This window comes from Rathayibacter sp. AY1E3 (genome assembly GCF_002932235.1).
Taxonomy (GTDB): domain Bacteria; phylum Actinomycetota; class Actinomycetes; order Actinomycetales; family Microbacteriaceae; genus Rathayibacter.
Map to the genome: position 1 here is coordinate 1 of NZ_PSVN01000016.1, position 55242 is coordinate 55242.

Consider the following 55242-nt stretch of genomic DNA (forward strand, 5'->3'; position numbering starts at 1 on the left):
GGCCGGCGGCGCCGGCCCGTGAGGGGCGACCCCCTCACGCTCCCCGGTGTCCCGTTCCGGGGCGCGAGCTGCACTCGCGCAGCGGCGACGGAGCACCGCCAATGGGAGGCCGCGATGCGGCCCGTTCCATCCGTTTTCCTCACCTCTCCGCGGTTCCAACCTATTTCGCTCCACCGGCTGCGTGCCACCGATCCCGGACGCGCCCTACGGGCTTATTTCGCCCGTGATCGGTGTCACTCCGCCGGCTCCACTCAAACGGTTTTCCCCGCCGGAGAGGCAAAGAAAAACGATCAGCCAGGAGCAGGAGCAACACACATGAACACCCTCGAAGCGATCCTCCGTGACCAGACGGTCACCTACCTCGTCAGCAAGAACATCCTCTGCCCGCGCACCGGGGCCGTTCTCGACTCGCGCACCTGTGTCGTCTTCAACGACGCGGACGGGGATCCCGCGGTCGTCATCTCGCCCGAGGGCTGGCAGCAGATCGCGAAGGAGCCCGCCACCCTCGACCGCCTCGCGGAGCGCGGGATCACCGTCGACATCAACACCGCGCTGGCCGCAACCCGCTGAGAGGAACAGACCATGTACCGCACCGACACCGACACCGGCCTCGCGACCCCCGATCAGGTCGCCCTCATCATCACCGACCAGCGCGCTCACTGGGACCAGAACGCCGACGACAGCGACGACGTGATGCTCGCCGCCGTCCGCAACGCCCACGCCCTGCCGGGCGCCGAGCCCGTCGAGGACGACAGCTCCGCCCTCGCCGCCGCACTGATCGCGTTCCTCACCCCGGACCCCGCCCGCACCGCACCGGTCATCGACGCCGACACCGGATGCGCGACGCCCGAGCAGATCGGCCTCATCGTCGCGTTCGAGCGCAACTACTACGAGGAGCACGAGAGCTACAGCACCGAACGGCTGCTCGCGGGCGTCCGCAACACGCTCACCCTCCCCGGGGTGTGGGTGCTCGGAGGGTTCCCCGTCCGGGAGGACGGCACCGACCACGCCGCCGCGCTGATCGCGTTCCTCATCCCGGCGGTGACTACGTGATCGAGCGCAGCCGTGTCGATGAGCGGCCCGGGGCCGCGCGCGCGGCTCATCAGCTCTCGCGCCTGTCCAGCGGCCGACTCCAGCAGGAGGCCGACCGTGTGCGCCTGCACGGCGAGCGGCTGACGGGGCTGAGTCGGAAGACGAGCCGCCGCCTGATCGAGCAGGAGGAGGCGATCCGAGCGAACCGGATCGCCGCGGCGGACAGCGCCGCTGAGCGGCGGCTCATCGTCGGAGTCGTCATCGCGACGGGCGCTCTTCTCGCGGTCGGGCTGCGGCTGATCCTCACCTCAGGGCAGCTCCCTCCTCTGTTCTGACGAGCGGGCCGCGCTGACTTGTTGTCATGCTTACAAGTCGGACCTCGCCCACCGTCCCGCCTCCGCCCGCGCATCCCGTCAGGGCGAGCAGCAGTGCTCCTGCCAGTGCGATCCCTGCGGTCGTCCGCCTCATCGTGTCCCCCGATCACTCCGCCGCGGCACGTCGCCGGGCGCGTCACCTCGACGCCAACAGCAGCCGCCCGCCCGGACGGAGTCGTCCTGGCGGGCGGGCAGCCCCCGTCCCGGTCACGCGCGCGGGATGACCACCGAGACGCTCGCGCGCGAGGCGCCCGAGACGGCCGTGACCGTGCCGGTGCCGGCGGCGATCGAGCTCTTGCCCGTGCGGAACACCTTGGTCACCGTGGCGCCCGGGGCGACCGCGGCCGAGGACGCCGTGCCGTAGGGCGTCACGACGGTCAGATCGGCGGCCGCGCGGCCGGTGTTCGTCGCCGTCACCGTGACGACGACCTTCCCGAGGATCAGCCGCGAGGTCGCCTTCGCGGTGACGGAGGCGCCGGGCGCAACGCTCGCTCCGGCCAGCGCCGTCGTCACGCCGTCGACGCGCGCGGTGATCGAGACGGTGCCGGCGGTGGAGCCGGTGCGGATCCGGGGGAGCGCGGCGACGCCGTCGGCGCCCGACAGCACCGCGGCGGTCGTCGCTCCGCTCTCGAAGGCCGCCGGCCCGGTGATCGCGAAGCCCACCGAGCGGCCCGCGAGGGCGCGACCGGAGGAGTCGCGCACCAGCACGGACTGCGCGAGGTCGCGCGTCGTCGCGGTCGGCACGCTCTGCAGCGTCCCGCGCGCCTCCGCCGAGGCCGCGAGGGCGATGCCGTTCACCTCGATCTCGGCCACGCCCGTGGACCCGCCGTACTCGCCGGCTCCCCACGCCGTGAACACGAGCCGCAGCGCCGTCGTGGTCACCGGAGCGAACGTCGCGCGGTTCAGCACGTCGCGCTCGCGGCCGGGAGCCGCTCCGCTCACGGGAGTCCAGACGTCGCCGACCAGGTGCTCGACCCGCCACGACCGCGCGGGGATCAGCCCGCGTCCGTCGGCGTCGGCCGCGTCGCTCGCGAACAGCACCGAGGCGCTGTCGACGGTCACGGCGCTCGGCCAGCGCAGCTCGACGTGCTGCTCTCCGACCCGGGGCCAGGAGCCCCAGATCGTCGAGGCGGCGCCGTCGGCGACCGCTCCGACCGAGGTCCACGGCGAGGTGTACGAAGCGCTCGTCGACGAGGCGAGCGGAGCGATGTCGCCGACGTAGTCGGTGCACGGCACGGTCACGGTGACCATCGCGGTCCGGGTGAGCTCGTCGATCCGGTCGACCCGCACGGACATGCCGGAGTTGAGCACTGCGCTCTCTCCGGCGAGCACGAACTCGTTCGCCTCGCTCGCGTCGCCCGGACGCTCGAGCAGGTCGCCGGCGTACGGCTGGCCCGGGTTCGAGCGCAGGATCTGCACGCCCGAGACGTCGCGGCGCACCTGGAAGGGACTCGTGTACGCGCCGCCGTCGGACGTCGTGTCGGCGCGGTCGTTGTACTGCGCCCAGTAGCGGATGCCCGTGTCCTGCGGGTCGTTCCAGGTGAGCGCACGCCGGCCGGCGGGTCCGGCTCCGAGGGTGTCGAGCGTCGTGGTGCGGGGTGCGCCGCAGACCGGCTGGCGGGTGTTCGGCAGCGTGCCCAGGCGCGCCAGCGACGGGGACGACAGCGGCAGGAACGACCAGGCGCCGCCCATCACGTCGGTCCGGTTGCCGTACTCCTCGCGGCGGCAGTCCGCGGGCAGCGGGGTGGAGGCGTAGTCGCGGGTCGTGGCGCAGTTCACGCTGTAGGCGTGCGGCAGCGAGAGGTTGTGGCCGAGCTCGTGCGCGAGGAAGTACGCGTCCGGTCCGGGCTGGAACGCGCGTCCGCCGTCATCGGGATCGCCGGACTGCTCGCCGTTGGCCCAGTTCGGGCACGGGTCACCCTCAGGCACCATGGCGACCAGGTGCTTGCCCGGTCCGCGCTGCCAGCCGGTCCTCTGCGCGATCCAGTCCTGCAGTCCGCCCGTGTTCGTGCAGCCGATCGGCTGGTCGACGACCTGCCAGTCGACGACCTGGTCGAGCTCGAAGCGGATCGCCCCGCTGGTCTCGCGGGAGTAGAACCGGTCGACGAGGTCGAGGGCGCGGACGGCGTCGGCGGTCGTGTACCCGCCCGGGACGGTGCCCTGCGGAGCGACGAGCGCGATCGTCACGCGGTGCGTCTGCACCTGGGCGCGCGCCGGGATCTCGACGTCGACGAAGTCGGCGTCGAGGGCGAGGGCGGCCTGCTGCGTCGTCGCGTCCGCCTCCGGCTCGATCACGGTGGGCTCGGCGTCCGGAGCCGCGACGGGGCGGTCCGGAGCGGGAGCGGGAGCGGCGGGAGCGGGGGCCACCGGAGCGGCCGCCGCTGGAGCCGCGGCGGGCCCTCCGGCGACGAGCCCGGAGGCCAGCAGCAGTCCGGTGAGCGCTCCAGGGAGCAGGGCGTGTCGTCGTCGCATGGTCGTCCTCTGGGTCGGTCCTCGCTGAGTGCCCCGAGCGGCAGCAGGCGGGGGCACGAGCTCCCGCCGACCTCCTCGCCGCTGAGGAGTCGGCTGACGTTACCGTGAACATCCGTGCAGGAACGGGCAGATGTCCCTCCGCGGCGGCCCCTTTCCGGGTGGGGACCAGAAATGACGAAGGCCGGGAGCGGGACCCCGGCCTTCAGCGACGATCAGATCTCGGTGTGCCCCAGATCCGCCGCGTCCAGCAGTCGGATCTCGGTCTCACATGCAGGGGTCGCAGGTGGGGGAGGGCCGGCCTTCCAGCCGGCCCGCGAGGGGCGATCCCCTCACACTCTCTAATGGTCTCGGCTGGCTAGGTGCTGGCTGTCAGGCTGGTTCTGGCTCGCTCGGGCGTGACTCATCACACTCTTGACCGCTGTGTCTTGCTGGGGACCTGTCCGTCCGGGCGAGCTAGTACCGGCGTGACGCTGCGATGGCTTGATAGAAGGTTGTCCGCGACCTGGCTCGCGTGACTCATTAGAGAGATGCCTCCGCGGCGCATCCCACCTGGATGAACCCCTGAGGAGAAGAGGCCACATGATCGTCGCCCGCCACTACGACCACGTCGTCGGAGTCGACACCCACCCCCGCACACACACCTACGCGATCGTCGCCACTAAGACCGGCGAGATCCTCGGAACGAAAGCATTCGCGGTGACGGCGGCGGCGATCGACAGAGCGATCGCCTGGGTGCGAGGCATCGCGGGCGGGTCGGTTCTGTTCGCGATGGAGGGTACGGGCTCCTACGGTGCATCGTTGGGTCGGGCGCTGCTGCGTGACGAGATCGTGTTTTGCGAGGTGCGGCCGCCGAAGAAGTCGAGCCGTGTCCGCGGCAAGACTGATGAAATCGACGCGATCGCTGCCGCGACCTCGGCGATGGGAATCGAGCTCGAGGCGCTGACTCGGCCGAAGGCCGACGGGCTGCGCAACGCGCTCCGAGTGACGCTTGATGCCCGCCGGGATATGGAAGTTCGTCGCACGAGCGCCCGGAACCAGCTCAACGCGTTGGTTCGTACCGCGGACTTCGGGCTCGACACGAGGCGGGCACTCACCGATCGCGGTGTGCAGCAACTCGCCAATCTGGACGCTAATCGTTCCGACGTGGCTGAGCGCATCATCCGCGCTGAAGCTGTCCGGTTGGCCTCGACCGTGATCGATCTTGGACGACAGATGCGACACAACCGCGAAGTGTTAGCTGAGCTGGTCGAGCTTCTCGCGCCCGGGCTGCAGCAGATCTACGGCGTCGGCCCGGTCACCGCCGCAGTGGCAGTCGCGGCATACTCCCACCCCGGCAGGGTGCGGAGCGAGGCTGCGTTCGCAGCTCTCGCCGGAGTGAACCCGATTCCGGCGTCATCGGGGAACACGACACGCCACCGGCTCAACCGTGGCGGTGACCGTCAGCTCAATCGCGCGCTCGACGTGATCGCTCGCGTACGGATGGTCTCCGAGGCGCGCACTCGCGCATACGTCGAGCGACGAACGTCAGAGGGCCGAACTGTCCGCGAGATCAGGCGCAGCGTCAAGCGATACATCGCACGTGAACTATTCAAGGCGCTACAGGTCCGCATGGTGTTGGGCACGTAGCCGTGTGAGTCGACGCCGAGCACGATACGAGGGCGCCTGTTCGACCGTCTACGGGGCGTCAGGGGTGACGAGTCTTACGCGAGGGTCGTGGAGTCCTGATCATCTAAGCGGAACACTGCGCAGCGCGGCGCGGCCGCTGCGAAATCGGCAGCGGTCGACTCCGGGCCGACTTCGAAGATCTGAGCGGCGACTTTTCGGCCCTGGCTGTGCTGATGCCAGTACGCGCTGAGGATCGGGCCGCGCTGTTCGAGGGTCATCTCGGTGAAATTCACGGCCTCTCGTCGTCGGCCGCGCTGGATCTCGCCACGGCCGGCAGCCCTCACGTTCTTGACCCAGGACATCTTCTGCCCGGCGACCACGTACCGAGCCCCGTCCACGACCACGATCGAGACGGGTGTGGACCGCGGCTCGCCGGAGACCCGGCCGACCACGGTCAGAACATGCGGAGGACCGGTGGTGATGCCGATGTTGTTGAGGAACACGATCACCCTGTTGGCGTACTTCAAGAACGGGGGAAGGTTCTTGTCTTGTGGCATGTCCTACGACCTCGCTTCAAACACGCGGCCCCTCGGGCCCGCTGCGGCGTCCAGTATCCACCGGGACCCCGTCGACTCCCTGACCGGCGCCGTGGGGTCTCAGGCCGAGACGACGACCGACCGCTTCATCGCGTGTTGGGTCTTGACTCGAAGCCATAGAAGGGTCCCCCGGGGAGCATGGCTTTAGTGGAAGTTGATCGTGGAGGGCGCAGGTGCCTTCCACGACTCTTCCTGATACGAGTGCGGGTCGTGAGCCTCGCGGGGCGGCTCCCCGAACGGATCCTTCGGCAGCGCCGTCGGCGCTGTGGTGAACTTCGCGCGGAGCGATGCGGCGATGGAGCGAATGCGGTAGATCACGGCGTTCATGTCGTTCTCCCGTTCGGGGTGATCAAGCGTCACCTGCCCGAAGCCTACCGACGTCGTTTCTCCGGCGGGGCGCGAGCTCCGCACGCGCAGCGGTGACGGAGCACCGCCGGCGGGAGCCGCTACGCGGCCGGATTACCCGTTTTCCTTACCTTGTTGCTCGGGCGGTTTCGGCACAGTCGTAGTGTGTCGATCGTCCGAGGACGGCAGGTATGGCTTCCCTGTTATCGCCGCTGCGACGGCTTGTGAAGAATGGCCGCCCGCCGTCCACCCGATGGTTCGACCGCTAATTGAGAGAAGCGAACAGATCGCTGCGTAAGGAAACGTCGGCGTGACCATCACCGCCACGAGGGAAGTGAAGGGAGCGGCCATGCCGCAGATTTGGGCCGGAATCGATGCGGGGAAGGGGCACCATCACTGCGTCGTCATCGACGCAGCCGGCGCCAAGCTCCACTCCGCCCGCGTCGCCAACGACGAGGCGGCGCTGCTCGATCTGATCGCTACTGTGACCGATCTCGCCGGTGTCCCTTCCGCCTCAGTGCACGGCGTTCCGTGTCGCGTGGCCGGCGCTGTTCTCTGTCGCCCTCGCAACCCTCGTTCTCCTGGTCGTAGCGATGCGTCTCGGCACGCCCTCTCGCGCTCGATGGCAGTGGCTGATGCTCGGCTCGGGTGTCGTCGGCGCCGTCACCAGCTGGGTTCCGGCTCTGCGTACCGCCGTGATCGTCGGTTGAGCAGCACACGGCACGACTACACGAGCAGGTGTTCCGCAAAGGGATGGTTTACCGGTCGCAGGGGCACCGCCTCACATTGGCGGCTACTGTCCGGCGATCATCGCGAGGGAGGGCGCCCGGCCCTTCTCGATGTGGGTGAAGGCGATCGACTCGGCGAGGCGGTCGTTGCCGGCGCGGATCGCGTCGAGGAGGCCGTGGTGCTCGTCGGACTGCTGGCGCTGGTCGCGTGCGCTGGTGAGGTAGAACAGCCACGTCATCCGCCCAGTGACGGCGCGCATCAGCGAGGAGAGCAGGGCGCTGCCGGCGACTTCGACGATTGCCTCGTGCACGACGGTCGAGGTCTCGGCGACCTCGAGCCAGTCCTCGCTGTCGAGGGCACGGTGCTCCGCGTCGATCGCGTCGAGCAGCGGTTGCAGTGACGCACCGGCGGCGACGGCCTGTGCGGCCAGCCGCGCGGCGAGGGTCTCGAGGCTGAGTCGGACGTCGAAGAGTTCGACGACGTCCTCGATGCTCCACTGGGCGACGCGGGTGGAGCGGCGTGGGAGCATCCGCACGAAGCCCTCGTTGGCCAGCTGCGGCACGGCCTCGCGCACCGGCAGTCGTGAGACGTGCAGCTCGGCGGCCAGTGAGGCCTCGACCAGTCGCGATCCCTGCGAGTGCTGGCCGAGGATGATCTGCCGGCGCAGCGTCCGGTAGGTCTGGCTGGCGAGCGACTCCTCGGTGCTGGCGAGTGTCATGACGGTCCTCCTCGCGACGCCGGTGCGACCATTCAACACGCTCGGCCCCGCCTGTGCGGTCCGCCGGCCACCGCGCTCGGCCCCGCGCTCAGCCGCCGGGCCAGCTGCGCTCCTTCGGCAGCGGGCGGGCGTAGCTGTCGATCCGGCTGGTGCCGAGCTGCTGCCGGACGAGCGTCTCGACGAGCGCGGCCGCCGCCGCGACCCCGTCGACCACCGGCACGGGCAGCCGCGCGCCGAAGTGCTCCTCGAGCCCCGCCATCCCCGCGCAGCCGAGGCAGATCACCTCGGCGCCGCGGGCGATCGCGCGCTCGCCCGCCGCGACGAAGGCGTCGAGGGTCGCCTGCGGATCCTCCTCCAGCTCGAGCACGCCGAGGCCGGTGTCCTCGATCGCGGCGCAGTGCGCGATCAGGCCGGCGGTGGTGAGGCTGTCCTCGATCTGGCCGACCGCGCGGCGGACCGTGGTGACCACTCCGTAGCGGCGGCCGAGCAGCATCGCGAGGTGCGCGGACGCCTCCGTGATGTCGACGACGGGCACGTCGAGCAGCTCGCGCGCGCCCTCGCGGCCGTGCTCGCCGAAGCCGGCCATCACGACGCCGTCGATGCCGGCCGGCAGCCGCTCCAGGGTGTGCAGGACGGCCGCGGCGCTGAGGAAGCTGTCGTACCAGCCCTCGGCCGAGGCGACGCCCCAGCTCGGCGTGATCGCGACGATCTCGGTGCCCGGCCCGACGGCGAGCCGGGCGCGGGCGGCGGCCGTCTCGGTCATCGACTCGGTCGTGTTGCAGTTGACGACGGCGATGCGCATCAGCGGCCCGCCGCCGCGGGGACGCCGGACAGGCGGATCTCGCTGCCCGCGTCCCGCAGCCGCGCCAGATCGATCAGCGCGGCGGCGACCGCGAGGTCCTGCGCGGCGAGGCCGACGGAGTCGAACACGGTGATCTCGTCGTCCCGGGTGCGGCCGGGAGCGGTGCCGGCCACGACGTCGCCGAGCTCGAGCAGCCCGGCCGCCGCGTCGAGGGCGCCCTCCGCGATCGCGAGGACGAGGTCTCCGGACTTCGCCCGCGCGGTGGCCGCGCTGTCGACGACGAGCGTGCCGAGCGCCATCGCCGCGGAGTCGAGCTCGCGGTGCTCCGGCCGCGGACGGGCGCCCACGGCGTTCACGTGCTGGCCGGCGTGCAGCCAGGCCCCGTGCACGATCGGCTCGACCGACGGCGTCAGCGTGCAGAGCACGTCGGAGCACTCGGCGACGGCCCGCGGATCCGCGGCGCGGGTCACGGGGTGCCCGACCGCCTCCTCGAACCGGTCGAGCGTCGCGTCCGACCGCGACCAGACCACGATCTCGTCCAGGTCGCGCACCGCCTGCAGCGCGCGGACGTGCGCGACGGCGAGGTTGCCGGCGCCGATCAGCCCGAGCACCCGGCTGTCCGCCCGGGCGAGGTGCCGGGTGGCGACCGCGGAGGCGGCGGCGGTGCGCGCCCGGGTGATCAGCGCGCCGTCCAGGACGGCCACGCACTCCCCGGTGAGCAGCGAGGTGACCAGGATGGTCGAGCGCTGCGTCGGCAGCCCGCGCGCTGCGTTTCCGGGTAGGTCCGCCATCAGCTTCACGGCGGCCAGGCCCAGGGCATCGGAGCGGACCGCCATCGGGAGGATCAGCCCGTCGTCCTCGCCCGCGAGGGCCGTCGGCGCGCCCTGGTGCAGCGCCCCGGAGCCGAGGTCCGCGAACACCTGCTCGACCGCGCCGAGCACGTCGACGTCGGGGAGCAGCCCGGCGATCTGCTCGGAGGCGAGGACGAGCGTCATCAGCGCGCGCCGACCGTCGCGCGGCCGGTCAGCTCGGCGAGCGAGGGGGCGCGGGTGACGAGGCCGGCCTCGGCGAGGATCCGCATCCAGCGGTCGGAGGCGGCCTCGTCGATCACGGTCGTGTCCCAGACCCCGCCGGCGGCCATCTCGTCGGCGGCCTCGTGCAGGAGCGCCGAGTCGCGGTCGGGCCAGCGCGCGGCGAGCACCGCGTCGATCTCGGCGCCGGCCTCACCCGCGGTGATCCTCTGCATCGCCGTCTCGATCGCGTCGACGAAGCGCTCGGTGCGGTCGGCGAGCTCCTCGACCCGCTCGGTGCGGGTGTAGTAGACGCTGTTGGGCATCACGCCCGCGTCGAGGTGGCGGAAGACGATCTGCCCGCCGCCGGCCGCGACGAGCTCCTTCGCCGAGAGCAGGTCGAGCACGATCGCGTCGCCGAGGCCGTCGCGGTAGAGCTCCAGCATCATCGCCGTGGACAGGTCGCGCGCCCAGCGGGTGGCGGAGACGTCGAGCCCGGCCTCGCGGATCAGGCCCGCGGTGAACTCGAACGGCGCGCTGCCGCCGGCGCCCGGGGCGAGCACGACCTTGCCGGCCAGCCAGTCCAGCCCGACCGGTCCGGAGCCGTCGCGGGCCACGATCGTCATCGGGAAGCGGTGGTTGAGCTGGCCGACGACGATCAGCTCGCGGCTCGTTCCGGCGTACATCCCGGGCACCCAGAGCCCGCCGAGGGCGAGGTCGGCGGCGCCGGAGTCGAGGTCGTCGAGGACGCCGGTCCAGGGGTCGCAGGCGGTGGCGGTGACGGCGAGGCCGCGCTCGGCGAACAGGCCGCCGACGTCGGCGACGTACTCGGGGAGGTAGTTGAGTCCGTTGGCGGTGGCCGAGACGGTGAGGGTGTCCATGGTGCTCCTTGTGGTGCTGTCCGGTGGATGGTTGCGCCCAACGGTGCCGGAGCGCCAGGGGGCGGGGTGGGTCAGTGGGCGGCGGCGATCGCGTTCTCGTTGACGTCCTCGAGCGAGCGACCCCGGGTCTCCGGGGCGAAGCGGGAGGCGACGACGAGCACCGCGTACATCACGGCGGCGAGGCCGAAGACGCCGGCGAAGGCGAACGAGCCGTAGAGCGCGACCGCGAGGAACGGCATGACCGCTCCGGCGATGTTGCCGATGCCGTTGACGATCGAGGCTCCGGAGGCGCGGATCGCGGTCGGGAAGATCTCGGCGGTCCAGGTGGCGAGGGTCGTGTTGGTGACCATCGTGAAGAACTGGAAGAGGGCGCCGAGCACGAGGATCGCAGCGGTGCCGTTCCCGAAGCCGGCGAAGGCGAGCGCGGTGAGGCAGCCGAGGACTCCGGCGGCGCCGACGGCGGTGCGACGGCCGACGCGACCGGCGATCAGGGCTGCGGTGGTCGCTCCGAGGAGCGAGCCGATGTTCATGATCATCGTGTAGAGCAGGCTCTCCGAGACGGAGTAGCCGCGCTCGACCAGCAGGGTCGGCATCAGGAAGTTCAGCGTGACCTGCGAGCCGAAGGCCATCCAGGACGCGACGCCAAGGGCGGCGGTGCGGCGGATCACCGGGCGGCTGAACACCGCGGCGGGCGAGGCCGACATCTTCACGGGCGGCAGGTCGTCCGGCGAGAGCTCGACGGGCGGACGGGCGGCGGTGGGGGTGAGCGAGTTCGAGGCGAGGATCGCGAGCGAGCGGTTCGCCTCCTCCGTGCGGCCCTGCGAGAGCAGCCAGCGCGGCGTCTCCGGCAGCTTGCGGCGGTAGAAGACGACCAGCAGCGCGGGGACGGCGAGGATCACGAACGACCAGCGCCACACGGAGTCGGGGCCGCCGAGCGGGGTCTCCAGCGGGCCGAGCAGCAGCAGGAACAGGCCGTAGGAGAGGAAGTTGCCCAGGCCCCCGGCGCCGACGTTGACGGCGCCGATCGCGGTGCCGCGGAAGCGGGTGGAGACCATCTCGGAGAGCATGACCAGGCCGATCATGAACTCGCCGCCGATGCCGATGCCGACGATCAGGCGGCTGACGAGCAGCATCTCGTAGTTCATCGCGACGGCGCTGAGCAGGCCGCCGAGCGTGTAGATCAGCAGGTTGAGGCTGAGCGAGAAGCGGCGGCCGTAGCGGTCGGCGAGGTAGCCGGCCAGCACGCGGCCGATCAGTCCGCCGATGACCGTGGCGGTGTTGATCGTCGTGAGCTGGACGTCGCCGATCTGCAGCGTCTCCTTGATGTGGCTGCCCATGGCACCCACCGAGTTCTGCTCGAGGGTGTTGAAGAACTCCCCGGCGAGGATCAGTAGGAAGATCCAGAACTGCGCGCGGGTGAAGCCGATGGAGTCGAGGACGGAGGCGACCGTGTGGCCTGAAGCGGGCGGAGCGGTGGTGCGGGATACAGCAGACATGTGTAGCTCCCAGCAGGGCGAGGGGGAAAGCGGCTCCAGAGTGATGGTCACCGCGAGGACTCCTCTTTTGTATCCCAAATACCGTTTCGGGCAGGTTTCCACGATGCTACAACCTCCCTCTGAGCTGTAGTGACCGCGCAGAAGGGCATACACCTCGAAACGTTCGCTGGCGGTGGTATACAAAAGGGCCTCGATGCGCGCAGAGGCTACATGGACCCGTAATGCGGGAGATGTGGGGCACGAGCCGCCGTCGTCATGCGTCTCACGACCCCGGCTGGCCGCGTCTTCAGGCCCCCCGAGGAGTAGGGGCGGCGACCTGAGAAGCGAACCCGGATCGTCGCGCTCCTCGTGGAGCTGCGCGGGCGCCTTCTCGGCGAAACTATCCGCCACCCCGCCGCTTCACCGTCGGGCCCGTCGTCACCGCAGCTGTCGTCGAGACCGTCGACCACAGCGTTCTTCCGACGCTCGTCCGCAGATCTTGAGCAGCGCCGAGTTCAGCTAATCCTGCGTCCCGTATGGGGATCGTTCAGCGGGTCGCTATGCGGTCGGGCCGCTGCTCTCCGCCGCGTGCCGCGGATCAAGGGAGAGCGTGCTCCCGCTGTCAGCTTGCGCGGACCGACAGGTTCTTGCCGAGCTGGGTCCAGCCATCGCCGGTGGCGTCGCCCGGTACGGCGTCGTCAGGGTGGATCTGTACCGTCCAGTCGTTCTGCTTCGACAGCTTCTCGCCGCAGCCACTCACCGGCTCGTCGCCCTCGTTGACGATGACGCAGTGTCCGGCTCCCTCGCGAGGTAGGGCCAAGTAGAAGTCGAGGCCCTCGACCGAGCCGGCGAACCGGATCGAGTCGGGATCGAGCTTGTCGCCGAGGTTCTCGAGCGAGGGAAGTGCGTCTTGCTCCTGCTGCGCCCTGTCGTAGTCCGAGTACACGGTCGGGTCGTCGTAGATGCTGGTGTCCTGCTGCGCACACCCAGCGAGAAGAGGAAGGGCCATGAGTGCGACCGCGACCGCACCGATCTTGAATCTGTAGGTCGGTCGTTCGTGGCCCATGGCGTCCCCCGTTGCGTTTCGCCCACCCTACTTCGCCTGAACTCCAGAGCACCGGCCCTCATCGCCGCAGCGGAGAGCGCGAGGGCACCCGTTCCGTTGGGGGATCGCTCAGCGGAACGCCGGCGCGGGGAAGAGCGTGGCCGGATCCAGATCGCCGGCGGCGCACTGGGTCCCCCGGAGGAGCTTCAATCGGAAGTGTTAGTGGTCCGGTTTGTCGCTGAAGTGCTCGCGGTCGCTGATGTAATCGATCCGGGTTGCATCGAAAATATCGCTTCCTAAGCGGTCCGCCCCTCTTCTTGTCGAGAGCGTTACCGGATATTGCACAAGTCTTGGCGTGCTGTTTGTGAAGAATGAACAGAACAACATCCGCAGAGGTGAAGTATCCCCGGGAAGGAAGTTTGACCCGCCAGATATGAAGCCCGCGTAGGGCGATTCGCTAAAGAAGAGAATTGATTCTCGGGCCAGAGTATGAGAGCGAAACCAGGAGCGTATTACGACAGAGTTTTGACTCACATAGACTCCGAACAGTCTTGCCCGCACCGCTAAAACAATAGTGACTAGAAGTGCGCACAGAACAATTAAATCTGTAAGCGACCAGTTCCAATTCGGCCCGACTATTCCGAGAAAAGCGGCGCATATAACCGGGTTAACGATCCATGCAATCACTCGAGCCCCATTGCCCGACTTCGGAATTCTTCTCGAAAATAACTTATCATCTTTCATTATTTGTGCCCTATCAATAATCTCTCCTCAACTCGGAATAGTAAAAAAGCTAATTCTAAATTGTGCAGTCATTTCCTCACCCTGCGAGGTCTCAGCCTCGCCGTGCCGGCAGGCGTGAAGCCTGCTCCCTGGGCCGATCGGCGGTGGGCTTAGCGCGTTCCGTACGGGAATCCGTCATCGCGACGAGGGCCGGGTCGCAGGTCACCGAAGTCGTCGGACCAGATTCACGACGAGTAACACCGCGTCTGCGGCCATGCCTGCCGAGCGCCGATCGCCGTTCCGGCGGTGCTTCATGGCCTGCGCGAGCTCGATGGCCGCACGAACGACTTTGCGCAGCTCGGCGTTCTCGGACCCAGGTAGTTCGACCTCAACCACTCGACCAAGGCGGGCCTTCGTGCTGGGGATCGGCGGCTCATCGACGCCAGGCTCACCGTGCCGTGCGTGCTCGTAGGAGGCCGCGGAAAGCGCTTCGAGGGCGGCCACCGCGTCGTTCCCGACGTTCGAGTAGTCCTGCTCCGTCCGAGCTGCCCGGAAGTGTCGCCGCATCTCGTTCAGCTCCCCATCGACGCGCTGCCATCCGGTGGCCTTTCGCGGCGAAATGGGATCGGCCAGTGCGCCGGCGAGCGAGTCGGTCTCACGCTCGTCGAGCATCTCGTGGAGTGCATCGAACTGCTCATTGAGCATGCTGCGCCTGGCCTGCCAGCTGCCGTACCCATCGTTCGCCTGCCAATACTTGCGGAACGTCTCGAAGTCACGGAACGGTGGATCGAAGGTGTCGATGCCAAGGCGCGCGAGGACCGCCTTCAACGCGCGGACGAGTAAGCGTGAGTCGTCATTGCTGAGCGGTGAGCCATGGGTGCCGTGGGCCTCGTACTCTTCGTGCACGACCCGGGCGAGAGGCACCGCGATCTCCACATCGCCGTGCTCCGGGTTCGGTCCGCGCAGGAGCCCCTCGAGGAGATTCACGTCGAGCGCGGACTGCTGAGTCACCTCCGAGCCCCAAGCGTTCGATACCACCTCCTGACCCGAGAGGTAAAAATCCCACGTACGCATGCGCCCACCCTAGCCAGCGGCACCCCGCCCGCTGATCGACCTAGACGAGCGTTCCATCTGTCGCAAGTTCGGGCGTCGGGTGGTGTCCGAAAGAGGATCGCTCAGTGCTTCGGTCTCGTGCAACCATGGCCGCATGTCGACCAGCTCGCGTGTTGTTGTCGTGGATGGCGAGACGTTCGAGGTCACGGCCAGGCCTGATGGGATCCACTTCTCATGGGCTAGTGGCCCCAACCCTGGGTACGGTTTCGGATCCAGCTGGTCAGGGGACTCTCCGCCGACAGATGCGCAAATCCGCCCGATGATCGACAGCTTCCTCTCGCAGATCGATCCCGAAACCGGCTACATCTCCGAGGACTGAAGTCCTGCGTGGATGCCACCTGCGGTGTCCCGTAAGGGGATGGGTTACCGGTCGGGCAGGTGATCCTCCGGATTGATGTCCGCTCGTCGTAGAGGTCCGTCGTAGACGCTGCCGGTGCTCCACATGGCGATGACGGCCCATCCGAGGTCGGCATGTGCGATCGTGCCCTCCGGGATGGTGCGCGAGAAGAGGGCGTAGTCGATCCCCTCGACAGGGAGTACCGAGACGGTCCATCCGTCTCGGTCTTGGGCGAGAGCGAGCGAACGAGCTTCGACTTCCTCGATCACGGCGACCCCATCGCGCTTTCGGGAGTCTGTGGGGAGCGTGCCGAGGAGGAGACAGTCGGCGGCGAGGGAGGCGATCGTCACGGGGTCGGTCACCATCCCGTGTACGTGACCGCGGGGTCCGACGCGAGTCCCGGGGCGCACCATGGTGCGGACCGAGCAGCGCGCGACGTGCAGTCCGCGATCGATCGCGATCGTCGTGTCTTCATCGGTGCCGGCGCCATGAGTCGTGGTCCACAGCTCGCGGCCTGACAGGGGGATGAGCGTCTGCATGTGCTCATCCAAGCCAGTGTCCGTGATCGTGCCAAGGAGTCGTCGCTCATTCACGCTGCCTTACTCCGGTGCTGTCCGTTAGGGGGTCGTCGTCCGGCCGCCGAAGATGGCGTCTCGACGTGTGTCGATTCTCGCGCTCGTCTGCACGGTTCTTCGCGTCAACGCGGCGCTCGTGCAGACGACCGTGGGTATTCAGATGTTCAAGGTCCCCTGCACACACGACCGGGCGCCGCTTCGCCGTTCCGTATGGGGACCGGCCACCGGCACAGTCTGGCCAGTACGGCTAGTGAGCAGCGAGGTAGCACGGAGAGCGCCCGAGTGGGAGGCTTCTGCCGTGAGAAGGATCGTCACGGTGCTGGTGTGCGCAGTCTCGGCCGCGACTCTTGCGGCCTGCTCCAGCTCTGGGATCTCGGTGCAGAGGGCACAGGGCGTCACGGCGATGGTCTCTGCCGCGACCCCGAGTGCCGTGATGGAGGCGAGTTTCACTGGGACGCTCACGACGACCGATCAGGGCTGCCTGGCGGTGAGTGTGGGAGAGACGACGTTCCCGTTGAAGTTCCCGGCTGGTTCGCGTCTCAGCGACGACGGCCAGATGATCGACGTCCCTGGTTTCGGCTCGGTGAGTTCGGGTGAGCTCGTCGAAGGCGGAGGCGGCTACCTCGCGCTGGACGGTGTGCCAGACGAGTGTGCTCCGGGTGGCGAACCCGTCGAGTCGATCGTCTGGCAAAGCCTTCCCGACTGACGCTCGCCATCAGGACTTTCGGGCTACTGCGTCTCCGACGCGAGGCCATGAACGAGCCGACTCGGGACTGCCCTGTACGAGGATCTCCTAACGGACCCCTGCTCGTTGAGCGGCCGGTATCGCCGCGCGAGCATGGGGCCATGTCGAAGAAGATCGAATCCGCCCACCGCAAGCTCGTTGACGCGCTGAAGAAGCACGCCGAGCTCGCCTCCGGGAAGAAGAGCCGACGCGGCCGCATCGAGAGCGCCGCCGCCGTCGTCAAGAGCGCTGCGACCAAGTACGCGGCTCTCGTCTCCGCGCGCACCGACACCGAGAGTCCGTTCAGCGACATCACGGGCCCTCGCCTGGACCGTCCCACGATCGCCTCGCTCACGGCCGCGCGGGACGCGCTCACACGCCGGCTGACGGACACGCCGCTCGGTGCGACTGACTTGTAGCTCCCGCTCCCGTCACCGAAGCAGAATCCGTCCTAACGACGCCCGGTCAGCGATGGTCTAGCTGGCGTCCGGTAGGGGGTCGTTCACCGGGATGGCTCGAGCTCGAGCGCAGCCCGCTTGCGGCGGGAACGGATCCTTCGGAGAACGATGCCGGTCGCCAGGAACCCGAGCCCTGCCGGAATGGTGCCTGCGGTCAGAAGGACGGCGTGGAGCGCGAGTAGGAGGTAGTCGATGGAGGACAACCAGGTCATCGACAGAGGGCCGAGGACGTCCGTTATCAAGAAGGAGAACAGGGAGATGGCCAGTCCACACCAGGCGAGGCTCACTACGGCAGGAGTTGAGGCGACCGGGACGCGCTGACGCGGATGTCTCCGCACCGCAATGTGAGCGGCGACGCCGGCGAGGGCGATCCACGTTCCGACGCCGACCGCACCGAACGCGATACCGAAAACTCCTTCAGAGGGGTCCGAATCGGTCACGCCCGTGGCGACCATGAAGCTGCTGAGCATGAGAACGAGGGCTGCGATCGCGGTGGTGAATCCGACTCCGGAGCAGGTGATGAAGGTGTCCAGTGAGGCTTCGGGTGCGGCGGTCGAGGTCGTCGGAGTTGCCGAAGCGGGAGCGCTGGTCATGATCGGAGGTCCTTGTTGGTGGAACCTCGATGGGGTTCGCCTAGTCGGAGGAGAGTTTGAAGTCGGAGTTTGGCTCGTTGGTGTCGGCCGCGTGCGGTCGATTCGCTCACTCCGAGGATTGTTGCGGCTTCGGGGAGGGTGAAGCCGTCCCAGAGGATAAGCCGGATCAGTTCGGACTGGTTTTCCGGAAGGGAGTTCAGGGCTGCGCGGATGTCGAGGGTGTCTGCGTTGACGGGATCGGTTGGGTGGTTGTCGAAGTGCTGGCGGAGTTTCTGTGTGAGATCGTCGTGTCGGATGGCTCCTCGTGCGGCGTTCGAGTGGACTCGGCGGGCGACGCCGAAGAGCCACATGCGTGCCCGCTCGGGGTCGGCGGGCAATTGCTCGATGCGTCGCCACGCGACGATGAAGGTCTCACTGAGAAGGTCAGCGGCATCAGCGGGAACGGCGACTCGTCGGCCGAAGTAGCTGAGTAGGTCAGCTGCGTTCGCGGCGTGAAGGCTTTCGAGTGCTGCATCCTGGTCGGACCGGCGTCGTCGCGCGATCACTCGTCGGTTCCGAGGGACTCGCTGTCGCACTGGCCCGCCATCTCGATGGAGGTGCTGGTCGTGAAGTAACCGGCCTCCTCGAGCACCTCCCGGATCTCGTCGCCCATGAGGGAGCTGGCGATCACCCCGGGGGTCGCGTCGGGGATGTCTGCCGGCCGGCCGGCGGCTTCCGCCGCGACGTTCGCTTCATCGATCCCCGCCTGATTCGATGCCAGGGCCGCCTCGATGTCCTCCGGAGTGACACGGGCGATCACCGGATCCCAGTCGTGCTGCGCGAGGAACTCGCGGGCCCTCTCGGTCAGCTCGTCGGTCTCCTCAATAGAGAGCCCGCCGCCGTACTCCGGTTGGATCCGGGCGACGACCGCGCACGTTCCGATGTCGGCACCCTCAGCGAGCTCGAACGTGCGCTGCACAGCGACGTCAGGAGTCCATCCCACCCACTGCAGCAGCGACGGCCCCGCGACGGCGGCCGTGGTCCCGACTCCGACCAACCCGATCGCCAGAACCGTCACTCCGACTCCGGAGCGGAACCACGCGCGTCGCGGCGGACGGCTCTCGGCCACTGCCCGGGCAATGCCACGCGCGGCTTCGGCGGCCGCCGGATCCTCGCCCAGCGCCAGCGGCGCAGCTCGTCGCACCAGATCGTCCATGCCGGTTCCCCCTCGGTGATTGCTCGTCACTGTCGACGTGTCCGGCCGAGGCTCGTTCTTAACGTCGGCCGCGAAGATTCACGAGCCGACTAGGGCTGGTTGAAGGATTCTCTGGCGTCGGTGATGGTGCTTCCGTCGCGGAGGGTGAGCGTGACTGTGAAGGTGGGCTCCGGTCCGCCGCGGCCAGTCTCGCCTCCCTCGGTGAGGCCGGTTCCCGGCCACCACGCTGCCCAGTGGCCGTCTGCAATCGTGGCGATGACGCTCGTGCCGTCGCCGGTGCGGATGGTGAGCCCGGTCACGTCCGAGCCGACGTCGCCGCGGGTGAAGACGGCGGGCGGGAGGTTCTCGCCCGCGAACTGACTGATGCCTCCCTGCGTGTATTCCTCAGCGAGCGGCGCGAAGCCGCCCTCGCTTCCAGTGGAACTGACGAGTGCCCTTCCCGCAGTGCTCGTCCCTACCGGAATCTCGATGAGGCACGCTCGCTGACTGGGCGTCGTGTAGGAGACCATCACCCAGTTGCCGCGCCGCTCCCCGATCGCCGGCTGACCGAGCTGCTCCGCGTCACCTGACGCACAGGCCTCGCCGGCGGTGGCCAGGTCGGAGGCGCTGGCAATGTCCGATGTGGAGGTCCAGGAGGCGTACGCGCGGGAGTCGACACCGGACGGCAGGACGGCGAGAGCGACTCCTAGCGCTGCCGCCCCGACCCCGGCGGGAAGGACGAATTGCCATCCCCGAGGGCGCCGAGCGGCGGGCTCTCGAGCGGTCACCGGGTCGCTGTGGAGGATCATCTGGAGCCGCGCAGCGGCGGCCTCGCGAGCCGGGCCGTCGAGCTCGTACTGAGCGGCCGGGTCGAGGTCTTTCGTGGCGAGGAGTTCGGGCGTGGTCATGATGCCTCCAAGGCGGGCGAGTCGGCGTGGTGCTGGCGTGAGGGGGGATCGAGTAACGCCCGCAGCGCGGTGCGTGCTCGGTGAAGTCGGAGTCGGAAGGCGACAGCGGTGATGCCGAGCACTCCGGCCGCGGAGGGAGAGTCGAGCCCTTCCCAGGCCGTCAGCGCGATCGCTTCCTGGTGCTGCGGTGTGAGCTGCTGCCAGGACTGGTAGAGGTCGAGCCGGGTCGCGATCGCGTCCTCCGGCGACCGCGCGGCCGCGTCGGTGTGAGCGGCGACCCGGATCGCGAGGGCGGCGGTGCGGTGCTGACTGCGGAGGTCGTTGAGGAGGCAGTTGCGGGCGATGGTGAACAGCCACGCACGCGTGGGCTCGTCTTCCGATGGCGCGGTGTCGTGTCGGCGCCAGGCGATCAGGAATGCCTCGTGCGCGAGGTCTGCGGCGCGCTCGGGGTCAGTGCGACGCCTCAGGAACCGGACGACGCTGACGTACTCGCGCTCGTACAGCTCGGAGAAGCTCGCCTCGCGGTCGGACTGTGGTGGGCTCATACCTGGGACATGTCGCCAGCCGAGCTGCTGTTACAGGTGATCGAGTACCTGTTGATCAGCAACACGGAACCGACGGCTCGCCCACAGGGTGATGAGCCACGCCACCGAGCCCAAGATCGGCAGGAGCACGACCACGACGGTCCACCCGACGCGCGCAGCGTTGGTGAGGGTCTTCGTCGTGATGAGAGTCACGATCGAGACGATGGGAAGAGCGACGCTGAGGATCGAGAAGACGATCCATGCGACGTCGTAGTAGGTGGGAACCAGGATCACCGCGTCCTCAGTCAGAGCGATCTCCTTTGCTGTCGAGCCAAGGCGACGCTGGTCGAACGGTCGCGGATCCAGCCTCTAGGCCATCGAAGCATCGCGCAAGACCGACCTTCTGCGGTCCGTCTCGCATGGGAATCGCTTAGCCGTCAGGGCGAGGAAAGGGACCCGTCACCGGTACCCGCGAAATATCGCCAACCGAAATCGACAGTCAGGGCGAAAGAGGCATCCGTTGCGCGCACATCCGCTGGAGTCGACTCGGTGATCGACCCTTCGTAGGACTGACGGTTGAAGCCCTGAGGGAGCGGGAGGCCATCGACCTGCAATCGGGAGGCGGCGACGAGAGTCCACCGGACGGTAGCCGTCCCGTTGGCACCTCCACCGGGAAGCCCACGACCACCACCACCGGAGATGTCGCCGCTTTGCAGTAGGTCGACGCCGACCAGAGAATCAACGACTCTCACTCCTGTGCCGTGGATTCCGTTGGTCGCGAGGAATCTGTCGACGGCTTCGGCCGCTACGAGCTGATCGGCGCCGTCCACCGCGTAGACGATTCCTCCGTCGAGTCGGCAGACCGTCGTGATAACTGACCCTGACTCGCCGATCTGATCGGATCCTCCCTCTCCGAAGCACCAGTCCTCCGTCGCCCGTGCCACCTCTCGCACGCCAGGCACGGCGTCCACCGCCATCGCCTCGTCAAACAGCGGACGCGTGTCCTGCCGTGCTGCAGCGACAATGGGCGAGGTTGGTGACGGCCCAGGAATGTCAGCGGCACAACCGGAGAGCGGGATCACGGCGGCTGCAAGAGCGAGCAGACCCCGCCAGAGGAGTCGCCTTTCACGGCCAGAGTCGGGTCGCGCGTGCATGCGCCCAACGTACGACGCTCTGGCCGGTGCGCCCAGGCCGCGTACGCGACTACCCGCCGTCACGGAACCTGATTTCGGCCGTTCACGAGACCTAGAATGAGTGACAAGTTACGTGACGCCTTCGCTCGGCGCGCCATCCCATCAGCACCGTGTCACGTATTCGGCCGTATAAGTGACAGGGGTCCGTGATGCTCGTTGGGTACATGCGCGTCTCGAAGACCGATGGAACGCAGACCACAGATCCGCAGCGCGATGCGCTGCTCGCGGCCGGCGTCGAGGACGCGCAACTGTACTCCGACCTCGCGTCCGGCCGGAAGGATGATCGGCCGGGTCTGCTGTCATGCCTGAAGGCACTGCGCGAGGGGGACACGCTCGTGGTGTGGAAGCTGGACCGGCTCGGGCGCGACCTGCACCACCTGGTGAACACGGTCCATGACCTCACCGCGCGCGGCATCGGGTTGAAGGTGCTGACGGGTCAGGGGGCGGCGATCGACACGACCACCGCTGCCGGCAAGCTGGTCTTCGGGATCTTCGCTGCCCTCGCCGAGTTCGAGCGCGAGCTCATCTCCGAACGCACGATGGCGGGCCTCGCGTCCGCTCGAGCACGCGGTCGGGTCGGCGGGCGCCCGTTCACCATGACGCCCGCCAAGGTGCGACTCGCTATGGCGTCGATGGGCAAGCCGGAAACGAACATCGGTGCCCTCTGCAAAGAACTCGGCATCTCCCGCCAGACGCTCTACCGACACGTCTCGCCCACGGGTGAGGTGCGACCAGACGGCCTCCGCGTCCTCGGACGCAAGAGCACCTAGATACGCAGCTCTCCGACGCCGGCGTAGGCTCCGAAAGACGGCTCCGATGGTTGTGCAGACGACCTTGAAGATCTGTGCAGAGGACCTCGAGAACTGACATGTGCCGCGCGTCGGCGCGGGCGGCAGTGTCCCGTAAGACCCGCCCGATGAAATGCCCGGTGACGGGGCGGCTATCGGGACACTGGAACGGTGGATCAGAAGGCAATGCTGCGCACCCGAGCCGAGGCGCTCGACGAGCTCGACCAGCAGCTGCGTTCCGAGGCCGAAGCGACAGAGTTCGCAGGTCAAGAGTGTGAAACACGCAACCCCTCACCGTCCGGCCATTCCTCGGACTTTGTTCCGTACGTGATTGAGTACGAAGATTCAATGCCGGAGCGCGCAAATCAGAACACTCGCACGCTGATGTTCGGTGTGCTGCTCGGTCTTGCGGGAGGTTTTGCGGCCAGTCTTGTTGCTTGGGGAGATTCGCGCCGTCGCGACCGTCGCGAGGAGACACAAAAACAATAAGAGAGGTCAAAGCCCGGCAAGCGCCTATTGCGCGGCTGATCTCGGAGGACCAGCCCGCGCTTTAGTCGCTAGCCAGTTCGCCAATTAGGGTGCGACCTGTGAGGTGGGATGTACTTCACTTAGACGTGAGTATCCACAAACCGATGTATGTGATGTGAAGGGGTGGTTTGGGCGAGAGCCTGTCCGAATGAGCAGCGGCTGGTGCGCGTGCAGTGGTGGCTGCGAGGTTTGATCATGTGTGGCGTAGAGGTGCCGGTGCTGCCATTGCCGCGCCTCCCTCTTCGGGCGGCCGGTTGGAGGGCCGGCTATGACTAGCTGAACCTCAGCAAGCTGACATAATCTCGCTTATGAGAAGCGGCAGTGGGAAGCGCCCGGGGGAGCGCGCAAGCCCTATACCGCCTTCGACGGGCTTGCGTACCGTCGCTGACGACCCGCACCACTCCTCGAGGCACCGGACCGGTGCAGAACAGGTGACAGCACATGACTCGCGAGCAGAACATCGCCTCCCAGCAGGCCTTCGGTGAGGCGGTCAACGCCGGCGACTTCGCCGCGTTCGACGCACTCGTCGCGCCCGACTCGGTCGATCACGACCCGGCGCCCGGCCAGGCACCCGGTCCAGAGGGATACGCCGCGTTCTTCGGCGACCTGCGGACCGCGTTCCCCGACATGGCACTCGAGGTCGAGAAGCTCGTCGCGGACGACGACAGCGTCGCGTTCGCCTACACGCTGACCGGCACGCAGACCGGTGTGTTCCAGGGCCACGCGCCGACGGGCAAGTCCGTGAAGATCCGCGGCATGCAGATCAGCACCTTCGTCGACGGCAAACTCGCCGAGCGCTGGGGAAGCAGCGACGAGCTCGGCATCCTCACGCAGCTCGGCCTCGCACCCGGCGCCTAGCCGGCGGGACTCCGACGGGTTCCGAAGCTCGTGTGCAACCACACCTCGGAGCCCGTCGAGCGGGGTGTGTGCGAACAAACTGACATAACGTCGATTATCGGAGGTCGCGCGGCGGAGCGGTTTGCTCTAGCGAAACCGGTTGCTCCAACTGCACGCCGGTCGCTTCGACCGCAGCCTCGTTTTGTGCCCACGGGTGATTTGGCGCCCGCGCAGGTCAGCGCAGGTTGCTGCTCGGGGCGAAGGGCCGTCGACTAGTTGTCGTTGATGGGATGGACCGACGCACGATCGTGTGTTGTGCAACTTCTGATCACCGCGGAAAAATTTTGCAGTTACAACTGAAACGCCGTAACGTGGACCTGCGCAGATCAGTTGAGACGCGTGATGGAGGATGAAGGACATGTCTAGAACGCTTGCGATCACGGCACCAGCAAACACCCGGGCCGTGCGAAATGAAGCCGCTGCGGTCGTTCGCGACGCGTGCGATGAGCAGATCACAACTTTCTCCGTGCAGGTCGGCGACCGCACGATTCCTCTCCAGGAGAACGTGTCGAGCTTCCTCCGGTTCATACTCGAGCAGGCCGCGGAAGGCGCATCGTTCTCGATCGCGTCACGGCCCGAGGAGCTCACATCGACGGTCGCTGCCGATCTCGTCGGAGTATCTCGCCCCACGCTCATGAAGATGGCGCGGGAGGGACTCGTCCCGTCGATCAGAGTTGGCACTCACACTCGTTTCAAGTCGGCGGACATCGAAGAGTTCCTTCGCGCGCGAAGCGAAGCGAGAGCAGCAGCGTTTAAGGAGCTGCGTCAGATCGACGACGAGCTGGAGCTTCACGCCGCCCAGTAAGCTCGCGCCATGACCCAGCGCATCTTCGTTGACGCGAACATTCTCATGTCGCGCACGCTGATGGACTGGTTGTTCATGCTTCGCGCGGAGACCGGTCGGATGTTCTCGATCGTGACGAGTGAGGACGTCCTGGCGGAGGTTGAGTACTCGTTGCGACGCCTGCACCCCGAGGCGCCCGGCCGGCTGATCGTTCAAAAGCGGGCGAAGATCGTCGAATGTGTCGATGAGGTCCTTGGTGACTTCGACGCCACCGTTCCGTACAACGGCACCGATCCTCACGATCGCCACGTCCACGCTGCTGCGCTCGCGGCCGGCGCGGATATCTTGCTGACCAACGACGGCGGATTCTCGGACAGCGAGGACGAGCTCTACGAGGTCTACCGCGCGGATGACTTCTTCATCCTCATCGATGACGGAGCGCCCTCACACGTGCAGCGTGTGACGGACAAGCAGCGGATTTACTGGCGAGACAGGGATGGCAGACCCCTCGCTGACGCTCTCCGCGGGGCCGAGTGCCCGCAGTTCGCGGAAAGGGTCACCGGGCACCTCCGTACGCTCTCGGGAATCCGCCGCGACGATCTCGCCCCCGTTCTCCTCACTGCAGAGTGAACGCAGCGAGGCCCAGCACGCGGGAGTCGTGCTGGGCCTCGCTGAGTTCAAGCGCGGACCATTGGACGTCTCAGCCCGTGGCCCGAGCCGCGGGTGTCACCGGACCAAGCGGTGCAGGAACTGAATGGCGTGCTCGACGCGCGTCTTGATCACCTGAAGCTGCGGCAGATCGAATCGTCCCGCTCCCCCGTGCGTTGCGGCGTTGAAGTCGGTGAAGAGCGAGATGACACTGTCGATGTCGTCTTCCACGAACTGAGCGAGCGCGGCGACGTAGTTTCCGGTGCGAGCGAGGAAGAACTGGATCTTCGCGCGGCGGGACACGCCTCCGTTCGGGGTTCGTACGTACTCAGGGTTTGCCTGCTTCACAGCAGAGTCGGGCGCTTCTCGATCGAGAATGCTCGCGAGGATCTCGCGGGCGCTCGTGCAGAAGTGCCGGGCTGCGTCCGGGTTCTGCGGGCTCAAGGCGAACAGTGCGCCGTTCCACCGGTCCTGCAACTCCGGGTCGATGCTCGCGAGTTCGTTGGTGAGCGACGTCACCCGAAGCTCCGGTTCTTGATCCTCGTCATCGGTTGACGGAGCCAACAGTGCATTGAGGGTTGCGACGCTGTTGGCGGCTTCGCCCTCTGCCAGGTCGAGGAAGTTGCGCGAGTCTGACCAGGCGCCTTCGGTGGCTGCCGACTCCACGTCGGCGAAGGATCGCTGCAACGTCGACACCGATCGGGTGTAGGTGACATAGCGCGTCGACGAGTGCGTCTGGGACCGCAGCTTGCTGAGTTCCCGCTCGAGCCGCTGGCGGTTGGCGCGGACACGCGAGTTGTGGGCGGACGCCTCGCGGTTGTACGTGCTGACCGCTTGGCGCACCTTGTTGTTGTAGTTGCGGACTTCCCGGTTGTAGTTACTGATGGCCTGCCGCTGCTTCTGCTCGGCCTGGCGAACCATGCTGCGAAGCTGGGAGGGAGTGACTCTGCGCACCATCACTACCACCGCACCTTCTCGGCCGTGAAGGTGATCCTGGTCCCGGAGCTGATCGCCTCCGCGTACTGGCTCAGCTCCGGATCGGTGAGGTCACCGCCGTCCTGGCGGAAGATGCGCTGAAGCGCGGGCTTGATCTCGCTGACCGGTCGACCGGCATAGCGGCCGTGCAGAGCCGCGAGCGCGCGGCTCCGCTTGCGGGCGACATCGTCGAGGGTCGACTGGACCTGCTGCTGCAATTCGCGGCGAAGCGCTGCTTCGTTGAACGTGAATGACATGGTGATGTGTGAGCTCCCTGCCCGAACGGGCGTTGGGGAAGCGTGCCGTGCATCGAGACGTCGACGAGGGTCCGTGGCTCCGGGAGGAGCCACGGACCTTAGGGGCTAGCCCTTTCCGAGGGTCGAGCCGGCCTTCGACTTGGCGGCCTTGCCGGACGAGTCGGACGCGAGGGTCCTTCCCGCCTTCGACAGGGCAGCCTTCGAGGGCTTGGCCGACCGTGACGACTTCGACATCACGTGCTCCACTTCTCTATATGAGGGAGGCAGCGTCGCGTCAACGGGCCGGAGCCCGCTTCACGCAGAGGCCATGGAACCTCTAAGGTCAAGGAGTCCTTCCACAGACACCCTCGGCCCCGATCTGCCTATGAGCACCGAATCTGCTCAGGAGCAGATCGGGGCTGTTTACATTCACAACTGTAACTCAGTGGTCCGCTCTGCGCCTCTGTCGCAGCGGAAATGTGGTAAACACCTCCTGGTTTATCCACAGGATCTTGAGCCGCCAGGGGGCCGTCAGGGGCCGAAACGGACTGCTTTTCGAGCTGGGTCACGCTTCGGTCACGAATTACACGGCTGAAAGTCAAAGCTGAATGCTTGCTGAGGAAGTTATCCACAGGCAGCCTGCGCAGGACGTCCTCGACCGGTCGCCCGTGAGGAGATCCCGTTCGATCTCTGCCGCTAAGCCGCGCTTTGCGCGGCACGGGGCCCGAATGCGTGCTCACCGCGCCAGCTTCTCACCGACCCATGACACAGGGCCTTTCCGGGCTGAGTGCCATCCCGAATGGGGATCGATCGGCGGGACGCTGAGCGTCCAATTCCGCCACGACATGCATCACGAGACGGCATGGGCCGAGAACTGACATAAGGTCAATTTTGATGAAAAGGGCGCTTGTTTCCGGTGGTTGGGGTCAGCGTAAGGCGCCGTCTCGCGCTGCCACCACTTCGGTGTAGAGCGGAGGCTGGTTGTCGTCCTCGAACATGCCGACCGGTGGCGGCGTGTAGGGCAGCGGATCACCGCCGTCGTTCTCGTCGCGAGAGTCCGCGAACGGCCCATCCATCGACAGGAGCACGTTCATGTGCGGGTCGCAGTGGTTGACCCACCAGGTGCTCGGCCCGTCCGTCTCGTCTCGTCGTGCGGCCTCCCACGCCCGCCACAGGGCTTCGATGCGCTGCACTGCCTCCTTGCTCTCCCACCAGGCCGCTTTCCAGCGCATGCCGCCCCCGGAGCCGTAGGCGATCACCCGGCGCCGGTAGGTGCTGATGAGCTGCTTGCGCACGAACTCATCCGCGGACCCGTAGTGCGTCGTCACTGCCTCCTCGTCTTGCGCCGGAGCGTGCTCCGAGGCGGGTGCGGAGTCCTCACCGCCGAACGGGTCGAAGTCGTCTGCGGTCATGCTTCCTCCATAGCGGCGGTAGTGACGAGGGGCGGCGTGGTCGGTGCGGGCTTGCCCGCTTTGTGGTTCGCGATGGAGGCGTTGATCGACTCCACCAGCGCCTTGGGTCCGTCGAGCCACGGGACGGTGCGCAGGATCGCGGCACGGTTACCGGAGGGCATCATCACCGCGCGCCCGATCTTGCGGCCCTTCCGCGGTGTGGGGAGGTTCGCCAGCTCCGCGACGTCGAGGATCAGTTCGCGCTTCAACGCGCTCGTGGTCGAGCGCACACCCTTGTTCATGCTCGCGGAGGTCGTCTCCCGGTCGTAGGTGCCGATCAGGTCGGACACCATGCGCAGGACCCTGAACCGACCCCTTGACAGCACGGTGCTCGGAGCTGAGTGACGCGATGCGCTCACACGCACCGCTCGAGCAAAGGCTCGCTCCCTCCTCCCTCCGCCGTCACACCCAACTAGGAGGTACCACAGGGGCTCGCGGGTATGTAAACGCCCAGCCCCATGCCCGTCGGCCACCCTTCCCGGCCACAGGGCCACGCCGCCGGGCCTGCGAAGCCCCGCGTTACCTCTTCTAGCGTTCCATAGCGGAACGCAATAAAGTCACTGCCTCGAAGGTAAGTTTCGGCTGGCTGGTATGAATTGCTTGCCCGACCCATTTGATGCCATTCTCATCAGCCTTGATAGACGCGGTTCCAACGGGTTCCGAAAGCTCTTGGGCTGTATCCATACCATGAAGTAGTGCGGCTTCCACTCCTTCGGACGTGAGAAGCTGTTCATGCCACCCGAAAACGTTGGAGGGTCCTCTTCGATATCTATAGAGGATGAAGGCGTCATTAGGTTCCTGTGCCCAGCAGTGAATAAGTTCGATATCACCAGCACGATCTTGCTTTAGGAAGACACGCACTCCTCGCAGGAAGGCGTCGGCTGTATGTTCCGCCTGTGTCATTGCCCAACTCCTCCTAATCGACAGTAGCAGAGGAGAAGAGTAGATTTCTTCTCCTCTGCTACTGACCGAACTTACTCCGTGAACATGATCTCCGGCAGGGGCGCGTAGTCGAACGCGACCTCGGTCACGTCGCTTGCGATCTCTGCCTTCAGCTCCTCGATCTCCGGCGACGCGAGGATCTCGGCCTGCTTCGCTTGTTGGTCCGCCGTGAGCCCTTCCTCCGCAGGCGTGCTCGACCGGCTAAACGGGTTGTCGACACCTGGGTAGTCAATCGAGTACGTCACCCAGTCGGCGCAGCGAGCTTCGCCGCCCTGCTTGCAGTAGAGGGTCTGCATGCCCATCTTTCCGCCGACGGGCCATCCGTAGTACAGGTCGTACGACCGGGGATTGTAGATGCCCAGCAACTCGACCTGCTCGCGGAGCACGCACCTGCCGTCGACGCAGTCGTAGTTGCCCGCGTAGGCCTTGAGATTGTAATTGCCGTTCCCCTGCAGCGTGCTGTTCGTGGAAGCCATCACCTTCTTCATTGCGTTGGTGCTCCAGATGTTGTGCTTGTGGAAAACCTTGTCGAGGCCCCACCCGCGCTCGATGTCTGCATCGTAGAAGCCGCGCCGGATCGGGAAACTCCCATGCGTACTGCTCGACACCGTCGCGAAGGTGTCTGTACTGGGGTAGCCGGCGGGCGGTTGTGCTGCCATCACCGGTCCCGTAGAGACCAGTCCGATTCCGGTGGCTGCGATGCCCGCAATAAGCAGGCTTGCAGCGAAGGAACGGAAACGCTTCATGCGATCCACCTTTAGCTTCTTGTCTCTACTCTCATTGGCACTTCTGAATTCCCTCAATGGCATATCGAACGGCCTTTCATCTGTAGCGTTTTTTCAGATGCGGATTGATCTCCGCGTTTGAAGAAGGCTTGCAGCGAAGTCAGGAACGGTCAAGAGCGGAGCTTCAAGTGGCGGGATAAGTGGCGCGTTCGTGAGCGAGGAGTCTTACTCGGATCTTCGTGAATTCGGCTCTACTTCTTTCTCTCCTCCGCTTTCGCTTGCTTCAGCGCCCTCGGTTGGCGTGGCCGGAAGGGTGGCGGCCAGCGCGCTGGTGAGATCACTTCGGGGGCCGCCCGCAATGCGACTCTCGTTGGCAGCACACTCCGATCGACCATATGAGTATGTGTCACGTTCCAGGCGTGTGGTGAGAGGATGAAAGGTATGACAGGAGCGAAAAATCGCAGCACACCAGTGAAACCACTCCAAGATCGAGCTCATCGAACGCGAGCCGCGATCGTCGCGGCGGCACGCGAAGTCGTCATCGAGGTGGGTAGAGATCGGGCGACAACCGCCAAGGTGGCGGCTCGCGCCAGCGTCGGCATCGGCACTCTCTACCGGTATTTCGTCGATTTCGCGGATGTGCTCGAGGCTGTTTATGCAGAGGATCCGATCTACGATAGACATCAAGCGGTACTGAGAGCTGCGCACAAGGCGACCGACTCGGAGCGCGCCGAGACCGTCGCGGTGGAAGCTCTTCAAGAACTCATAAAGGAACTCAGGGCTGAGTCGCTTCTCGAAGCCGAGCTGCGTCTTTACACCTGATCTCGGGATCGTGCGAGCAACCCGCGGTGTCCGCTCGCATCGCAGAAGGCCTTCGTTTGTTCAGCGAGCGCACGCATCGGATGCCTCGCCACGAGGGACCATCAGCGCTCGCCGCCCGACCGCTCCCCGAACTCCACGAGCTTCGCGAACAGGTCCTCGATCAGCCAGCGGGTGTCGAACGCCTCGCAGACCCGGATCGTGTGCGGTCCTGCGTCGGGCAGGAGCTCGCCGTCCGCGGAGAACCGCGGTGCGCGGCGCTCCCGCCAGCGTCCGCCGGCGGGGTTCATCACGGCGCCGATGGCCGGGCTGTCGCCCAGCGACCGGAAGTCGAGCGGCCCGTACGGGATGGTGTCGTTGAACGCGATCAGCTGGTCCACCAGGTAGTCGCCGAGGGGGCTGGTTCCGCGCAGGCGCGTCCGCAGCTCGGCGTGCCCGACTCCGACTCCGGAGTAGACGGGCATCGGGATCTGCCAGAGGGCGATGCCCGACTCGAGGACGCGGTTCGCGGCGTCGACGTCGTTGATCAGGTTGAACTCGGGGCTGTAGGCGCGGATCTCGTCGTAGGGCGGGCCGCCGACCCAGACGACCACGATGTCGCGGGAGGCGATCGACGGCTCGAGCAGCAGGGCGGCGGCGACGTCGGTCAGCGGCCCGAGCACGGCGATCCACAGGCGGCCCTCGTCGCGCAGCGCCTCGGCCACGATCAGGCGGGCGCCGTCCGACGCCTCGGCGGGCAGGGCCGACTCGGCGCCGTCGACGACGGTCACCGTCGATCCCGCCAACTCCACGATGCGGTCGATCTCGGCGCGCGACTCCGGCATGCTCCCCGGCCGGCCGAAGTGCGCGGCGACGAGGCCGCGGACGTCGAGGGTCTCGGTCAGCAGCGCCTGGACGATCGCGAACTGGTCGTCGGCCTCGTTCGCCGCGTCGGTGCTGACGATCAGGCGGTGCGGGGGAGGCGGGGTCATGCGGACTCGCGCTGCACGAGGGTCGTCGCGAGGATCGGCTGCCGGTCGACCGGGCGGCCCTGCACGACGGCGACGACGGTCTCGGCGGCGACGCGGCCCATGTCCTCCAGGGGCTGCCGGATGGTCGTGAGGGTCGGATCCGAGGTGGTCGCGATGACGACGTCGTCGAAGCCGATGACGGAGACGTCGGCGGGGACGCGGCGGCCGGACGCCTGGAGCACGCGGATCGCGCCGTTGGCCATCAGGTCGGAGGAGGCGAAGACGCCGTCGAGGTCGGGGTGGCGCTGCAGGAGGCGGGCCATCGCGGCGGAACCGCTCTCGAGGGTGAAGGCGCCGTGCACGATCGGGCTGGAGTCGAGACCGAGCTCGGTCAGCTCGTCGCGCCAGCCGCGGATGCGGTCGCGGGCGGGCTCCATGTCGTGCGGGCCGGCGATGATGCCCAGGCGCCGGCGGCCGGAGTCGGCGAGCGCGCGGGCGGCGAGGCGGCCGCCTCCGTAGTTGTCGGAGTCGATGACGATCGCGTCCTCGGGCAGGGCGACGCGAGGGCGGCCGACCCAGGCGATCGGCACGGGGGAGTCGGCCAGCGCCTGGGCGAGGTGGGTGATCTCGTGCTGGAGGATCACGATCGCGCCGTCGACGGCCCGCGAGCGGAGGAAGCGGGGGATGCGGTCGCTGTCGTCGTGGTCGGCGGGCAGCAGCACGGGCTGCACCTCGCCGGCGTAGAGGCCCTTCGCGGCGCCCTTCAGCACCGAGGTGAAGAACGTCCCGGTGAGGCTGTCGAGCTCGTTGAAGGCGACGATCAGGGCGATGGCCCCGGCCCGCCCGCCGCGGAGCATCCGGGCGGCGCTGTTCGCCTCGTAGCCGAGGGACTTCGCGGCGCGCTCGACCGCGGCGGTCATCCGGACGTCGACATTGGTGCCGCCTGCGAGCACCCGGGCGGCGGTGGCGCGCGAGACGCCCGCGGCCTGGGCGACGTCCACCAGCGTGGGTCGAGTCATGCTGCTTCCTTCTGCGAGGGGAGGTTCCGGCTTCCGCGCCTCCCCGCGGAGCACGGTGGGGAGAACGTCGGAGTGAAGACTCGCACGGGGCGGCGGGCGGCCGTCCGGAACTGCTCGATTTGCGAAACTTCCCTTTGATACTAGGCGGAGATCGTTATCTCGCGGAGACCGGTTCTCGCTTGCGTCGTGCTCGCGGGCGGGTTAGGTTGGCCGCCAAGAGATCGTTCTCTGAGGCCCGCCCTCACCGAAACCCTGCGAATCCCCAACGAAGAGGAATTGTCGTGAAAAGAAGCCTGATGGCCGTAGCCGCCGCAGCAGCAGTAGTCGCGCTCACCCTGACCGGGTGCTCGTCCGGAGGGGGAGGAGGCGCCTCGGACGACCCGAACGCCGAAGCCACCTTCTGGTCCTTCACCGGCATCAACGCCAAGGACAGCGTCGACGAGTACCTCGCGAAGATGCCCGACGCGAAGATCAAGCTCTCCGAGGTCGGCAGCACGACCGAGACCGCCACCGCCCTCACCGCGGCCCTCGCCGGCGGCAAGGTGCCCGACCTGGTCATGATCCAGAACGACGACCTGCCCCAGTTCGTCGCCAACAGCTCGAACTTCCTCGACCTGCGCACCCTCGGCGGCGACGACGTCGCCTCGACCTACCTCCCGTGGGCCGCCTCCGCCGCGACCGCCGACGACGGCTCCGTCGTGGGCGTCCCGACCGACGTCGGCGGACTGGGCTTCGCCTACCGCGCCGACCTCTTCGAGCAGGCCGGCCTGCCGACCGAGCCCGACCAGGTCGCCGAGCTCTGGAAGGACTGGCCGTCCTTCATCGAGACCGGCAAGAAGTACACCGAGGCGACCGGCAAGCCGTTCGTCGACAACATCGAGACCAGCGTCTTCTTCTCGACCGTCAACCAGGTCTCGGAGAAGTACTACTCGCCCGACGGCGAGCTGGTCTACGACACCAACCCGCAGGTGAAGGACGCGTTCCAGGTCGCCGTGGACACCAAGGACGCCGGCATCAGCGCCGGCATCGCCGCCTGGTCCTCGGGCTGGGCTCCGGGCCGCGCGAACGGCGCCTTCGCCGTGACGATCGCCCCCTCGTGGATCCTCGCCGGCATCAAGACCGACGCCCCCGACACCGCCGGCAACTGGCGCGTCACCAGCGTCCCCGGCATCGGCGGCAACTGGGGCGGCAGCGTCATCGCCATCCCCGCCCGCGCCGAGCACCCCGAGGCCGCCTGGCAGTACATCAAGACGATGATGTCGGCCGAGGGCCAGACCGACCACTTCAAGGCCTCGGGCACGCTGCCCGCCGCCACCGAGGCGGTCGCCAGCGAAGAGGTCCAGTCGTACACCGACCCGTTCTTCGGCGACTCGAAGATCGGCGAGGTCATGGCGACCTCCGTCGAGCAGTTCCCGTCCTTCTACAACGGACCGGACACCACCCCGATCAACGGGGCGCTCCTCAACACCCTCGTCGAGCTGGAGGCCGGCAACGTGACCTCCGACAAGGCGTGGTCGACCGCACTCGACACGGCCAAGCAGGCCATCGGCGGCTGATCGCCCCACCCACCCGAGCGGCCCGGCGCCTCGCGCGCCGGGCCCCTCCCCCCTTTCTCGACGGAGGTACTCCCGTGTCAACGGTGACAGCAGCACCACCCCGCAAGCAGCGCAAGCAGCCCAGCGCGCCGGTCCAGAAGGCCGCGCGGATCCGCAACTCCCTCTCGGAGCGGATCGCCCCCTACGCGTACGTCGCGCCCTTCTTCATCATCTTCATCGTCTTCGGGCTCTTCCCGCTCCTGTTCACGTTCTACGTCTCGCTCTTCGACTGGAACCCGATCGGCGAGCAGACCTTCGTCGGCATCGCGAACTTCCAGCAGCTCTTCGCCGACTCCCGGTTCTGGAACGCGCTGGTCAACACCTTCGGCATCTTCATCATCTCGACGGTGCCCCAGCTGCTGTTCGCCCTCTTCCTCGCGCACCTGCTGAACCACGCCCGCCTCCGCTGGGCGAACTTCTTCCGCATGGCTCTGCTGGTGCCGTACATCACCTCCGTCGCGGCGACCGCGATCGTGTTCGCGCAGATCTTCGACAAGAACTTCGGCCTGATCAACTGGTTCCTCGGCATCTTCGGACTGCCGTCGATCAACTTCCTCGCCACGAACTACGGCTCCTGGATCGTCATCTCGACGATGGTCTTCTGGCGCTGGTTCGGCTACAACACGCTCCTCTACCTGGCGGGCCTGCAGTCGCTGCCCCGCGAGATGTTCGAGGCGGCCTCCGTCGACGGCGCGTCCAGCTGGCAGCAGTTCCGCCACCTGACGATCCCGGCGCTGCGCCCGATCATCGTCTTCACCGTGATCATGTCGACCATCGGCGGTCTGCAGATCTTCACGGAGGCGCTCCTGGTGGCTCCCGAATCGGGCCTCACCTGCGGCGCCGGCCGGCAGTGCCAGACGCTGGCGCTCTTCCTCTACGAGCAGGGCTTCGGCCAGTTCAAGTTCGGCTACGGATCCGCCATCGGCGTCGTGCTGTTCGTGATCGTGGTCCTCGTCTCCCTCCTCAACTTCTACCTCTCCACCCGCACCCGGAAGGAGGCCGTCTGATGTCGGATGTGATCGACCAGGCCGTCCCGCAGACGCTGGCCCCCACGGTCCAGAAGGCACAGCTGCCGAAGCGGCACGGGAAGGGCGGCGGAGTCGGCTGGCCGACCTACGTCTTCCTCGTGATCGCGGTGCTCGTCTCGATCTTCCCGCTCTACTACATGTTCGTCGTCGCGTCGGTCGGAGCGACCGCCGTCACGTCGATCCCGCCGCGCCTGTACCCGGGCACGAACTTCATGGCGATCGCCGAGAAGGTGTTCGACACCGTCCCGTTCATCGCCTCGATGCTGAACAGCCTCATCGTGTCGCTGAGCATCGCCGTCATCTCGGCGATCCTCTGCGCGATGGCCGGCTTCGCCTTCGCGAAGCTGCAGTTCCCGGGTCGCAACGTGCTGTTCCTCATCGTGCTGCTGACGATGACGGTGCCGGCGCAGCTGAGCATCATCCCGCAGTACCTGATCGTCTCGGCGCTCGACTGGGTCGACACCCTCCAGGCGATCATCGTGCCGGGCCTGGCCAGCGCCTTCGGCATCTTCTGGATGCGGCAGCACATGTCCACGACGGTCAGCGACGAGCTGATCCAGGCGGCCCGCATCGACGGCGCCAACTCGTGGCAGCTGTTCTGGCGCATCGCCTTCCCGGTGGTCCGCCCCGCGGCGTTCGTCCTCGGACTGATCACGTTCACCGCGGTCTGGAACGACTTCATGTGGCCGTTCATCGTCCTCAAGTCGCCGGAGCTGTTCACGGTGCAGATCGCGCTGAAGCAGCTGCAGGCCAACCGCTCGATCGACGTCGCCCTGGCGATGGGCGGATCGTTCATGGCCACCCTCCCGCTGCTGATCGCGTTCTTCTTCGTCGGCCGCCGGATGGTGTCCGGGATCATGGACGGGGCGTTCAAGGGCTGATGCACGACGCTTCCCCAGCACTGCCCGGGACGGACGCCGCGCGTCCTCCCGGGCGGGACTGGCGGGACCGCGCTCTGCCTCCGGCCGAGCGCGCCCGCCTCCTGACCCAGGAACTCACCCTCGAGGAGAAGGCGGCGCAGCTCGGCTCCGTCTGGCTCACCGACTCCGCCGACGACTTCGCTCCGAAGCTCGACGACGGGCCCGCCACGGGCGACGACCTCTTCACCGGCGGCCTCGGCCAGCTGACCCGCGTGTTCGGCACCGAGCCGGTCACCGTCCCGGAGGGCGTCCGTCGGCTCCGCGAGCTGCAGGAGCGCGTGGTCGCCGGCAGCCGCCTCGGCATCCCGGCCATCGCGCACGAGGAGTGCCTCACCGGCCTGGCCGCGTACGGCGCGACCGCGTTCCCCACTCCGCTCGCCTGGGCGGCCACCTTCCACGAGGAGCTCGTGGGCGAGATGGCGGAGGCGATCGGCTCGGACATGCGCGCCCTCGGCATCCACCAGGGCCTCGCCCCGGTCGTCGACGTCGTGAAGGACTACCGCTGGGGCCGCGTCGAGGAGACCCTCGGCGAGGACCCGTACCTGGTCTCGCAGCTCGGCGCCGCCTACGTCGCGGGGCTGGAGGGGACCGGTGTCGTCGCGACGCTGAAGCACTTCGCCGGGTACGCCGCCTCCCGCGGCGCCCGCAACCACGGACCCGTGAGCATGGGACTGCGCGAGCTCGCCGACACGGTGCTGCCTCCGTTCGAGGCCGCCCTGCGGCACGGCGGAGCCCGCAGCGTGATGACCTCGTACACCGACATCGACGGCGTGCCCAGCAGCGCCAGCCGGCACCTGCTGACGACGCTGCTCCGCGATCGCTGGGGCTTCGAGGGCACGGTCGTCGCCGACTACTGGGCGGTGCCGTTCCTCCAGGCCATGCACCACGTCGCGGTCGACGCGGCCGACGCGGGGCGGCTGGCGCTGCACGCCGGGGTCGACGTCGAGCTGCCGCAGACGGCGGCGTACGGCGAGCTGCCGCGCCTGATCCGCGAGGGCGTGGTCGACGAGGCCGACCTCGACCGCTCCGTGGCCAGGCACCTCCGCCACAAGTTCGAGGCGGGCCTGCTCGACGGCGGCCCGCTGGTGCCCGAGGGAGCCGAGGACGTCGACCTCGACAGCGCACGCAACCGCGCGATCTCGTCGCGGATCGCGGAGGAGTCGGTCGTGCTGCTGCGCGACGAGGACGTCGCGGGGCTGCTGTCCTCCGGCTCGCTCGCCGTCGTGGGACCGGCCGCGGACCAGTTCCGCAGCCTGGTGGGCTGCTACGCGTTCCCCAACCACGTGCTCTCCAAGCACCCCGGGCACGACCTCGGCCTGTCGATCCCGACGGTGCTGACGGCGCTGCAGGAGGAGTTCGGAGCGTCGCGCGTGCGCTTCGCGGAGGGCGGCTCGATCACCTCCGCGTCGACCGACGACGTGCAGGAGGCGGTGGACCTCGTCCGCGGCTCCGATGCGGCGGTCGTCGTGGTCGGCGACATCGCCGGGCTCTTCGGCGACGGCACCTCGGGCGAGGGCTGCGACGCGGCCGACCTCCGCCTCCCCGGAGCGCAGGAGCCGCTGGTGACGGCCGTGCTCGAGACCGGCGTGCCCACCGTGGTGGTCGTCCTCTCGGGCCGGCCCTACGCGCTCGGGGCGTTCGGAGCGGCGCGCGGACTCGTGCAGGCGTTCTTCCCGGGAGCGGACGGGGCGGCTGCGGTCGCCGGCGTGCTCTCGGGCCGCGTGGCTCCGACCGGGCGGCTGCCCGTGCAGATCCCACGGCTCCCGTCCGCGTCGACCACGTACCTGCAGCCGTCGCTCGGGCTCTCGAACCCCGGGATCACGGCGCTGGACGCGACTCCGCTCTACCCGTTCGGCTACGGGCTGACCCGCGGCGCGGTGACGTATACGGAGCTGGCGACGGCGGCGGAGCTGCCGGTCGGCGGATCGCTCGACGTGGCGGTGTCGCTCCGGAACGACGGCGCCGACACGGTCGAGGTGATGCAGCTCTACGCGGGCTACCCGACCTCGGCGGTGGTGCGGCCGGTCGCGCAGCTCATCGGCTTCGCGCGCGTGCCGATCGCGGCGGGCGAGACGCTGACGGTGCACTTCCACGTCGACGCGGCCCGGCTCGCGGTGACGGGGGAGGACGGCCGGCTCGCCGTGGACCCGGGGCCGCTGCGGCTGACGGCCGGCGCCTCGGCGGCGGACGCGGCGGTGACGGCGGAGGTGTCGATCACGGGGGAGCGGCGGTTCCTCGCCGAGCGGGCGCTGCGGACCCCCTGGTCGGTGGCGCGAGGCTGAGCGGCCGGCGCCTCAGGGGGGAGGCGCCGGCCGCTCGCGGGGGGCGGGCCGGCGGTGCCGGCTCGCGACCCCGCAGAAGTCGCGGTGCTCGAGCGCGAGACCTGCGACTTCTGCGGGGTCGGCGGCCGGGAGCGCGACGGCCGCGTAGCAGCGGAGGCGCACAGCGCAAGGGGCCCGCGCGAGCCGGGGGCCCGGCCTAGCGTGGAAGGAGCGGCGCCGCCGGTGGCGGGCCGCGGAGAAGACCGATGCAGAGGAGAGTCATGCCCGCCCTGACCGACACGTTCACGCTGTCCAACGGAGTCGCCATCCCGAAGATCGGGTTCGGCACCTGGCAGATCCCCGACGGCCCCGAGGCCTACGACGCGACGACCGCCGCGCTCGAGGCCGGCTACCGCCACATCGACACCGCCCGCGCCTACGGCAACGAGGCGAGCGTCGCCCGGGCACTGCGCGACAGCGGCGTCCCGCGCGACGAGGTGTTCATCACCACCAAGCTCCCGGCCGAGGTGAAGGACTACGAGGGCGCGAAGGCGAGCTTCGAGACCACCATGGCGGCGCTCGAGCTCGACCACGTCGACCTGTACCTCATCCACGCCCCGTGGCCCTGGCAGGACATGGGGTCCGACCACCGCGAGGGCAACATCGCGGCGTGGAAGGCGATGGAGGAGATCCTCGAGGCCGGTCGCTCGCGCGCCATCGGCGTCTCGAACTTCCAGGTCGCCGATCTGGAGTCGCTGATCGCGGCGACCGACGTGGTGCCGCACGCCAACCAGATCCGCTGGTTCGTCGGCAACACCCAGGACGAGACGACCGCGTACTGCAAGGAGCACGGCATCCTCGTGGAGGGCTACTCGCCGCTCGCGACGGGCGGCCTGCTCGACAACTCCGACATCGGCGAGATCGCCGCGAAGTACGACAAGTCGGTGGCGCAGCTCTGCATCCGCTACCTGCTCGAGAAGGACGTGCTGCCGCTGCCGAAGTCGACGACGCCCTCGCGCATCGTCGAGAACGCCGACGTCGACTTCGAGATCTCGTCCGAGGACCTCGCGCACCTCGACTCGCTCGTCGACACGGAGTCCTGACCCGCGGGCGCCTGCTCCTGACGGTCCGGAGGCCGTCGCACTCGAGCTCGAGCGCGGCGGCCTCCGTCGTCTCGGCGCATCGGCCGCCGCCTCCGCTCGCGAGTGCGCAGGAGTCGTCGCACTCGACGTCGAGTGCGACAAGTCCTGGCTTCTCGCCGGACTCCTCCGATCGCGGTTCCGCGAGTGTGCAGGAGTTGTCGCAGTCGGTCTCGAGTGCGACAACTCCTGGAGTCTCGGGGTGCTCGGCACAGGAGCGACGGGCGTCCGGCGTCCCGAGGCCGGTCGCGAGTGCGCAGGAGTTGTCGCGGTCGGTCTCGAGTGCGACAACTCCTGGCTTCTCGTCGGGCTCATCCGGACCGCGGTTCCGCGAGTGTGCAGGAGTTGTCGCGGTCGGTCTCGAGTGCGACGACTCCTGGCTTCTCGCCGGGGCGAGCCGGGGCGAGGCGGGGCCCGCCCCGGTCGGCGGCCGCGCGTCAGGCCAGGCGCAGCAGGCGGCAGCCGTGCGGCTCGAGCTCGAGCTCGACGGCGCCGCCGACGATCGGCAGCTCGGCGCCGCTCCACACGTCGACGGCCGAGGCTGCGCCGGAGCAGCCCAGGTCGGTCAGGTGCGCGGAGTAGGACCGCGCCGACGAGCCCAGCCAGAACACTCCGCGCCACTGCTCGTCGCCGCGCCACGCCGACCACACCACCAGGTCGCCGTCGCGGACGATCTCGCGGCTGCCGTCGCTGCCGAGCAGCGCGAGGACGTCGTCGTTCGTCAGCAACGCCAGAGTGTCGGCGGGCGTGTCCGGGAGGTGCCCGCCCATCATCAGCGGCGAGCGGAGCAGGCACCACAGCGTCACGAGCGTCCGCTGCTCCGCGGGCGTGAACCGCGAGAGCCGGTCCTCGCCCACGTGCGCGCGCACGCCGATCCGCCCCAGCGGCAGCATGTCGGCGTCGGCCCAGGCGCCGGGACGCTGGTGCGGAGCCCAGCGCGCCGCCCGCTGGAACTGCTCGTGCAGGTGGGCCCAGTCGTCCCAGAAGTCGTCCGAGATCCGCCACATCTGCGCGGTCGACCGCAGCAGCTCGAGGTTCTCGAGCGAGAGCTGCTTGCCGGGGGAGAGGCTCAGCACCATCGGACGGCCGGTCGCGTCGATCGCGCGGGAGAGTGCGGCGATCTCCTCCGCCTGGATCGGCGGGTAGAGCACGTCGTCGAGCTTCACGAAGTCGACGCCCCACGAGGCCAGCTGCGCCATCACGGAGTCGTAGTACTGCTGCGCGCCGGGCGCGCTCATGTCGACGCCGTAGTTGTCCGGGTTCCACGGGCAGACGTTCCCGCGGTCGGCGATGTCGGCGCAGGTCGCCTCTGCCCCGAGCACCGGCAGGCCGAGCTCGGCCGCTCGGCGGGGGACGCCGCGCATCAGGTGCACCCCGAAGCGGAGGCCGAGGGCGTGCACGCGCGCGGCCAGCGCCGTGAACCCGCCCGTCGCCGCGGAGGGGAAGCGTCCGACGGCGGGCTGCGGGCGGCCCCAGTCGTCGAGCACCGGCTCCGACACCTCCTGGTAGTCGCTCGTGCCGGGATCGGGCTCGTACCACTGGATGTCGACGACGACCGTGTCCCAGCCGTGCGGCAGGAGGTGCTCGGCGAGGTACTCGGCGTTCGCGAGCACCTCCTCCTCCGTCACCGAGGCGCCGAAGCAGTCCCAGCTGTTCCAGCCCATCGGCGGGCGGCGGGCGGCCTCCGTGCGCGCGGCGATCACGACAGCTCCAGCGTCACGGTCGCGAAGGAGTGCGGGGGCAGCGTGACCCGCAGGCCTGTGGCCGTGGTCTCGATGCCCTCGAGGGCGACGGGGCTCACCTCGTCGGCGGCGCCGGGCCGGTTGTGCGCGTCGGGGCGGTCGGCGGTGAGGAGGCGGCCGGTCGCGCCGGTCACGGTCCCACCGCGGAAGTCGAGGGAGACCTCGAGCGGCTCCTCCAGGTCGACGTTGGTCAGCGAGACCAGGACGCGGCCGTCCTTCGTGGAGGCGGAGGCGGAGGCGACGGGTATCTCGCGGCCGTCGACCGCGTGCGTCGGGCCGGCGACCGTGGTCGGCAGAACCGTCGCGTCGTGGTGCCCCTTGTTCATCTCGAACACGTGGTACGTCGGCGTGCGGACCATCTCGCCGCCGTCCGGGTCGGTCAGCAGCATCGCCTGCAGCACGTTCACCGTCTGCGCGATGTTCGCCATCGTCAGGCGGTCGGCGAAGCCGTGGAAGACGTCGAAGTGCCAGGCCGCGACCATCGCGTCGCGGATCGTGTTCTGCTGGAAGAGGAAGCCCGGGTGGGTCCCCGGCTCCACGTCCCACCAGGTGCCCCACTCGTCGAGCACCATCCCGTACTTCTTCTCGGGGTCGTGGACGTCCATCACCGCGGCGTGCGAGCGGAGCAGCTCCTCGATCCCCTGCGCGGCCACGATCGTGCTCCAGTAGGTGTCGGCGTCGAAGTCGGTCGCGCTGCCCTTCGCGTGCCAGCTGCCGCCGATCGTGTAGTAGTGCACCGAGACCGACTCCCACGGCACGGAGGAGAAGGGGTGCCCCTCGATCTCGGGGATCACCTCCATCAGCGTCTGCGTCCAGTGGGTGTCGGCGCCGTCGGCTCCGGCCGCCACGCGGTAGAGCGGAGTGTCGTTGCCGCTCTGCACGAAGGTCCCGAACTGCCGCGCCAGGTCGGCGTAGGCGCCGGCGCGCATGTTGCCGCCGCAGCCCCAGGTCTCGTTGCCGAGCCCCCAGAAGCGGACGGTCCACGGCTCCTCCCGGCCGTGGGAGCGGCGCAGGTCGGCCATCGGCGACTTGCCCGCGCCGGTGAGGTACTCGGCCCAGTCCGCCATCTCCTGCACGGTCCCGGAGCCGATGTTGCCCGAGATGTAGGCGTCGGCGCCGAGCAGCTCGCAGAGCGCCATGAACTCGTGGGTGCCGAAGGAGTTGTCCTCCGCGACTCCGCCCCACTGCGTGTTGATCAGGCCGGGACGCTCCTCGCGCGGGCCGATGCCGTTGGTCCAGTGGTAGCGGTCGGCGAAGCAGCCGCCGGGCCAGCGGAGGTTGGGGATGTCGAGGGCGCGGAGGGCCTCGACGACGTCCAGGCGGATCCCGCCCTCGTTCGGGACGGGCGAGTCCTCGCCGACCCAGAAGCCGTCGTAGATGCACCGGCCGAGGTGCTCGGCGAAGTGGCCGTAGAGGTGGCGGCTGATGGTGGCGCCGGGGCGGTCGAGGTCGACGGTGACGGTGCTGTTCACGGAGTGCTCCAGGGTGGTGGCGGACGGGTCGGCGGCGGTGCCGGCGGTGTCGAGGACGCCGCGGTCGGCGGCGGTGCTCACGCGGTCTCGCGGACGAGCCGCAGGACGATCGCGCGGTCGGCGTGGAAGGTCGGCAGGTCCAGGCCCGCCTCGCCCAGCAGGCTCCCCGAGTAGGCGGGGGCCGGGGCGTCGGAGTCCAGCGGAACCGTCGACTCCAGCCAGTGCGGGCTCTGCCAGGGCGGGCCGAGCGAGCCGGGGCGCGCGGTCTCGATCCGGTAGCGCGCCCGCGGATCCAGGCCCGGGAGGCGGACGCGGCGGCGCGAGTCCGCGGTCAGCGCAGGCGTGACCAGCGTGTACAGCGCCTCCGAGCCGTCCGGCGCGACGACGCCGCGCAGCGACGGCGCGTCGGGGTCGGAGTCGTCGCCTCCGACGACCCGGCCGGTCGCGATCAGGCCGCGGTGCTCGCGGTACGCCGCGATCCAGCCCGCCAGCACGGGCTCCTCCTCCGCGTCCAGCTCGCGGAGGTCCCACTCGATCCCGAAGTGGCCGAGGAAGGCGATCGCGCAGCGGGTGTGCAGGTCGCTGGTGCGACCGGTGACGGAGTTGACCGGCGAGGCGACGTGCGAGCCGAGCATCTCCGGCGGCACGAGCAGCCCGGTCCAGCGCAGCATCCGCGAGCGGTCCAGCGGGTCCTGGTTGTCGGAGGTGTGCACGCGGTCGGTGCGCTCGAGGATCCCCAGGTCGACCCGGCCGCCGCCGGAGGCGCAGCTCTCGATCTCGAGCTCCGGGTGCCGGGCGCGCAGCTCGTCGATCAGCCGGTACAGCGCGAGCGTCTGCTCGTGCACCGCGGCCGTCCCGGTGGCGGGGTGGCCCGCGTCGATCAGGTCGCGGTTGTGGTCCCACTTGAGGTACGCGACGCCGAGGTCGGCGACCAGGCCGTCGAGCACGCCGAGGATGTGCGCGAACGCGTCGGGGTTCGTCAGGTCGAGCACCTGCTGGAAGCGGAACCGCGGCGGCAGCTCCTCGCGGGCCCGCAGGATCCAGTCGGGGTGCGCGCGGGCGAGGTCGGAGTCCTCGTTGATCATCTCGGGCTCGACCCAGAGGCCGAACTCCATGCCCAGGCCGCGGACGTGCTCGGCGAGGGGGAGGAGGCCGTCGGGCCAGGCGACGGGGTCGGGCGTCCAGTCGCCGAGGCCGGCGCGGTCGTCGCTGCGGCCGAGGAACCAGCCGTCGTCGAGCACGTAGCGCTCGACCCCGAGGGCGGCGGCGCGGTCGGCCAGCTCGGTGAGGACGGCGAGGTCCTGGTCGAAGTAGACCGCCTCCCAGACGTTGAGCGTCACCGGGCGCGGCCGGCGCGAGGAGCGGGAGACCCCGCGGAGGTGGGCGTGGAAGCGGGCGGCCGCGGCGTCGAGGCCGTGGCCGAAGCTGCCGGAGATCCAGGGGGAGGAGTAGCTCTCGCCGCTCGCGAGGCGCACCTCGCCGGGCAGGAGCAGCTCGCCGCCCCGGAAGGCGAGCCAGCCGTCGCCGCGCTCCACCGCGTGCTCGTGGTTGCCGCCGATGCCGACGTGGCAGAGCCAGACCCGGCCGTCGGCGGAGTCGAAGCCGGGGTTGCCGACCGCGACGACCGTCGTCGCGTCCAGGCCGGTGCGGCCGCGCCGCGAGGAGCGGGAGTGGGTGCCGGTGACGACGGGGTGGCGCTGGGGGATCTTCTCGGTGCCCCAGCGGCCGGAGAAGTCCAGGATCTCGCGGGCCTCGGTCGGGATCCGGAGGGCGGGGTCGACGCCGATCACCTCGAGGTGCCCGGCGCCGTCGTTGCGGACCGAGACGCGGGTCCTGAGCAGTCCGGCAGGGGAGAGAACGATCTCTAGGACCACCCCGATCCGGGCCTGTGCGTCGTGCGCCTCGACGGTCACGGCGGCGCTGCCGGCCTGCGCGACCGCGCCCTCCGCGAGGGCCTCCCCGTCCACCGAGACGGTGTCCACGGTCAGTCTCGGCGACCAGCCGGCGCCCTCCCGGTGCACCCGGAGACCCGGCAGGCCGGCCCAGCCGAAGGTGTGCTCGGGCAGGATCCCGGGCTCGTAGGGGACGTCGGAGGAGCCCTCGATCCCCGTCCGCACGGGAGTTCTTGCGAAAGCTGCGAGATCGTCGTCGCTCGCGTCGAGTCGCGGACCCCAGTGCAGCAGCACGGGCAGGTCGCCTCCCGACTGAGTGAGGAGGGCGGACACGTCATCGGCGACGAGATGGATCACTCTCGGGGATTGCATGTCCCCATTCCTATCGTCGATCCTGGTCTGAGTACAGCGAGAGATCGATCTCGACCCTCGGTCGGATGGACCACCGCGCGGATCGACCCGCGCCGATCGACCACCGCTCGCGCCGCTCATCCCCACCACCCACCGCCTCGACGAGGAGCACCCATGCCGCTGACCCACCCGGCCCCGCACGAGACCCGCCTGGAGCGCGGGGTGCTCGACGCGCGGCGGCGGCTCAACCGCGACTACCTCCTCTCGCTCACCGACGAGGGGCTGCTGCAGAACTTCCTGACCGAGGCCGGGATCGGCGACCAGGGCTGGCACCTGCACCCCTCGCAGGACTCGCGCGAGGCCCGCGGCCTCGACCGGCACTGGGGCTGGGAGACGCCGGGCTCGCAGCTGCGCGGGCACTTCCTCGGCCACTGGCTCTCCGCCGCGGCCCGCGAGGTCGCGGTCACCGGCGACCCGCTGCTGCGCGTCCGGATCGACTCCGTGCTCGACGGACTCGAGCGCTGCCAGGAGGAGAACGGCGGCGGCTGGATCTGGGCGATCCCGCGCGGCTACCTCGACCGCCTCGCGACCGGCCGCCCCATCTGGGCGCCGCAGTACGCGATGCACAAGCTGCTGATGGGCCTCGTCGACCTGCACCTCGACCTCGGCGACGAGCGGGCGCTGCGGATGGCGCGGGCCGCCACGGTCCCGCTGCTGGAGTGGGTCCGCGGATTCGACGACGCCGCGTTCCAGGAGATCCTCGAGGTCGAGACCGGCGGCATGCTCGAGGTCTGGGCCGACCTCCTCGCGATCACCGGCGACCCCGTCTACACCGAGCTGCTCGGCCGCTACGACCGCCGCTCCTTCTTCGAGGGCCTGCTCGAGGGCCGCGACGTGCTGACCAACATGCACGCCAACACCACGATCCCCGAGGTGCTCGGTGCCGCCCGCGCCTACGAGGTCACCGGCGACGAGCGCTGGCGGAGGATCGTCGAGGCCTACTGGGAGCAGGCGGTCACCCTCCGCGGCACCTTCTGCACGGGCGGTCAGACCTCCGGCGAGATCTGGACGCCGCCCTACGCGTTCGCCGCTCGCCGCGGCGAGAAGACGCAGGAGCACTGCGTCGTCTACAACATGATCCGGCTGGCCGACGTGCTGCTGCGCTGGACCGGCGACCTCGCCTACGCCGACTACATCGAGCGGAACCTCTGGAACGGCCTCCTCGCCCAGCAGAACCCGCGGACCGGGATGGTCGCCTACTTCCTGCCGCTCGAGGGCGGCGCCCGCAAGGACTGGGGCAGCCCGACCGAGGACTTCTGGTGCTGCCACGGCACGCTGGTGCAGGCGCACACGCGCCACTCCGGGCTCGTCTTCTACCGCGGCGGCGACGCCGAGCTGACGATCGCGCAGCACGTCGACGCGAGCCTGCGCCTGCCGTCCGCCGCCGGCGACGCGGCGGTGCGGGTCGAGGTGCTCGACACCGCCGGCTACGTCGGCCCGGACGCCAACGCGGGTGCCGCGGGCGACGTGCACCGCCCCACCGCCTCGCGGATCCGGGTCGAGATCGTCTCGGAGGAGGGAGTCGCGCTGCACGTGCGGCTGCGGGTGCCGGAGTGGACCGTCGGCGAGCCGGGGGTCGCGGGCGACGCCGAGCGCGTCCGGGCGGGCGACGGCGCGCTCCTGATCGAGCACCCCGGCGGCCGCACGAGCGTCGACCTCGCCTTCGGCACCGAGATCCGCGCCGTGCCGATCCCGGACGAGCCGGGCACGGTCGCCTTCGTCGAGGGCCCGATCGTGCTGGCCGGCCTCGTCGACCGCGAGATCGCGCTGCGGGGGCGACTCGAGGACGCCCCCGCTCTGCTCGCCCCCGACAACGAGCGGCAGTGGACCCAGTGGCTGCGCGGCTACCGCGCCGTCGGCCAGCCCGCCGCCGTCCGCTTCCGGCCTCTGCACGAGGTCGTCGACGAACCCTTCTCGCTCTACTTCCCGGTTTCGGCCGGGAGCTGATGGACAGGATCCCCTCCGTGACCTGCGCTCCGCGCTCATGACCGCCTCCACCGCCTCCCCCGCCGTCCAAGCGATGCCCCGCGGCCGCCTCCTGCTGCCGATCTTCGCGATGCTCGTCGGCTTCGGGCCGCTCACCATCGACCTGGTGCTGCCGTTCCTGCCGACGCTGCAGGACGATCTCGGCGTCTCGGTGGCGACCGCCCAGCTGGTCGTCACCGGCGCCACCTTCGGCTTCGCGGCCGGCCAGCTCGTCTCAGGACCGCTCAGCGACGCGGTCGGCCGCAAGTGGCCGCTCGGCGTCTCGGCGGCGCTGCACATCGCGGCGAGCCTCGTCGCGGCGATGACCTCCGACACCGCCGTGCTGCTCTCGGCTCGCTTCGTCCAGGGCGCCGCCTGCACCGCCGCGGGTGTCGTCGTCACCGCCATCGTCCGCGACCTCTACAGCGGCAAGCGGCTCGTCACGATGCTCGCGAACCTCGCCGTGATCGTCTCGGTCTTCCCGATCCTGGTGCCCTCCGTCGGCGCGCAGCTGACCAAGGTGATCGACTGGCGCGGCTCCTTCCTCGCGGTCGCCGCCTGGGGAGCGCTCGCGACCGTGATCGCGCTCCTGGTGCTGCCCGAGACGCTGCCCCGCGAGCGGCGGCACCAGGGCGGGCTCGGCCCGTCGCTGCGCAACTCCTTCGGGATGCTCCGCCGGCCGCGCGTGCTGGCGCTCGCCGCCGCCTCGGCCGCGGGCTGGTCGGTCGGCTTCGCGTATCTCGCGACCGCTCCCTTCCTCTACACGAACGTCTATGCGGTCGGGCCCGACCTGTACGGGCTGCTGTTCCTGGTCACCTCGCTCGTGACGATCGCGGTCGGGCAGACGACGGGACGGGTGATCGTGCCCCGGTTCGGACCCCGGTTCGCGATGTTCGCCTCGGCGATCGTCACGGCGCTCGGCGCCGTCGTGGTCGCGGTGCTCGCGCTCACCGGCACGCAGCCGCTGCTCGTCGTCGTCGGCGCGCTGACGTTCGCGCTGGCCGGCCGCTCGCTCGGCTTCGCCCCGGTGCAGTACCTCTCGCTGCAGGGCCCGTCGAGCGAGGCGGGCAGCGTCACAGCGATCCTCGGCACGGTCAGCTTCACGGCGGCCGGACTGGTGATGCCGGTGATGGGCGCGTGGGCCGAGATCTCGCTGATCCCGTTCGCGATCCTGCTGCTGCTCGCGGGGCTGGTCGAGGGCGGCGTCGCGCTGCTGTTCCGGCCGGGCTCGCGGCGCTTCGATCCGGGGGCGCAGCGGCTCGAGGACGAGCCGGCCGGGGCCGCCCGACCGGCCGGCCCCCGCGCGCACGACGAGAAGAGCTGAGATGACCCTCCAGGAAGGAATCACCGTGGAACTGCGCTCCGGCGACTACACCCTCCGCGTCGAGGCGGGCGGCCTCGAGGTGCTCAAGGGCGAGCGCGTCCTCTACGCGAACGACCGGCCGCTGCGCGTCACGGTCAAGACCGTCGCCGCGATCAGCGAGTACTCCGGCGCGCCCTACGACGCCGTCTCGCTGTCGGAGGGGGCGATCACCGCGAGCGGGACGATCACCGTCCGCTCCGGGTCGGCCTTCGCCGTCACCGACGTCTGGCGCGTCGCGGGCGACGGCTTCTCCGTGCACCGCGACGTCGAGGTGCTGGCGGCCGGCGGCGACCTCGGCTTCTCCACCGCCGTCTCGCTCGGGCTGACCGGGTCCGACGACCTCCGCGACTACGAGTGCTTCGCCCCCGGCGCCTGGTACCGCGACAACGCCTTCGGGCCCGCCGACGCGATGGGCCGCGACCCCGGCAGCGAGTACTTCTGGCGCACCGAGACGCATTACGCGCTGCCGCTCTTCGCCGCGCAGAGCCTCGCGACCGGCGAGACCGTGGCGCTCTCGCGCTGGGCGGCCGACGCGACGCTGCCGCGCCTGGACGTGGTCCGCTCCGAGAACTTCACCGACCCGGACTGCACCGTCGGCTCGATCGGCCTGAGCCGCCCGCAGGGCACGACGCTGAACTACCTCTACTACGGCTTCGGCGTGCGGACCCCGCTCGACGTGCCGCCCGCGGGCCTGTCGATCGACTACGTCCACCCGGGCGCCGACGGCGAGCGCCCGATCGACAACCCCTACTCCGGCCTCGACTACGACGCCGCCCCGAAGGCCCTGCAGCGGGTGAACCACCCGGTCGAGGTCGGCTTCCGCCAGCGCTACGCCGTCGCGGTCGACCTCGGCCGGTACGACGACTTCGCGACGATGATGCGCGCCACCTGGCGCAGCACCTACGCCCGGCTCCGCGACGACCTGTTCGAGGTCGACAACGAGCGGCACTTCCACCACGGCATGGCGATCCTCCAGCGCCTCACCCGCCGCTACGGCGACTCCTGGGGCCTGCCGTTCGCCTGCCAGCTGCCGGACCTCGACGTCTCGAGCGTCTCCTTCCAGTTCGGCTTCGTCGGGCAGCAGCCGGGCATCGGCTACCAGCTGCTGCGCTACGGCGACCGCGAGGGCGTGCCGGAGGCGTTCGAGCAGGGCGTCGGCATCGTCGACTTCTGGGCGCGGACCGCGCTGCCCGAGTCGGGCCCGCCGCGGATGTGCTTCAACCCCTCGCTCGGCGGCTTCGAGCCGTACCCGCACTACCTGCGGATGCTCGCCGACGGCGTCGAGGCGATCCTCGACGCCTACCTGCACCTGCGCGACCTCGGCGACGAGCGCCCGCTCTGGCTCGAGTTCTGCCGGCGGACCGCCGACTGGCTGCTCGAGGTGCAGGACGCCGACGGCAGCTTCCACCGCGCCTACAACGCCGACGGCTCGGTGCGGATGGACTCGCGCTCGAACACCCCGAGCGTGATCCGCTTCCTCGTGCAGCTGCACCTCGTGACGGGGGAGGGGCGCTACCGCGCGTCCGCCGTGCGCGCCGGCGAGTGGTCGTTCGCGAACATCCACCGCACGCTGGAGTACCGCGGCGGCACCTGCGACAACGCCGACATCCAGGACAAGGAGGCGGGCATCTACGGGCTGTTCGGCTTCCTCGCGCTGTACGACCTGACGGAGGAGCCGCGCTGGCTGGAGGGCGCCGTCCGCGCCGCCGACTACACGGAGACCTGGACCTACGCGTGGTCCTTCCCGGTCCGCGCGCCCTGGGCGCATCCCTTCAACCGGTACTCGATCAGCGGACAGAGCATCATCACCCTCGGCGGCGGCGCCGACGTCTACATGGCGGCTTGCTCGTACAGCTACTACCGACTGCACCTGATCACGGGCGACGAGCACTACCTCGATTTCGCCGAGTTCCTGCACCGCAACACCCGCCAGTCGACCGACGTCGACGGCAGCATCGGCTACGCGATGCCCGGCCTCGGCCACGAGAGCGGCGACTTCGCGACCCAGACCCTGCGCAGCCACCACCACTGGCTGCCCTGGTGCACCTTCGTCGAGGTCGACCCGGCCTCGCGCCTGCGCGACACCTTCGGCGTCTACGAGATCGCCGACGCGCAGCGCCTGCCCGCCGCCGAGCGGGCGGCCCGCAACCGCGTCTACGACCGCTACGGGCACTCGCGGAGCTGACCCGACCCACCGCATCCGGCGCGCGTCTCGTTCCCGCGTCGACGCAGCCGCACGGCGGGTCCGGCGGCCAGCGGGGACGACGCCCGTTGCGCTGCTCCGCCTCCGTCGGCGGACCGGAGCCCGTTCCGCGTGCTGCAGCCGTACCCTCCGCAGTGCCCTCAGCCGCGCCACTCCACGTCCACGCGCACCGCCTCCGCACCGAGCTCCAGCCCGCCCGACACCTCGCGCCCGTCGACCCGCAGCACCGCGTCGCGCAGTGTGCGCACCCGCGTCCCGCCCGCCGGTGCCAGCCACTCCGCGCTCGGCACCCGCCGCACCCGCAGCGACGCCCGCCCCGGCGACCACTCCAGCCGGTCCACGACCACCCCGCCGCGCGCGCGCAGCCCCGTCACGGCACCCCGCGCCCACGCGGACGGCAGTGCCGGCAGTACCGTCAGCGTCTCGTCATCCGATCCCAGCAGCATCGCCGCCACGAGCCCCGGCAGTCCGCCGCTGGCGTCGAGGTTGAAGATCCGCCCCGCGTCGTGCCGGGTCGTCAGCGTCGGTGACCAGTGCTCGACCGCGAGCCACTCCGCGCAGGTCAGCGCCGCCTCCCCGTCACCCAGCGCCGCCGCCGCGACGCCCACCTGCACCAGCCCGAACGCCATCTCCATCCGCCCGGGAGGAGCGGTCGGCGCCTCGGCCCGCCACGCGATCTTCGCCGCCACCGTCGCCGCCGCGGCGGCCCGAAGCCGCACCGCGGAGGCGCCGGGGCCCTCGAAGGCAGCGTCGCCCGCGTACCAGAGCGGGTACAGCTGCGACGCGTGCCGGTGCGCGATCTCCTCCGCGAACCGCGGGTCGATCCACTCCGCCAGCGTGCCGTCCTCGGCGACCCGGTACTCCGGCAGCTCCGCGACCACCCGCGCCCAGCGCTCGTCGAGCGAGTCGTCGCCGCGGGCCCGGCCGAGCAGCGCCGTCGCCCGCGCGGCGTCCCGCAGCACGGCGACGTCGATCGTCGCATCGACCGCTATCGGCGAGCGCGCACCACCCGGTGTGTTCTCGGGGGAGTAGGAGGGGACGATCCGGCGCACCCCGTCGACCACGGTCGTCCCGGTCTCGGCGAAGCGCAGCACGCCCTCGGCCAGCTCCCACAGCCGGTCGTCGACGATGCCGCGGTCTCCCGTGGCCGCGACGGCGTCGGCGGCCAGGCGCAGCACCCAGCCGCCGCAGCCCGTCCAGAAGAGGTGCGGGTAGCTCGCCGCGAAGTGGTCGGCGCGGCCGTGGGTCGACATCCGCGACGGCAGGAGCATCCCCTCCGCCCCGTAGACGAGGCGCGCGTTCTCGCGGTAGTCGTCGAGGTGCGGCAGCACCAGCTCCAGGATCGACAGCGCCAGCTCGGGCGTGCCGGTCGGGATCATCCCCGCCATCGCGCCGTTCTGCACGTTGCCGTTCAGCGTGTAGTCGGCGGACCAGGCCGGCCGCCAGGTGCCCTGCCAGACGCCCTGCAGCGTCGGCGGCAGCTCGCCGGTCGACGCGACGATGTTCGCGCGGCCGCTGAGGTACGCCAGCTCGACGACGCGGCGGCGCGCACCCTCGTCGCCGGCACGCGCCTCCTCCCAGAGGTCCTCGGTGAGCACCGCGGAGGAGGCGCCGGCGAGATCGAGGGAGGAGGCGCCAACCAGCCGGCCGTGCCCGTGGCGCTGGGCCTCGCGCAGCTCCGCCCACGAGGCGTCGTCGCCCGTCGACTCGCCGCCCGCACGCTCCCGGCTCGCCGGCTCGTCGCCCGCCAGCGACAGATCGACGCGGAGGAGCGCGCCCGCCCCGGCCGCGACCGGCACCGTCGAGCGGGTCACGACGCCCTCCACGTCCCACGGCGCCCCGGTCGCCGCGGTGACCGTCGCGCGGATCCGCTCGCCCCCGGTCTCGGCGCTCCCGGTCCCGGCGACGGCCAGCAGTCGCCCGACCGCACCGCCCTCGACCGTCGCCTCGACCACGGCCGACGCGTCCGGCACGCCCGTGTCGAAGGAGGTCGCGTCCCCGGCGCCCAGCCCGAGCTCGACCGTGCTCTCGCCGTCGCGCTCCGACTCCACCCGCAGCCGGACGCTCTCGCCCCCGTGCGGAGCGATCAGCCGCACCGCGTGCCGCCCGCCGTCGAGGTCGGTCCACTCGACCGCGACCTCGCCCAGCAGCGGGTCGAGCAGGCGCCGGCTCGACGCGACCCCGCCGGCCGTGCGGATCGACAGCGTCGCGCACAGCCCGAGCGGATCGGTCCAGATCAGGCCGCCGTCGTAGCCGCTCGCCCGCGCCCCGCGCTCGAGCAGGTCGCTCGCCGCGTCGGCGTCCCCGGCCAGCAGGGCACTCCGCAGCTCGTCCCGCACCGGGGCGAGGTCCGGGGCGGCGGGCCGCGCGTTGACGGGGAGGAAGTAGCGCTCGTGCGCCAGCGAGACGGTGAGCGCGTCGGCCGGGCCGTGCACCACGGCGCCGACGCGGCCGCTGCCGACGATCAGGCCCTCCTCCCAGGTCGGGGCCGCAGTGGCGGTGACGAGGGTGGGCGTGCGCGACAGTGCGCCGGCGATCGGGGCGATGATCGGTTCCTTTCGGGCTCGCGGGAGTGCCTGATATGTTGCGTGAACCCTCAAATTACCTCTCCCGGTGCGACGGCGCGCGGGAGTCGAGAGTTAGGAATCCGCGATGACGCGACCGATCACCCTCTTCACCGGCCAGTGGGCGGACCTCCCCTTCGAGGAGGTGGCGCGCCTCGCGGGGGAGTGGGGCTACGACGGCCTCGAGATCGCCTGCTGGGGCGACCACATCGACGTGGCGCGCTGGGACGACGCGGAGTACGTGCAGAGCCGGAAGGACATCCTCGAGCGCAACGGCCTCCAGGTCTTCGCGATCTCGAACCACCTCACCGGCCAGGCGGTCTGCGACGACCCGATCGACGAGCGCCACCGCGACATCCTCAGCGACCGCGTCTGGGGCGACGGCGACCCCGAGGGCGTCCGGCAGCGCGCCGCCCAGGACCTCAAGGACACCGCCCGCTTCGCCGCCGCGCTCGGCGTGACGCAGGTCAACGGCTTCTCCGGCTCGTCGATCTGGAAGGGCGTGGCCATGTTCCCGCCCGCCTCCGACGAGTGGATCGCCGCCGGCTACCAGGACTTCGCCGACCGCTGGAACCCGATCCTCGACCTCTTCGAGGAGGTCGGCGTCCGCTACGCGCTCGAGGTGCACCCGAGCGAGATCGCCTACGACTACTGGACCGCCAAGCGCACCCTCGAGGCGATCGGCCACCGCGCCTCGTTCGGCTTCAACTTCGACCCGTCGCACTTCGTCTGGCAGCAGCTCGACAGCGTCGCGTTCGTGCTCGACTTCGCCGACCACATCTTCCACGTGCACGTGAAGGAGTCGGTCACCAACCTCGACGGCCGCAACGGCGTCCTCGGCTCGCACCTGCCGTGGGCGAACCCGCGCCGCGGGTGGACCTTCGTCTCGACCGGGCACGGCGCCGTCCCGTGGGAGCCGGTGTTCCGCGCGCTCAACGCGATCGGCTACACCGGCCCGACCAGCGTCGAGTGGGAGGACGCCGGCATGGACCGCCTCGACGGCGCCCCCGAGGCCCTGGCCTTCGTGCGGAAGCTCAACGCGATCACGCCGCCGGCCGACGCCTTCGACGCGGCATTCTCGACCTCGCGCGACTGACCGCCCGCCGCCCGCCTGCATCCCGGAGGCCGGAAGGACCGACTGCCCGCCAGGGCCGTCCGGGCCTCCCGGCCTCCGTCGTGCTGCGAGCGCGTCCGCAACCGGGGCCGGGACGCTGCAGCGGGCGCCGAACGGGCCGGAGAGGGTGATCCGCCCTCGATCCCTGATCCGCCCTCGATCGCTGACGCGATCCAGGCCGGTCTCGGCGGCGGGCCCCCGCCCCGACCCGGCGGCTCGCCGGGAACGACGGACGGCCGGCCCCCCGCAGGGAGCCGGCCGTCCGGCCTCGCAGGATCTACAGGCCCTGGGAGAGGCGGTAGTACGCCGCGTTCGAGCGGATGTCGGACTCGAAGCCGCGGAGGGTGGTCGACTCGTCGATCACGAGGAGCTCGACGCCGGCGATGCGGGCGAAGTCCTCCCATGCCTCCAGCCCGATCTGCGTCGTCATCACCGTGTGGTGCGCGGCACCGGCGGTGATCCAGGCGGCGGCGCTGGTGCCGAAGTCCGGGGCGGGCTGCCAGACGGCGCGGCCGACGGGCAGGTGCGGGAGCGTCTGGGGCGGCTCGACGTTCTGGACCTTGTTCGCGACCAGGCGGAAGCGCTCGCGGACGTCGCTCAGGGCGACCACCACGGCGGGTCCGGCGTCGGCGGTGAAGACCAGGCGCACCGGGTCCTCGCGGCCGCCGATGCCCAGCGGGTGGATCTCGAGCGAGGCGCGCTTCGACGACAGGGACGGCGACACCTCGAGCATGTGCGCGCCGAGGATGAGCTCCTCGCCGGGCGTCATGTCGTAGGTGTAGTCCTCCATCAGGCTGGTGCCGCCGGGGAGGCCGGCGCCCATGACGGCGGCGATGCGGATGAGGACGGCCGTCTTCCAGTCGCCCTCGCCGCCGAAGCCGTAGCCGTCGGCCATGAGGCGCTGCACGGCGAGTCCGGGGAGCTGGCGGAGTCCGCCGAGGTCCTCGAAGCTGTCGGTGAACGCCTCGAAGCCGCCCTCCTCCAGGAACGAGCGCAGGCCGATCTCGACCGCGGCGCCGTAGCGGAGCGACTCGTGGCGCTCGCCGCCGGGGAGCAGCTCGGGGACCACGTCGTAGCTCTCGAGGTACTCGGCGACGAGGGCGTCGATCTGCTCGGAGGTGGCGGCGTCGACGCGCTCGACGAGCTCGTTCACGCCCCAGGTGTTGACGCTGACGCCGAGGCGGATCTCGGCCTCGGTCTTGTCGCCCTCGGTGACGGCGACGTTGCGCATGTTGTCGCCGAAGCGGGCGACCTTCATGCTCTGCGAGGCGGACCAGCCTGCGGCCGCGCGCGACCAGGTGCCGATGGCCTCGGTGACGCGAGCGTCGCTCGCGTGGCCGACGACGGTCTTCCGGGGCACGCTCATCCGGCTGAGGATGTAGCCGTGCTCGCGGTCGCCGTGCGC

Annotated in this window: 54 protein-coding genes and 1 pseudogene (1 of these 55 only partly in view); 23 read left to right on the top strand and 32 right to left on the bottom strand. The window is 69.5% G+C overall.

What is annotated here, in order from left to right:
- Positions 1-315: 315 nt before the first annotated feature.
- Genes C5C53_RS12875 through C5C53_RS12885 form a run of 3 tightly spaced genes read left to right on the top strand, consistent with a single transcriptional unit; the run spans position 316 to position 1367 of the window.
- Positions 316-570: a hypothetical protein gene (locus tag C5C53_RS12875; RefSeq protein ID WP_104267729.1), complete on the top strand. Its 255-nt coding sequence runs from the start codon at positions 316-318 to the stop codon at positions 568-570.
- A gap of 12 nt (positions 571-582) precedes the next feature.
- Positions 583-1053, top strand: a complete 471-nt coding sequence (locus C5C53_RS12880) for a hypothetical protein (protein WP_104223236.1) — start codon at positions 583-585, stop codon at positions 1051-1053.
- The gene (locus C5C53_RS12885) at positions 1050-1367 is read left to right on the top strand and encodes a hypothetical protein (RefSeq protein ID WP_104260266.1); all 318 of its coding nucleotides are present in this window, start codon (positions 1050-1052) and stop codon (positions 1365-1367) included. Before C5C53_RS12880 ends, C5C53_RS12885 begins: the two co-directional genes overlap by 4 nt.
- A 246-nt stretch (positions 1368-1613) precedes the next feature.
- On the opposite strand, the gene C5C53_RS17180 is transcribed toward C5C53_RS12885, so the two are convergent.
- Positions 1614-3878, bottom strand: a complete 2265-nt coding sequence (locus tag C5C53_RS17180; protein ID WP_181127768.1) for an Ig-like domain-containing protein — start codon at positions 3876-3878, stop codon at positions 1614-1616.
- A 579-nt stretch (positions 3879-4457) separates the two neighbouring features.
- Here C5C53_RS17180 and C5C53_RS12895 point away from each other — a divergent pair.
- Entirely contained in the window at positions 4458-5504 is a 1047-nt protein-coding gene (locus tag C5C53_RS12895) for an IS110 family transposase (RefSeq protein WP_104262274.1), read from the top strand.
- 74 nt (positions 5505-5578) lie between these two features.
- Here the strand turns inward: C5C53_RS12895 and C5C53_RS12900 are convergent, their stop codons facing one another.
- Positions 5579-6040, bottom strand: a complete 462-nt coding sequence (locus C5C53_RS12900) for a nitroreductase family deazaflavin-dependent oxidoreductase (protein WP_104262275.1) — start codon at positions 6038-6040, stop codon at positions 5579-5581.
- A gap of 183 nt (positions 6041-6223) precedes the next feature.
- Positions 6224-6439 carry a hypothetical protein gene (locus C5C53_RS12905; RefSeq protein WP_146076862.1) on the bottom strand — a complete coding sequence of 72 codons (216 nt, stop codon included), beginning with the start codon at positions 6437-6439 and terminating at the stop codon, positions 6224-6226.
- A 334-nt stretch (positions 6440-6773) separates the two neighbouring features.
- On the opposite strand from C5C53_RS12905, the pseudogene C5C53_RS12910 reads away from it, so the two are divergent.
- Positions 6774-6923 (top strand): annotated as a pseudogene (locus tag C5C53_RS12910) (transposase); the annotation flags it as partial.
- Positions 6924-7217: 294 nt separating this feature from the next.
- Here the strand turns inward: C5C53_RS12910 and C5C53_RS12915 are convergent.
- The 7 genes from C5C53_RS12915 to C5C53_RS12945 form a co-directional block, all read right to left on the bottom strand.
- The gene (locus C5C53_RS12915; protein WP_104224667.1) at positions 7218-7871 is read right to left on the bottom strand and encodes a GntR family transcriptional regulator; all 654 of its coding nucleotides are present in this window, start codon (positions 7869-7871) and stop codon (positions 7218-7220) included.
- An 88-nt stretch (positions 7872-7959) separates the two neighbouring features.
- Positions 7960-8673 carry an aspartate/glutamate racemase family protein gene (locus tag C5C53_RS12920; RefSeq protein ID WP_104262276.1) on the bottom strand — a complete coding sequence of 238 codons (714 nt, stop codon included), beginning with the start codon at positions 8671-8673 and terminating at the stop codon, positions 7960-7962.
- Positions 8673-9668, bottom strand: coding sequence for an ornithine cyclodeaminase family protein (locus C5C53_RS12925; protein WP_104262277.1), 996 nt, complete (start codon positions 9666-9668; stop codon positions 8673-8675). The genes C5C53_RS12920 and C5C53_RS12925 overlap by 1 nt, the downstream gene beginning before the upstream one ends.
- Complete coding sequence (locus C5C53_RS12930) at positions 9668-10564, bottom strand: ABC transporter substrate-binding protein (protein WP_104262278.1); 897 nt, start codon at positions 10562-10564, stop codon at positions 9668-9670. Before C5C53_RS12930 ends, C5C53_RS12925 begins: the two co-directional genes overlap by 1 nt.
- Before the next feature lie 71 nt (positions 10565-10635).
- Positions 10636-12060, bottom strand: coding sequence for an MFS transporter (locus C5C53_RS12935; RefSeq protein WP_104262279.1), 1425 nt, complete (start codon positions 12058-12060; stop codon positions 10636-10638).
- A gap of 601 nt (positions 12061-12661) precedes the next feature.
- Positions 12662-13105 (bottom strand): hypothetical protein, encoded by a 444-nt coding sequence (locus C5C53_RS12940; RefSeq protein WP_104262280.1) that lies wholly within the window; start codon positions 13103-13105, stop codon positions 12662-12664.
- Between the two features lie 924 nt (positions 13106-14029).
- Positions 14030-14881, bottom strand: a complete 852-nt coding sequence (locus C5C53_RS12945) for a hypothetical protein (RefSeq protein WP_104262281.1) — start codon at positions 14879-14881, stop codon at positions 14030-14032.
- A gap of 133 nt (positions 14882-15014) precedes the next feature.
- Between C5C53_RS12945 and C5C53_RS12950 the strand changes: the two genes are divergently transcribed.
- On the top strand, positions 15015-15239 hold the full coding sequence (locus tag C5C53_RS12950; RefSeq protein ID WP_104262282.1) for a hypothetical protein: 225 nt from the start codon (positions 15015-15017) through the stop codon (positions 15237-15239).
- A gap of 44 nt (positions 15240-15283) precedes the next feature.
- Here C5C53_RS12950 and C5C53_RS12955 read toward each other — a convergent pair whose 3' ends face one another.
- Positions 15284-15796, bottom strand: a complete 513-nt coding sequence (locus C5C53_RS12955) for a hypothetical protein (protein ID WP_104262283.1) — start codon at positions 15794-15796, stop codon at positions 15284-15286.
- Positions 15797-16130: 334 nt separating this feature from the next.
- Between C5C53_RS12955 and C5C53_RS12960 the strand changes: the two genes are divergently transcribed.
- Together C5C53_RS12960 and C5C53_RS12965 are read left to right on the top strand one after the other, a co-directional pair.
- Positions 16131-16538 (top strand): hypothetical protein, encoded by a 408-nt coding sequence (locus tag C5C53_RS12960; protein ID WP_104267732.1) that lies wholly within the window; start codon positions 16131-16133, stop codon positions 16536-16538.
- Positions 16539-16678: 140 nt separating this feature from the next.
- Complete coding sequence (locus C5C53_RS12965) at positions 16679-16975, top strand: hypothetical protein (RefSeq protein WP_104262285.1); 297 nt, start codon at positions 16679-16681, stop codon at positions 16973-16975.
- Positions 16976-17058: 83 nt separating this feature from the next.
- Here the strand turns inward: C5C53_RS12965 and C5C53_RS12970 are convergent, their stop codons facing one another.
- The 7 genes from C5C53_RS12970 to C5C53_RS16820 form a co-directional block, all read right to left on the bottom strand.
- Complete coding sequence (locus tag C5C53_RS12970) at positions 17059-17607, bottom strand: hypothetical protein (protein ID WP_104262286.1); 549 nt, start codon at positions 17605-17607, stop codon at positions 17059-17061.
- Positions 17604-18152 carry an RNA polymerase sigma factor gene (locus tag C5C53_RS12975; protein WP_181065430.1) on the bottom strand — a complete coding sequence of 183 codons (549 nt, stop codon included), beginning with the start codon at positions 18150-18152 and terminating at the stop codon, positions 17604-17606. The genes C5C53_RS12970 and C5C53_RS12975 overlap by 4 nt, the downstream gene beginning before the upstream one ends.
- On the bottom strand, positions 18149-18802 hold the full coding sequence (locus C5C53_RS12980) for a hypothetical protein (protein WP_146076863.1): 654 nt from the start codon (positions 18800-18802) through the stop codon (positions 18149-18151). The genes C5C53_RS12975 and C5C53_RS12980 overlap by 4 nt, the downstream gene beginning before the upstream one ends.
- Positions 18803-18891: 89 nt before the next feature.
- Positions 18892-19689, bottom strand: coding sequence for a hypothetical protein (locus tag C5C53_RS12985; protein WP_104262289.1), 798 nt, complete (start codon positions 19687-19689; stop codon positions 18892-18894).
- On the bottom strand, positions 19686-20234 hold the full coding sequence (locus C5C53_RS12990; RefSeq protein ID WP_104262290.1) for an RNA polymerase sigma factor: 549 nt from the start codon (positions 20232-20234) through the stop codon (positions 19686-19688). Before C5C53_RS12990 ends, C5C53_RS12985 begins: the two co-directional genes overlap by 4 nt.
- Before the next feature lie 30 nt (positions 20235-20264).
- The gene (locus C5C53_RS12995; protein WP_181065431.1) at positions 20265-20507 is read right to left on the bottom strand and encodes a PLDc N-terminal domain-containing protein; all 243 of its coding nucleotides are present in this window, start codon (positions 20505-20507) and stop codon (positions 20265-20267) included.
- A gap of 143 nt (positions 20508-20650) precedes the next feature.
- A complete protein-coding gene (locus tag C5C53_RS16820; RefSeq protein ID WP_146076864.1) occupies positions 20651-21184 on the bottom strand; it encodes a hypothetical protein in 534 nt (177 codons plus the stop codon).
- A gap of 371 nt (positions 21185-21555) precedes the next feature.
- On the opposite strand from C5C53_RS16820, the gene C5C53_RS13000 reads away from it, so the two are divergent.
- The 5 genes from C5C53_RS13000 to C5C53_RS13015 all read left to right on the top strand — a co-directional run bounded on the left by C5C53_RS13000 (position 21556) and on the right by C5C53_RS13015 (position 25033).
- A complete protein-coding gene (locus C5C53_RS13000) occupies positions 21556-22176 on the top strand; it encodes a recombinase family protein (protein ID WP_104262291.1) in 621 nt (206 codons plus the stop codon).
- Between the two features lie 189 nt (positions 22177-22365).
- On the top strand, positions 22366-22683 hold the full coding sequence (locus C5C53_RS16825; protein ID WP_146076865.1) for a hypothetical protein: 318 nt from the start codon (positions 22366-22368) through the stop codon (positions 22681-22683).
- 480 nt (positions 22684-23163) lie between these two features.
- On the top strand, positions 23164-23580 hold the full coding sequence (locus C5C53_RS13005) for an ester cyclase (RefSeq protein ID WP_056045707.1): 417 nt from the start codon (positions 23164-23166) through the stop codon (positions 23578-23580).
- A 397-nt stretch (positions 23581-23977) separates the two neighbouring features.
- A complete protein-coding gene (locus C5C53_RS13010) occupies positions 23978-24424 on the top strand; it encodes a helix-turn-helix domain-containing protein (RefSeq protein WP_181065432.1) in 447 nt (148 codons plus the stop codon).
- Between the two features lie 9 nt (positions 24425-24433).
- The gene (locus C5C53_RS13015; protein ID WP_104262293.1) at positions 24434-25033 is read left to right on the top strand and encodes a PIN domain-containing protein; all 600 of its coding nucleotides are present in this window, start codon (positions 24434-24436) and stop codon (positions 25031-25033) included.
- Positions 25034-25129: 96 nt separating this feature from the next.
- On the opposite strand, the gene C5C53_RS13020 is transcribed toward C5C53_RS13015, so the two are convergent.
- The 7 genes from C5C53_RS13020 to C5C53_RS13040 all read right to left on the bottom strand — a co-directional run bounded on the left by C5C53_RS13020 (position 25130) and on the right by C5C53_RS13040 (position 29410).
- Entirely contained in the window at positions 25130-25972 is an 843-nt protein-coding gene (locus C5C53_RS13020; protein WP_219813770.1) for a hypothetical protein, read from the bottom strand.
- A gap of 38 nt (positions 25973-26010) precedes the next feature.
- Positions 26011-26283, bottom strand: coding sequence for a hypothetical protein (locus C5C53_RS13025; RefSeq protein WP_104262294.1), 273 nt, complete (start codon positions 26281-26283; stop codon positions 26011-26013).
- 105 nt (positions 26284-26388) lie between these two features.
- A complete protein-coding gene (locus C5C53_RS17500; RefSeq protein ID WP_258063410.1) occupies positions 26389-26517 on the bottom strand; it encodes a hypothetical protein in 129 nt (42 codons plus the stop codon).
- Positions 26518-27188: 671 nt separating this feature from the next.
- Positions 27189-27674, bottom strand: coding sequence for a DUF4913 domain-containing protein (locus C5C53_RS13030; protein ID WP_104262295.1), 486 nt, complete (start codon positions 27672-27674; stop codon positions 27189-27191).
- Positions 27671-28006 (bottom strand): hypothetical protein, encoded by a 336-nt coding sequence (locus tag C5C53_RS13035; RefSeq protein ID WP_104262296.1) that lies wholly within the window; start codon positions 28004-28006, stop codon positions 27671-27673. Before C5C53_RS13035 ends, C5C53_RS13030 begins: the two co-directional genes overlap by 4 nt.
- Before the next feature lie 235 nt (positions 28007-28241).
- Positions 28242-28616 (bottom strand): hypothetical protein, encoded by a 375-nt coding sequence (locus C5C53_RS16830; protein ID WP_146076867.1) that lies wholly within the window; start codon positions 28614-28616, stop codon positions 28242-28244.
- Positions 28617-28687: 71 nt separating this feature from the next.
- The gene (locus C5C53_RS13040) at positions 28688-29410 is read right to left on the bottom strand and encodes a hypothetical protein (RefSeq protein WP_104262297.1); all 723 of its coding nucleotides are present in this window, start codon (positions 29408-29410) and stop codon (positions 28688-28690) included.
- Between the two features lie 411 nt (positions 29411-29821).
- Between C5C53_RS13040 and C5C53_RS13045 the strand changes: the two genes are divergently transcribed.
- Positions 29822-30202, top strand: coding sequence for a TetR/AcrR family transcriptional regulator (locus C5C53_RS13045; RefSeq protein WP_181127769.1), 381 nt, complete (start codon positions 29822-29824; stop codon positions 30200-30202).
- A 101-nt stretch (positions 30203-30303) separates the two neighbouring features.
- Here C5C53_RS13045 and C5C53_RS13050 read toward each other — a convergent pair whose 3' ends face one another.
- Together C5C53_RS13050 and C5C53_RS13055 are read right to left on the bottom strand one after the other, a co-directional pair.
- Positions 30304-31170 carry a nucleoside hydrolase gene (locus C5C53_RS13050; RefSeq protein ID WP_104262299.1) on the bottom strand — a complete coding sequence of 289 codons (867 nt, stop codon included), beginning with the start codon at positions 31168-31170 and terminating at the stop codon, positions 30304-30306.
- Entirely contained in the window at positions 31167-32168 is a 1002-nt protein-coding gene (locus tag C5C53_RS13055) for a LacI family DNA-binding transcriptional regulator (protein WP_104224675.1), read from the bottom strand. The genes C5C53_RS13050 and C5C53_RS13055 overlap by 4 nt, the downstream gene beginning before the upstream one ends.
- Positions 32169-32464: 296 nt before the next feature.
- Between C5C53_RS13055 and C5C53_RS13060 the strand changes: the two genes are divergently transcribed.
- From C5C53_RS13060 to C5C53_RS13080, 5 genes are all read left to right on the top strand, one after another.
- Complete coding sequence (locus C5C53_RS13060; RefSeq protein ID WP_104267733.1) at positions 32465-33724, top strand: extracellular solute-binding protein; 1260 nt, start codon at positions 32465-32467, stop codon at positions 33722-33724.
- Positions 33725-33807: 83 nt separating this feature from the next.
- Positions 33808-34770, top strand: coding sequence for a carbohydrate ABC transporter permease (locus C5C53_RS13065; RefSeq protein ID WP_104224677.1), 963 nt, complete (start codon positions 33808-33810; stop codon positions 34768-34770).
- Positions 34770-35672: a carbohydrate ABC transporter permease gene (locus C5C53_RS13070; protein WP_104262300.1), complete on the top strand. Its 903-nt coding sequence runs from the start codon at positions 34770-34772 to the stop codon at positions 35670-35672. The genes C5C53_RS13065 and C5C53_RS13070 overlap by 1 nt, the downstream gene beginning before the upstream one ends.
- A complete protein-coding gene (locus tag C5C53_RS13075; protein WP_104267734.1) occupies positions 35672-37993 on the top strand; it encodes a glycoside hydrolase family 3 N-terminal domain-containing protein in 2322 nt (773 codons plus the stop codon). Before C5C53_RS13070 ends, C5C53_RS13075 begins: the two co-directional genes overlap by 1 nt.
- 260 nt (positions 37994-38253) lie before the next feature.
- Complete coding sequence (locus tag C5C53_RS13080; protein ID WP_104226493.1) at positions 38254-39075, top strand: aldo/keto reductase; 822 nt, start codon at positions 38254-38256, stop codon at positions 39073-39075.
- 473 nt (positions 39076-39548) lie between these two features.
- Here the strand turns inward: C5C53_RS13080 and C5C53_RS13085 are convergent, their stop codons facing one another.
- Genes C5C53_RS13085 through C5C53_RS13095 form a run of 3 tightly spaced genes read right to left on the bottom strand, consistent with a single transcriptional unit; the run spans position 39549 to position 44589 of the window.
- Positions 39549-40814, bottom strand: coding sequence for a glycoside hydrolase family 27 protein (locus C5C53_RS13085; protein ID WP_258063411.1), 1266 nt, complete (start codon positions 40812-40814; stop codon positions 39549-39551).
- On the bottom strand, positions 40811-42406 hold the full coding sequence (locus tag C5C53_RS13090; protein ID WP_308470953.1) for an alpha-L-arabinofuranosidase C-terminal domain-containing protein: 1596 nt from the start codon (positions 42404-42406) through the stop codon (positions 40811-40813). Before C5C53_RS13090 ends, C5C53_RS13085 begins: the two co-directional genes overlap by 4 nt.
- Positions 42403-44589, bottom strand: a complete 2187-nt coding sequence (locus C5C53_RS13095) for an alpha-galactosidase (protein WP_104262302.1) — start codon at positions 44587-44589, stop codon at positions 42403-42405. Before C5C53_RS13095 ends, C5C53_RS13090 begins: the two co-directional genes overlap by 4 nt.
- A gap of 153 nt (positions 44590-44742) precedes the next feature.
- Here C5C53_RS13095 and C5C53_RS13100 point away from each other — a divergent pair, with 153 nt between their 5' ends.
- Genes C5C53_RS13100 through C5C53_RS13110 form a run of 3 tightly spaced genes read left to right on the top strand, consistent with a single transcriptional unit; the run spans position 44743 to position 50141 of the window.
- On the top strand, positions 44743-46575 hold the full coding sequence (locus C5C53_RS13100) for a beta-L-arabinofuranosidase domain-containing protein (RefSeq protein ID WP_181065434.1): 1833 nt from the start codon (positions 44743-44745) through the stop codon (positions 46573-46575).
- 37 nt (positions 46576-46612) lie between these two features.
- A complete protein-coding gene (locus C5C53_RS13105; RefSeq protein ID WP_104261407.1) occupies positions 46613-47917 on the top strand; it encodes a multidrug effflux MFS transporter in 1305 nt (434 codons plus the stop codon).
- 1 nt (position 47918) lies between these two features.
- A complete protein-coding gene (locus C5C53_RS13110) occupies positions 47919-50141 on the top strand; it encodes a hypothetical protein (RefSeq protein ID WP_219813983.1) in 2223 nt (740 codons plus the stop codon).
- Between the two features lie 158 nt (positions 50142-50299).
- On the opposite strand, the gene C5C53_RS17560 is transcribed toward C5C53_RS13110, so the two are convergent.
- The gene (locus tag C5C53_RS17560) at positions 50300-52759 is read right to left on the bottom strand and encodes a glycoside hydrolase family 95-like protein (protein WP_104233640.1); all 2460 of its coding nucleotides are present in this window, start codon (positions 52757-52759) and stop codon (positions 50300-50302) included.
- Positions 52760-52811: 52 nt separating this feature from the next.
- Here C5C53_RS17560 and C5C53_RS13120 point away from each other — a divergent pair, with 52 nt between their 5' ends.
- Positions 52812-53819: a sugar phosphate isomerase/epimerase gene (locus tag C5C53_RS13120; RefSeq protein ID WP_104267735.1), complete on the top strand. Its 1008-nt coding sequence runs from the start codon at positions 52812-52814 to the stop codon at positions 53817-53819.
- A gap of 295 nt (positions 53820-54114) precedes the next feature.
- Here C5C53_RS13120 and araA read toward each other — a convergent pair whose 3' ends face one another.
- Positions 54115-55242, bottom strand: the 3' portion of a protein-coding gene (araA, locus tag C5C53_RS13125) for an L-arabinose isomerase (protein WP_104267736.1). It continues 399 nt past the right edge of the window; the window shows 1128 of its 1527 coding nt (coding positions 400-1527); the start codon falls outside the window, past its right edge — the gene reads right to left on this strand; the stop codon is at positions 54115-54117.

What these genes read in the sequence shown, in the direction of transcription:
- C5C53_RS12985 (WP_104262289.1), bottom strand. Translation starts at nt 19,689, where the DNA reads ATGACCACGCCCGAACTCCTCGCCACGAAAGACCTCGACCCGGCCGCT.
- C5C53_RS13120 (WP_104267735.1), top strand. Translation starts at nt 52,812, where the DNA reads ATGACGCGACCGATCACCCTCTTCACCGGCCAGTGGGCGGACCTCCCC.
- C5C53_RS16830 (WP_146076867.1), bottom strand. Translation starts at nt 28,616, where the DNA reads ATGACACAGGCGGAACATACAGCCGACGCCTTCCTGCGAGGAGTGCGT.
- C5C53_RS13010 (WP_181065432.1), top strand. Translation starts at nt 23,978, where the DNA reads ATGTCTAGAACGCTTGCGATCACGGCACCAGCAAACACCCGGGCCGTG.
- C5C53_RS12945 (WP_104262281.1), bottom strand. Translation starts at nt 14,881, where the DNA reads ATGCGTACGTGGGATTTTTACCTCTCGGGTCAGGAGGTGGTATCGAAC.
- C5C53_RS12980 (WP_146076863.1), bottom strand. Translation starts at nt 18,802, where the DNA reads ATGGACGATCTGGTGCGACGAGCTGCGCCGCTGGCGCTGGGCGAGGAT.
- C5C53_RS13075 (WP_104267734.1), top strand. Translation starts at nt 35,672, where the DNA reads ATGCACGACGCTTCCCCAGCACTGCCCGGGACGGACGCCGCGCGTCCT.
- C5C53_RS12940 (WP_104262280.1), bottom strand. Translation starts at nt 13,105, where the DNA reads ATGGGCCACGAACGACCGACCTACAGATTCAAGATCGGTGCGGTCGCG.
- C5C53_RS13060 (WP_104267733.1), top strand. Translation starts at nt 32,465, where the DNA reads ATGGCCGTAGCCGCCGCAGCAGCAGTAGTCGCGCTCACCCTGACCGGG.
- C5C53_RS13105 (WP_104261407.1), top strand. Translation starts at nt 46,613, where the DNA reads ATGACCGCCTCCACCGCCTCCCCCGCCGTCCAAGCGATGCCCCGCGGC.
- C5C53_RS13025 (WP_104262294.1), bottom strand. Translation starts at nt 26,283, where the DNA reads ATGTCATTCACGTTCAACGAAGCAGCGCTTCGCCGCGAATTGCAGCAG.
- C5C53_RS12915 (WP_104224667.1), bottom strand. Translation starts at nt 7,871, where the DNA reads ATGACACTCGCCAGCACCGAGGAGTCGCTCGCCAGCCAGACCTACCGG.
- C5C53_RS12900 (WP_104262275.1), bottom strand. Translation starts at nt 6,040, where the DNA reads ATGCCACAAGACAAGAACCTTCCCCCGTTCTTGAAGTACGCCAACAGG.
- C5C53_RS13080 (WP_104226493.1), top strand. Translation starts at nt 38,254, where the DNA reads ATGCCCGCCCTGACCGACACGTTCACGCTGTCCAACGGAGTCGCCATC.
- C5C53_RS12950 (WP_104262282.1), top strand. Translation starts at nt 15,015, where the DNA reads ATGTCGACCAGCTCGCGTGTTGTTGTCGTGGATGGCGAGACGTTCGAG.
- C5C53_RS13045 (WP_181127769.1), top strand. Translation starts at nt 29,822, where the DNA reads ATGACAGGAGCGAAAAATCGCAGCACACCAGTGAAACCACTCCAAGAT.
- C5C53_RS12935 (WP_104262279.1), bottom strand. Translation starts at nt 12,060, where the DNA reads ATGTCTGCTGTATCCCGCACCACCGCTCCGCCCGCTTCAGGCCACACG.
- C5C53_RS13070 (WP_104262300.1), top strand. Translation starts at nt 34,770, where the DNA reads ATGTCGGATGTGATCGACCAGGCCGTCCCGCAGACGCTGGCCCCCACG.
- C5C53_RS13030 (WP_104262295.1), bottom strand. Translation starts at nt 27,674, where the DNA reads ATGACCGCAGACGACTTCGACCCGTTCGGCGGTGAGGACTCCGCACCC.
- C5C53_RS12880 (WP_104223236.1), top strand. Translation starts at nt 583, where the DNA reads ATGTACCGCACCGACACCGACACCGGCCTCGCGACCCCCGATCAGGTC.
- C5C53_RS13035 (WP_104262296.1), bottom strand. Translation starts at nt 28,006, where the DNA reads ATGGTGTCCGACCTGATCGGCACCTACGACCGGGAGACGACCTCCGCG.
- C5C53_RS12920 (WP_104262276.1), bottom strand. Translation starts at nt 8,673, where the DNA reads ATGCGCATCGCCGTCGTCAACTGCAACACGACCGAGTCGATGACCGAG.
- C5C53_RS12930 (WP_104262278.1), bottom strand. Translation starts at nt 10,564, where the DNA reads ATGGACACCCTCACCGTCTCGGCCACCGCCAACGGACTCAACTACCTC.
- C5C53_RS13100 (WP_181065434.1), top strand. Translation starts at nt 44,743, where the DNA reads ATGCCGCTGACCCACCCGGCCCCGCACGAGACCCGCCTGGAGCGCGGG.
- C5C53_RS12955 (WP_104262283.1), bottom strand. Translation starts at nt 15,796, where the DNA reads ATGCAGACGCTCATCCCCCTGTCAGGCCGCGAGCTGTGGACCACGACT.
- C5C53_RS13050 (WP_104262299.1), bottom strand. Translation starts at nt 31,170, where the DNA reads ATGACCCCGCCTCCCCCGCACCGCCTGATCGTCAGCACCGACGCGGCG.
- C5C53_RS17500 (WP_258063410.1), bottom strand. Translation starts at nt 26,517, where the DNA reads ATGTCGAAGTCGTCACGGTCGGCCAAGCCCTCGAAGGCTGCCCTGTCG.
- C5C53_RS12990 (WP_104262290.1), bottom strand. Translation starts at nt 20,234, where the DNA reads ATGAGCCCACCACAGTCCGACCGCGAGGCGAGCTTCTCCGAGCTGTAC.
- C5C53_RS12895 (WP_104262274.1), top strand. Translation starts at nt 4,458, where the DNA reads ATGATCGTCGCCCGCCACTACGACCACGTCGTCGGAGTCGACACCCAC.
- C5C53_RS13020 (WP_219813770.1), bottom strand. Translation starts at nt 25,972, where the DNA reads ATGGTTCGCCAGGCCGAGCAGAAGCAGCGGCAGGCCATCAGTAACTAC.
- C5C53_RS17180 (WP_181127768.1), bottom strand. Translation starts at nt 3,878, where the DNA reads ATGCGACGACGACACGCCCTGCTCCCTGGAGCGCTCACCGGACTGCTG.
- C5C53_RS13015 (WP_104262293.1), top strand. Translation starts at nt 24,434, where the DNA reads ATGACCCAGCGCATCTTCGTTGACGCGAACATTCTCATGTCGCGCACG.
- C5C53_RS13005 (WP_056045707.1), top strand. Translation starts at nt 23,164, where the DNA reads ATGACTCGCGAGCAGAACATCGCCTCCCAGCAGGCCTTCGGTGAGGCG.
- C5C53_RS13110 (WP_219813983.1), top strand. Translation starts at nt 47,919, where the DNA reads ATGACCCTCCAGGAAGGAATCACCGTGGAACTGCGCTCCGGCGACTAC.
- C5C53_RS12875 (WP_104267729.1), top strand. Translation starts at nt 316, where the DNA reads ATGAACACCCTCGAAGCGATCCTCCGTGACCAGACGGTCACCTACCTC.
- C5C53_RS12925 (WP_104262277.1), bottom strand. Translation starts at nt 9,668, where the DNA reads ATGACGCTCGTCCTCGCCTCCGAGCAGATCGCCGGGCTGCTCCCCGAC.
- C5C53_RS13095 (WP_104262302.1), bottom strand. Translation starts at nt 44,589, where the DNA reads ATGCAATCCCCGAGAGTGATCCATCTCGTCGCCGATGACGTGTCCGCC.
- C5C53_RS13000 (WP_104262291.1), top strand. Translation starts at nt 21,556, where the DNA reads ATGCTCGTTGGGTACATGCGCGTCTCGAAGACCGATGGAACGCAGACC.
- C5C53_RS12965 (WP_104262285.1), top strand. Translation starts at nt 16,679, where the DNA reads ATGTCGAAGAAGATCGAATCCGCCCACCGCAAGCTCGTTGACGCGCTG.
- C5C53_RS13055 (WP_104224675.1), bottom strand. Translation starts at nt 32,168, where the DNA reads ATGACTCGACCCACGCTGGTGGACGTCGCCCAGGCCGCGGGCGTCTCG.
- C5C53_RS12970 (WP_104262286.1), bottom strand. Translation starts at nt 17,607, where the DNA reads ATGACCAGCGCTCCCGCTTCGGCAACTCCGACGACCTCGACCGCCGCA.